This is a genomic window from Acinetobacter sp. YH12072, assembly GCF_013419565.1.
Lineage (GTDB): Bacteria > Pseudomonadota > Gammaproteobacteria > Pseudomonadales > Moraxellaceae > Acinetobacter.
The window spans coordinates 1-55013 of the sequence record NZ_VOZV01000018.1; the positions used below are offsets into that span (position 1 = coordinate 1).

Genomic DNA, 55013 nt, shown 5'->3' on the forward strand with positions numbered 1-55013 from the left:
TTTGAAAAAGCAAGTCAAGCTGCTGCATATGTAGGTTTGGTTCCAGTACATCAGTTGTCTGGCAGTTCAGTCAACAAGCAAAGTCACTTATCAAAAGCAGGTGACAGTAAAATACGCTCAGTATTGTATATGTCGGCATTAACAGCGATTAAATATAATCCACACATTGAAGCTTTATATCAACGATTATTAAACCAGGGTAAAAATAAAATGTGTGCTTTAGGTGCTGCAATGCGCAAGCTTATACATCTGTGTTATGGCGTTTTAAAACATCAGACTGCCTATCAAAGAGATTATTTAGTGGTCGAATAATCTCAAAACCTGATTGACTACCAAGACGGTATCTCATCTCCTAAAAGGAGAGGGAATATTTATCATTTTTATTAATTCTCAAGCAAAAAAAGAGAGGCCAAAACCTCTCTTTTTCTTTAAGTAAACTTTACTTTTTCTTGCGTTTCGCACGTTTCTTGGCTTGTTCAGCCGCAACCGCATCTAGTGCTTCTTTCAACTCTTCATCGGTAAAGGAGGTGATGTGATGCAGCATTTGCAGCTTCACTTCATCCAGTACCAGATCTGCATACTGCGCAACATTGGTCAGCTGCTCATCATAGACAATGGCATTGTCTTCGTTGGTACAAATATAGCCTTTTTGCGTCAGAACTTTGATAAAGCTTTGGAACAAGGCCTTGTCAAAGAATTCTGGCGAGTTGAATTCATACAGTACAGAAAGACGTTGCCCCACCAGATGACTCAGCTCTTCCACCTGACGGGTTGAAATATTGCCTGGGCCACGCTGGGTGATCAAAGCCAGTGTCATGTAATAGCGTTCCAGACTTTGGGTCACTGGAGCAGCCAGAACTTCAAGCTGGTGATGCGCTTCAGTATTCGGTGCTGGCGCTACCAGGTTTTCACCATCTGCACTGATCAGATTGGTTGCAAGTAAAGCATCGATATAAGCATCAACATGTTGCTGAATTTCGTCTTCTTTCCATTTCAGGAATAGCTCAGCTTTCAGGAATGGATAGAGTGTACTGCTAGCGTTGATCGCATCTTCACGGCGAATCATGCCATTGTGTTCTACCAGTGCCGCAATCAGGGACGGCAATACAAAGCTATGCACGATGTTATTACGGAAATAAGTCAGCAATACGGCCTGATTATCTTCAATGGCAATGATATCGCCCAGAACGTGTTTCACCCGTTTAATCAGCTTGAGCTTCATTGCATAGGCAATAATCTCTTTACCTGAAAGTGAGGTAATTTGCATACGCTCATCATAAGGTAAAGCCACCAGCAGATTACGGTAGGTATCCAGCTGCTTGATACAGATTTCTTCGTCCAGCGTATGTTTCGGTGTTGCCAATAAAATAAGTGACAGCAGTGAAACCGGATTCACCACGACTGCACGGTTGATATTTTCCAGAATGGCTTGGGCAGAACTGTTGACTGCGTCGGATACTGGCTGCGGAATCGGATCATCATTCTTTTCAATTTTGATATGTTCTGCACCATGCTGTTTCAGGATGTCATCCAGAAATACCGGTTCACCGAAGTTCAGATGGACCTTGCCAAAAATACGTTCAATTTTGCGCAAGGTTTTCAGGATGCCAAAAATAGATTCTGCTTCTTTCGGCTTGCCATTCATCTCACCGACATAAGTACCACCTTCCATCAGGCGTTCATAGCCGATATAAGTCGGAACAAAGACAATTGGCTTAGCTTTGCCACGTAAATGACCATGTACGGTCATCGCCAGCATGCCGGTTTTTGGTGGCAGCAGACGACCAGTACGTGAACGGCCACCTTCGATAAAGTATTCCAGTGGAGTATTACGTGACAACACGCTATACAGATATTCTTTAAATACGGTGGTATAGAGTGCATTACCGCGGAAGGTACGACGGATAAAGAAAGCACCACCACCCCGTAAGATCTGACCCACAAATGGCATGTTCAGGTTATCGCCTGCCGCAATATAAGGCACCATCAGACCACGACGATAAATCACATAAGACAATAATAAATAGTCGATATGACTGCGGTGACATGGCGTATAGACAATTTCATAATCTTTGGCCAGTTCACGCACGGTACTGAAATTATGTACTTCCACGCCGTCATAGAGCTGGGTCCATAAACGGGTCAGGGCTTTATCGGCGAAACGCACGGTAGAATGAGAATAGTCCGATACAATTTCATTCAGATAGCCAATCGCACGACGTTCTGCTTCCAGCATACTGATTTTGCTGCGGATGCTTTCATTACGAATAGCCGCCTGTACATCCGGAGATTTAATCAGGCCATGCATCACATTACGGCGGTCTGACAGGTCAGGGCCGAGGATCACTTCACGCTGTGCATCCAAATAGTCATTCAGACGGCTGACAATATAGGTCGCTGGCGCTGAATTTGGATAAGTTTCTTTGGCAAATTCCATGAGGGCGCGCAAAGATTGTGGCTCATGAAACTCTAGATAAGACTGGCGACCATGCAGACCGATATTGACCAGCTGTTTGACCCGGCTTGGCGTAGACCAGGTATCGGTAAATAAAAGCTTGAACCAAGAATCTTCTTTTTCAGGATCACGACCCCAAAGTACAGTCACCGGTACCAGTTCCACATCCAGTTCGGGATTTTTTTCTAGGACTTCAATCAGGCGTAACAGGCGTGGAGGAAAAGCATGTGGTGGTGAGCTAAGCAGATTATTCTCATCATGATGCTGCAGGAACAGCACCGAAGCCTTTTCCTTGCTGTCACCAATCTGTAGAGGGTCAAGCGCGGGCGGCATGTTTAAACGGCGAGTTTCCGCATCGACCACCAATGCATTACTGCGTGAATGATTCTGCAAGATATAGCAGACGATTTTCTGCTGTGCTGCCGGAGTCTGGTCAGCAGTAGGAGTTGTCACTTCACTTGGTACTTCCCCAAGAACATGCGGGGTGACCACAAGATCAAGTAGCTTACTTGAAAGCTTGCGATACATTTGACCAAAGCCACTCTTGGACATAGTTACTCCTAATTTTACTGACCAAAACTACAGAATTTCTGAGGGAATTTATTTTGATTGATTATAAAAACAAACAATATGTCATTTTCTGACAAATTCAATCGAAGTGGTTCAATTTTAGCGCGAAAGCAGATGTTTTTCCTAGTAAGTTGCAAGAGCAATTGACAGAACAGTCAATCAATCTTTAGAAGATTGCTTGGATTTTATGGCAGAATATTCAGAATAAATTGTATAGATTTATTTCTACACTTCTGGATCTTGCCAATATCACACAGGTTGCTTATGAATGCCTTAACACAGGAACTGGTCGAGCTGCTCAGTTTAGAAAAGTTAGAAGAAAATATTTTCCGGGGAATTAGCCGTAATCTGGTAGGCAAGCGCGTATTTGGTGGGCAGGTTCTGGGACAGGCTCTGCGTGCTGCGTCTTATACCACAGATCGTCCTGCGCATTCACTGCATGCCTATTTCCTGTTTGGTGGCGATGTCAATGCACCGATCATTTATGAAGTGGATCGTATCCGTGATGGAAAAAGCTTTGTCAGCCGTCAGGTTCGTGCCATTCAGCATGGCCGTACTATCTTCATGTGTATGGTTTCCTTTGCGCATCAGGAAGAAGGTCTGAACTATCAGATTTCAGAACCTGAGTATCCACCAGCAGAAAGCCTGAAAAATGAAGCAGAGCTCACCCGGCAGATTATTGAATTTATTCCGGAAAATGTGCGTGCTTCTTTCATGCGTGACCGTCATGTCGAAATTCGCCCTGTAATGCCAGTGAATCCATTCCAGCCGCAACCGGAAGCGCCAAATTATGCGCACTATATTCGTACTCATGGAAAGATTGCTGCAGAAGTGGATGAGATTTCCCTGCATCAGGCGATTGCTGCTTTCTATTCGGACTTTACCCTAATGACCACAGCGCTGCGTCCGCATGGTTTAAGTTATCTGTCTCCAAGCTTGCAATGTGCCAGTATTGATCATGCCATGTATTTCCATAAACCATTCCGGGTAGATGAATGGATGTTATACGACATGGATGCTACTCAAAGTGCCAGTTCACGTGGTCTGAACTTTGGCCGCATGTGGCAAAATGGTGAGCTGGTCTGCAGTACCACACAAGAAGGCCTGATCCGTTTACGTGAAATTGAAACCCAGTAAAGCATACTTTTAATTTAAATAAAGCCGGATCCCAGATCCGGCTTTATACATTTTTAAGCATGGCTCTTTATAAAAAATTACTCGATTCTCCAGCACTTGCATGGCATAGTGCCCTTAAGATCAATATTAAAAATGCATGTGAAATGAGCTTAAATACGCAGATTTTAATTGCCGCCGTATTGGGGGTACTGTTTGGATTTTTACTGACTTTATTTCCGCAAAGCACATTTTTTGATGTCGGCCTGTACGGGATTGGAATTGCCAGCAGCCTTTTTATTGGCCTGCTGAAAATAATTTTGATTCCCCTGATTTTTACCTCAATTGTGGTTGGGGTCTCTAATCTGCAGGCGGGGGGGCAGCTGAGTCGAACCTGGAAAATTACTTTGCTGTGCTGTGTGACCACCACCTCATTGGCACTGATTTTAGGGCTAACCTGTGCGCATCTGTTTAATGTGGGGAGAGGTGTGGATGTGGTGATGTTTCAGGATGCTATGGCTCAGCATCAGACTCCTGATACTTTAACGCCATCTTCTTTCTTTACTAATTTTATTCAGAATACCCTGATCAATCCCTTTAAGGCCTTCGCTGATGGCAATGTTTTGGCCGTTGTGATTTTTGCTCTGTTTATCGGTGTGGCGCTGGTCGCAGGTGGAGACAGCTTCCGTACTGTGCGTAAGCTGAGTCACCAGTTTTTTGACATCATGATGTTGATGATTGGCTGGATCATGAAACTGGCACCGATTGGGATTTTTGCATTACTCGCCAAGTTAATTGCCACTGAAGATATTTCAGTGCTGAGCCGTCTGGCCGAGTTTGCGGCAGTGGTGACAGGCACTACAATTTTCCACGGAATAGTGGTGTTGCCGTTATTGCTATGGATCTTCGGAAAAATGAATCCGCTGACCTTTTTTAAAGGCACCCGTAGTGCATTAATTACTGCCTTTGCCACCAGCTCCAGTTCGGCAACCATGCCGATTTCTTTAAAATGCGCGCAGGAGAACCTGGGCGTACGTCCGCAAACAGCCGGTTTTGTGATTCCTCTTGGCACGCAGCTGAATATGGATGGAACGGCACTTTATGAAGCTGCAGCAGCTTTGTTTATTGCCAATCTGATGGGGCTGGATTTAACCTTAGGTCAGCAGCTGGTGGTTTGTGCCACGGCAATGATTGCGTCATTAGGTGCACCGGGCATTCCAAGCGCCGGCATGGTCACCATGATCATGGTACTGCAATCAGTGGGTTTACCTGCTGAAGCGATTGCGATTCTACTTCCGATTGACCGTCTGCTGGATACCGTACGTACAGTAGTAAACGTGCAGGGCGATATGATGATTAGTGTGGTGGTAGATCGACATACCCGCGAGCCTGAAGTGCCGGTTTAATCTTTGTCTAATTCAGCTTTATCTAAGTCCGGATTCCAGACAATTTCCCAGAGATGACCATTGGGATCCTGAAAATAACCTGCATATCCGCCATAAAAAGTCGTGTGTGCAGGTTTAATAATTTTAGCGCCGGCACGTTCAGCCTGTGCCATTGCCTGGTCGACTTCTAAGGGACTATAGACATTATGCCCCAGAGTCATTTGCGTCGGACAGATTGGGCTTGGCTCCAGACCGGTATCTTGCTGGATACTACGCTGTGGCCATAAGGCAAGCTTAAGACCAGGTTGTAATTGAATAAAAGCCACCGCGCCATATTCAAACTCTTCACCCATAATTCCTTCACTGGGAAAACCCAGTCCATCACGGTAAAAGCGTAGTGAAGCTTCCAGATCGAGCACACCGAGGGTAATCACAGAAATCCGTGCTTGCATAAGTCCCTCCTGATTATGATTGTTATATTTCTATCTTAGGACAAATAAAAAGCAGGGAAGCGATCCCTGCTGTTAGAAATTGTAATAACAGGCAAGCTTAAGCGACTTTGAGAGTAGCGCGTTTGGCTGCCTGTGAATGGTTGAGATAATGCAGCGCATCATCGGTACTGCCTTCATGCACCGGATCATACCAAGGCATTAAATAACCGAGCTGTTGGGATACTAACCACAGCGGGTTAGGCAGAAGGCGGTTATCTGACTGGGAAATACGCAACCATTCTTTCCAGATCCAGGGTTTATATACGGCTGGCTTATACTGCTTGAAACGTGAATCCTGCGATAACAGATGTGCAGCACCATCCACCCAAAGGCCAATTACACCAATAATGACCACCACACTTAGATAATAACGGGCAATATAGCCGCCACCTAGGTGACGATATAAATCAAAAGCCACACTACGATGTTCAATTTCTTCAGCACCATGCCATTTCACCAGATCCAGCATATTCGGATCAGCACCCAGACGTTCCCATTCAGTATTGTAGAGTGCGTATTTACCCAGGACACAGGTCATGTGTTCTATCGTCGCAATGATACCGAGACGGAACAGATCCCATTGGTGTTCTAAGATTTTAGGAATTTTGAGACCGAATGGATGATCGGCTAGGAGCTTGTTAAATAGGAAATGCATGATGTGCAGATTGCGCTGGATATCAATCTGACGTTCAGATAAATATTCTTTATTGGCCGAATTATGCGCTTGGGCATGCATGGCTTCCTGACGGATAAATGCCTGCACATCATGCTTTAATTTTTCGTCAGTGATCTGGGGGAGGACTTTGTTATATAAACGGCAGAACCAGAGTTCACCCGCGGGCAGAATATTGTTAATTTCATTGACGAAGTAACTGGCAAAGGGCTGATCAGGAATCCAGTCGACTGGAGTGTCTTGCCATTCAAAGCTGACTTTGCGAGGCTGGATAAAATAGGAAATGGAAGAGCCAATTCTTGTTGTTTTGAAGCGCGAAAGTAAAGACATGGTGTGAATCCATCACTGCTTGATCAAGACAGTATGAAAAAAATATCCCGAATTGCGGCAGGCAATACGGGACATTCTTTTATCCGATGAAACACATTCGGCTTATTTTTGTGGATCCTGTTCGACAATCTTTGTTGGATCGGCTTCCACAGGTGCATCCAGATCATTCAGTTCACTGGCAGTGACTTCATGAGCGCTGTTGGTCTCATCTTCATCTTCTAATAATTCAATTGGTTCATCAGCTTCATTTAAATCATGCATTGAAGCTTCAGGAATGCTGTCCAGATCAAATTCAGGTGCTTGATTCAAAGTGAAGTTCAAACGGCCGCCCATCACACTGGCCAGTTCTTCCAGACCTTGCTTGTTTAGAGAAGAAAACAGTTGAATCGAGAAATCCAGCTTCATCTTTTTCAGTTTGGCTTTCACTTCTTGTAGCGCTTTCGAAGCAGGGCCACGGTTCAGCTTGTCGGCTTTAGTCAGCAGCACATGTACGAATAATTTACGTGAATACGCCCATTCCAGCATCATCACATCAAAGTGTTGTAGCGGATGACGGATATCCATCAGCAACACCAGACCTTGCAGGCTCTTGCGGTGAATCAGATAGTTTTCCAGTTCTTTCTGCCAGACAATTTTCATGGCTTCTGGGACCGCTGCATAGCCATAACCCGGTAAATCGACCAGACGCTGATCCGGATTGCCAAGGCTAAAGAAGTTGATCATCTGGGTACGGCCTGGTTTTTTGGACGCACGGGCCAACTGTTTCTGATTGGTCAGGGCATTGATGGCACTCGATTTACCCGCATTGGAACGGCCAGCAAAAGCCACCTCATAACCGGTATCTTCTACACACAAGCTGAGCTTGGGTGCACTCATCAGGAACTCAGCTTTGCGTAACCAGTTGAGGGCTTGTACCGAATATTCAGTAATGGCTGGATCGACCTTTTTTTCATAGCTGATCTTTTGCTTTGGGGCATTTGATGCCTTACTGTTTTTCGACTTTCCTCTGCTGTGATGCATGGCTCAACTTCAATGACTAATTATACAAGAAGCTATTATAAAGGAAGTCGGGCGGGCAAGCGAACTTTAGAATTGCCCAATAGAATAAGGGTATTAGAGATTGATCAGGCTAATTGGTGACTGGATACTAAAATGTTCCTTGGTCGGTTCAACGACATCACCCAGAATATATTGATCCAGACTGGTATAGAACTGCTCCACAGCCTGATCCAGAATGCCTTTTAATCCGCAATTGGTACGTAATACACAGGGTGGATCATTACATTCCACAATCTGGTTGTCACGTTGCAGAATACGCACAATCTGTCCTAGCTGAACTTTCAGGGCAGCCGGATTAAGACGGATTCCACCGCCTTTACCGCGAGAGGTAATGAGCCAGTCCTGTTTCGCCATAAAGTAGACAATTTTCATGGCATGGTTCTGTGAAATCTGTAAGCGCTCCGCCAACTCGGCAATCGTATAAGGCAGATCACGGGGTTGTGCAACATACATCAGTATGCGCAGCGCATAGTCAGTAAATTTATTCAGTTGCATGATAATACTGATGTTTTTGATGAAAAAATTAGGGTTAGTCTAGCATACCAGACTAACCCTCTGTTTTTATTATAAGCTGAAGAAGCAGTTAGTGGCGTACACCACCTGTGCCAAAGGCTTCGCTATGAATGTTCTCAGCAGGGATTCCGCGAGCGACAAGCGCCTTTTGCTGTTCAGCCATAAATGGCATTGGGCCACAGAGATAGTAGTCTGCGTTGGCTGGTAATAATGCGCTATCTACAGTGCTTAAGTCCAGTCGACCGGCAACATCATAATCCTCGCCCAGTTTATCGCTTGGGTGCGGGAATTCATAAGCAGTCATTGTGCTTAAACGTGGATATTTGGCTTTCAAGTCATGAATATGCTGTTTCATCGCATGAACCTGTTTGCTACGGCAGGCATGGATGAAAGTCACAGGCTGCGGCATGTCCAGAGTCACCAGCTGGTTCAGCATGGCCACCATTGGAGTTAGACCTACACCGCCACTGATGAACACATTACGTTTATTCGGATCAATCAGGTAGAAGTTACCTGTCGGTGCAGAGACTTCAATTTCTGAACCTTCTGGCAGGCTATGTAAAGTATTCGATACCCAACCTGGAACCATGTCGCCTTTCTGGTCTTCACGTTTCACCGAGATACGCAGGTAGTCTGCTTGTGGGCAAGTCGACAGGGTATATTGGCGTGGTTGTCTCAGATTTAACTCAGGTACAAACACACGTACAGAGATATATTGGCCAGCTTCATATTTCGGTAATGGACCGCCGTCGACTGGAGCCAGGTAGAAGGAAGTGATTTCATCACTTTCCACGACTTTCTTGGCAATCTTGAAGTTGCGCCAGCCTAACCAGCTGCCTTTAGTCTGTTCATGCTGATCATAGATCGCTTTTTCAGTTGCAATAAACAGATCCGCCAGTTGACCGTACGCTGCAGCCCAAGCATCAATCAATGGATCATCCATCGAAATGTTCAGCACTTCACTGATCGAATGCAACAGGTTTTCCCCAACAATACCGTAATCCGGTGCCTTAATGTTTAAGCTCACGTGTTTATGTGCGATCAGCTCAACCACGGGTAACAGCACAGATGGATCTTCGATATTTTCAGCATAAGCCAGAACCGCACCTGCCAAGGCTTGTGCTTGAGCTCCACTGCGTTGATGTCCCATGTTAAAGGTTTCTTTCAAATCAGGATTATTGCCTAGCATGCGGTTATAGAAATAACCGGTCAGGGCAACCCCATTTTCACGAAGTACAGGAACAGTGGCTTTTACAAGGTCAATTTGCTGTGGAGTCATAGCTGATCTCTCATGGCTGTTATTTATAAGATGTATTTAGAATACATCTTATAAAATGCTTTTACAATATAGTAAAAGCATAAAACCATAAAAAAATTATGGGATATAAAAATATCCCATAAAAATGATGTTTTCGATCGGAGAAAGGAAGGTTATTTGCGCCCGAAGAGGGAACCTAATAGACCACGCACAATTTTCTGTCCGGTACTACCACCAAGACTACGTGCTGCACTTTTGGCAAAGGTACCCACAATATCCTGAGTCAGTTTTTCACGTTGCTTGGCTGCGCGTTCAGCTTCTTTTTGCTGTTCACGTGCCAAACGTTCCTGTTCCTTGGCTTGCTGTTTAGCCAGAGCTTCCTGTTCTTTGGCCTGCTGTTTAGCCAGAGCTTCCTGTTCTTTGGCCTGTTGCTTGGCAAGTTCCGCAGCTTGAGCCTGCTGCTGAAGCTCCAGTACTTTTTGCTGCAGCATCTCATGCGCACTGTCACGGTCAACTTCCTGCTCATAAATACCAGCGACAATGCTTTGCTGCATCAGTGCTTTACGTTCTTCTGGTGTAATCGGGCTAAAAGAAGAATGTGGTGGCATGATCCAGCCACGTTCAACAATCTGTGGAGTCCCTTTTTCATCCAGACAGCTAATCAGCGCTTCACCTACAGCAAGTTCAGTAATCACCTGATCGACTTTAAATTCAGGATTGGCTCGGAAAGTCTCTGCTGCGGTTTTCACTGCTTTTTGATCTTTAGGAGTAAAAGCGCGTAAGGCATGCTGAACCCGGTTGCCGAGTTGACTGAGGACGCTTTCTGGTAAATCCAGTGGATTCTGGGTGACAAAGTAAATCCCGACACCTTTGGAGCGGATCAAGCGTACCACCTGTTCAATCTTTTCCTGTAGGGCAGGGCTGGCCTTGTCAAAGAGTAAATGCGCTTCATCAAAGAAGAACATCAGTTTCGGTTTGTCCAGATCACCCACTTCCGGTAACTGTTCAAATAACTCTGACAGCATCCATAGCAGGAAAGTGGCGTACAACTTCGGTGTATTCATCAGCTTGTCGGCAGCCAGCAAATTGATATTGCCGCGGCCTTGGCTATCCGTTTGCAGGAAATCCATCAGGTCGAGTGCTGGCTCGCCAAAGAATTTATCCCCGCCTTGATCTGCAAGTGCCAATAAATTGCGTTGAATCGCACCGAGGCTGGCGGGGGAGAGATTGCCATATTCCGCTTTAAAGTCTGCAGCATGTTCGCTGACATAGCTGAGCATGGCTTTCAGGTCTTTAAAATCGATCAGTAACAAGCCCTGATCGTCGGCAATTCGGAAGACTGCCGAGAGAACGCCTTCTTGCGTGTCATTCAGGTTCAGGATGCGGGCAAGCAAGAGTGGCCCAATTTCAGAAATCGTAGTACGGACCGGATGGCCTTGTTCACCAAACAGATCCCAGAATACGACCGGCGAAGCTTCAAAAGGAATCGAATCAATATTCAGACTTTTAATACGTTCATCAAACTTAGGATTACTTTCGCCTGGCTTGGCCAGGCCGGAAACATCGCCTTTGGCATCGGCAAGGAACACGGGTACACCAATGCGAGAAAAGTTTTCTGCCAAAACTTTCAAGGTTACCGTTTTGCCGGTTCCGGTCGCGCCGGCAATCAGTCCGTGACGGTTGGCAAGCTGTGAGTGCAGTACAATATCTTGCGTAGTATCACTGGTTTTTTTTGCAATAATGATTGGTATACCCATAAATTTTCCTGTTGTTATTTATTCATTTTTAAGTTTTTTCATTTCTTGTAGTGCATGCTGAATATCTTCAATCAGATCTTTCGGATGTTCTAGACCAATACAGAAACGAACCAGAAAACCCTCTTTCAAATGTGAATGTTCAAGCACACGCATTTCTTTTAAGTTATATAGCATGACCAGACTCACAGGGCCACCCCAGCTAAATCCAAGCTTAAACAGTTTTAAGCTGTCACAGAAATTTCGAATATCTTGCAACTTGTAGTTATTGTCAAAAATCACGCTGACCAGTCCGGCACTATGTCCTTGCTTGCAAATTTCTTTCCAGTTTTCATGGCCAGCATTGTCAGTATCAGCCGGATGTAAGACCTGAACAAATTCTGGTTGTTGTTTGAGCCAGTCTAATAAGGTTAAGCAGCTTTGTGATTGATGTTCATATCGGAGTTGCATTGAAGCCAGACTACGTTGTACCTGAGCGACATCATCACCTGATACTGAAATACCCTGAATGGCATGCGCACGGAACAATTTGTGATGTAATTCTTTATCGCGGGTAACCACTGAACCCATCAGAATATCACCGCCACCACTTGGATATTTAGTCAGGGCATGCACGGTCATATCGACACTTAAATGATCCTCACCAAAATCAAATGCATTAAAGGCGAGACCTGCGCCCCAAGTATTGTCCAGCGCAGTGAGGATATTGTTGGCTTGAGCCTTCTTGACCAAGCGACTCAAATCGGGAAATTCTAAAGTCACGGAACCCGCCGCTTCCAGCCAAAGCAGTTTGGCTTTTTCCGAGGGCTGAAAAGTATCCGCATCTATCGCATTATAGACTTTGACCTGAATACCATAGCGGTTTTCCAGGTTACGTAAATGTTCCATGTTTGGACCATAGATATTATCTGCAACCCACACTTCATCGCCTTGGCTTAAAAAACAAGAATTCACGAGATTAATCGCGGATAAACCACTCGGTGCCAGCAAGCAATATTGACCGCCTTCGATCTGGGCAATGCTATCGCCTAAGGTAAATGTCGTCGGTGTACCATGCGTGCCATAGCTATAGTCATAGTCATCAGTCCAGTGGCGATTAAATAGGGCATCAGTATTGTTAAAGATGATGGTGGATGCACGAAACAGGGGAGGTTGAATACTGGAAATATATTGCGGGGCCTTTCGTGGTGCATGAATCAGCGCTGTTTGAGGATTTTTTTTCACGTGAATGCTCTTCAATGTAATCAAATATTGCTTTAGCTTAAGAGAATCTCATTATTGCTGCCAGTTATGTTGTGAAATGTTGAAAAAATTGACATTGCTAAAAAGTTGGCTTCATTTTTGCAAAACCTAAAATCAGAGAGCTACAACAAAAGGTTTAGGCGCATGAAGTCGCAGTTAAAAGTACATTATTTTCAGCATATTGCTGGCGAGGGTTTTGGTAGTTGTATTGATTTTTTAAAGCAGCATCAGGCGCAAATTACTGCGACTGAATTCTTTGCTTTACCCGTCGATCGTCCACTCGATATAGAAGCTTTACCAGCAGTTGAAGAAGTTGATTTGCTGATCATCATGGGAGGCACCATGAGTGTCAATGATGAGGCAAATTATCCATGGCTCAAGATCGAAAAACGCTGGTTACGCCGTTATCTTTCTCAAGGCAAACCGGCGATTGGCCTATGTTTAGGTGGGCAGCTGATTGCCAATGCCTTGGGTGCGGCCGTCAGCCGTAACCAGGAGCAGGAGTTAGGCTGGACCACGGTACGCAAAGTCGCGCATGTACCCGAGGATTGTTTTATTTTACCTGAACAGTTTGAAATTATGCAGTGGCATAGTGAAACCTTTGAACTACCTAAAGGGGCAATTCATCTGGCAGAAAATGAAGCCTGTCGTAATCAGATGTATCAACTCGGCAAGAATGTCTTGGGGTTCCAGTTTCATCCGGAAATCACCCCGGAAACTTTAAAGCTGTTTTTGGAAAATGAAGAAGAAATTTCACAATTTTCTGGAAAATATGTACAGGACATCCAACAACTGAAAAGAACAACCAAAAATAATTTTATTCAAGGAAATCAAATACTAAATCAAGCTATTCAGTATGTTTTGGAAAAAACGGCCTAGTGAGTAAAAAATAAACAATTGATTTCCCGAATAAATTGAAATACAGCAAGAAAAACCGTAAAAGGGATTTGCTTATGCAATAAACAATGGCTATAATAAGCGACCCTTCGAGAGGAAGGGGGGTTAACTGCGAAGAAAGTAGTTAACTATCGTTACAGTCGTGGCATCGATCACGACCTTAGTGATATTTCACTGCTCTTGACACTTGCCTTAAAATAGTGGGGTGAGATGCGTCAAGAGTGATTCTTTATATATTTGGCTTGGAGTTAACTGGTATGTCTAACCAGAGAATTCGTATCCGTCTTAAGTCTTTTGATCACCGTCTTATTGATCAATCAGCTCAAGAAATCGTAGAAACAGCAAAACGTACTGGCGCACAAGTTTGTGGTCCAATTCCAATGCCTACACGCATTGAACGTTTTAACGTTTTAACATCACCACACGTTAACAAAGATGCGCGTGACCAATACGAGATCCGCACTTACAAACGTTTGATCGACATCGTTCAACCTACAGACAAAACTGTAGATGCATTGATGAAGTTAGATCTTGCAGCTGGTGTTGATGTTCAGATCGCATTGGGTTAAGGCTTTCGGGTTAATTAACGCTCTAAGTTAATTAGGCCGCTTTTTTAGAGGTTTATGCACATGGCTATTGGTTTAGTCGGTCGCAAGTGCGGTATGACACGTATCTTTACAGATGCTGGTGTTTCTGTGCCTGTTACAGTGATTGAGGTTGATCCTAACCGCATCACTCAAATCAAAACGCTTGAAACTGATGGTTATCAAGCGATTCAAATCACTACTGGTGAACGTCGCGAATCTCGCGTAACTAACGCTCAGAAAGGTCACTTCGCGAAAGCTGGTGTTGCTGCTGGTCGTCTGGTTCAAGAATTCCGCGTTTCAGAAGCTGAGCTTGAAGGTCGTGAAGTTGGCGCTACTATCGGTGTAGATCTGTTCACAGTGGGTCAAATTGTTGACGTAACTGGTCAGTCTAAAGGTAAAGGTTTCCAGGGTGGTGTTAAGCGTTGGAACTTCCGTACTCAAGACGCTACTCACGGTAACTCTGTTTCTCACCGTGTTCTAGGTTCTACAGGTCAAAACCAGACTCCTGGTCGCGTGTTCAAAGGCAAAAAAATGGCTGGCCATTTAGGTGCTGAACGCGTAACTGTACAGGGTCTTGAAATTGTATCTATCGACGCAGAACGTTCAGTTCTAGTAGTTAAAGGTGCGATTCCTGGCGCTACTGGTGGCGACGTAACTGTTCGTCCTACGATCAAGGCCTGAGGGGAAATAACGTGAATTTAAATACTGTTTCCGGCTCTGCTGTTGAATTATCAGAAGTTGCGTTCGGTCGTGAATTTAATGAAGCTCTTGTACACCAAGTTGTTACAGCTTACTTAGCTGGTGGTCGTCAAGGTTCTAAAGCTCAGAAATCACGTGCAGACGTTTCTGGCGGTGGTAAAAAACCATTCCGTCAAAAAGGTACTGGCCGCGCTCGTGCTGGTTCTATTCGTAGCCCAATCTGGGTTGGCGGTGGTAAAACTTTTGCTGCTCGTCCACAAGACTGGTCTCAAAAAGTAAACCGTAAAATGTACCGCGGTGCTATGCAATGCATCCTGGCTGAACTTGTTCGTCAAGATCGCTTAGTTCTAGTTGAAGAGTTTGCTGTTGCAGCTCCAAAAACTAAAGAATTGCTTGCAAAACTTAACGACTTGAATGCTACTCGTGCATTGATCGTTACTGATGCTGTTGATGAGAACTTGTATCTAGCTGCTCGTAACCTTCCACACGTTGATGTGGTTGATGCGACTGCAATCGATCCTGTTAGCTTGATCGCGTTCGATAAAGTTGTTATGTCTGTAGCTGCTGCTAAGAAAATTGAGGTAGAACTCGGATGAACAACGAACGTTTATATCAAGTCCTGCAAGGACCTGTTTTCTCAGAAAAAGCACAAGTTTTAGGTGAAACTGCTGGTGTTCAAGTATTCAAAGTTGCACTTGATGCAAACAAGCTTGAAATCAAAAAAGCAGTGGAACAATTGTTTGGTGTAGAAGTTGTTAAAGTTAACACTACGATCACTAAAGGTAAAACTAAACGCTTTGGTAAAACATTAGGACGTCGTTCTGATGTTAAAAAAGCATACGTCACCCTGAAAGCTGGCCAAGATGTTGAAATGGCTGACTTGGGCGATGCCGCTGAAAGCGCAGCGGAATAAGGACGAAAACTATGCCTATTCAAAAATGTAAGCCAACGTCTCCAGGACGTCGCTTTGTAGAGAAAGTGGTTCATGATCACCTTCACAAAGGCGCGCCTTATGCTCCACTAGTTGAAGCTAAAAAACGTACTGGCGGCCGTAATAACAACGGTCACATTACGACTCGTCACGTTGGTGGCGGTCACAAACAACACTACCGTTTAATCGACTTCAAACGTAACAAAGACGGCATCCCAGCTGTAGTTGAGCGTATTGAATACGATCCAAACCGTACTGCGCACATTGCGTTGTTGAAGTATGCTGACGGTGAACGTCGCTACATCATCGCGCCTAAAGGTTTACGCGCTGGTGATTCAGTTCAATCTGGTAACGATGCTCCAATCCGTCCAGGTAACTGCTTGCCACTTCGCAACATGCCTATCGGTTCTACTCTTCACAACATCGAACTTAAAATCGGTAAAGGCGCGCAGTTAGCTCGTTCAGCTGGTACTTCTGTTCAGTTGTTGGGTCGTGACGGTTCCTACGCTATCGTTCGTCTTCGTTCAGGCGAGATGCGTAAAATTCATGTTGAATGCCGCGCTGTGTTAGGTGAAGTATCTAACTCAGAAAGCAACCTTCGCTCACTAGGTAAAGCTGGTGCATCACGCTGGCGTGGTGTTCGTCCTACCGTTCGTGGTATGGCGATGAACCCAGTTGATCACCCACACGGTGGTGGTGAAGGGCGTAACAAAGGTATTCAACCTGTAAGCCCATGGGGTCAAAAAGCTAAAGGGTACAAAACACGTACCAACAAGCGTACGACTAAGATGATTATTCGCGACCGTCGCGTTAAGTAACAAGTAAAGGAATCTGACAATGCCTCGTTCTCTGAAAAAAGGCCCATTCGTCGATGCGCACTTGTTCGCTAAGGTTGAAGCGGCTATCGCGGCTAATAACCGTAAGCCGATCAAAACTTGGTCGCGTCGTTCGATGATCCTCCCGGATTTTGTTGGTTTAACAATTTCTGTACACAATGGCCGTAACCATGTTCCAGTGATCATCTCTGAACATATGGTTGGACACAAGCTTGGTGAATTTGCACCGACTCGTACCTACCGTGGTCACGGTGTTGACAAGAAATCTAAACGTTAATAGGTGCTATGATGGAAGTAACTGCTAAATTACGCGGTGCCGCTATCTCGGCACAAAAAGCTCGTTTGGTTGCAGATCTTATCCGCGGCAAATCTGTTGCGCACGCTCTTAACATCTTAAACTTCAGCAACAAAAAAGCTGCAGTATTGGTTAAGAAAGCGTTGGAATCTGCAATTGCAAACGCTGAACATAATAACAGTTTAGATGTAGACGACCTTAAAGTTTCTACGATCTACGTTGATGAAGGCATGAGCCTGAAACGTATTATGCCACGTGCTAAAGGCCGTGCAGATCGTATTACTAAGCGTACTTGTCACATCACCGTTAAGGTAGGGGTTTGATATGGGTCAGAAGGTTCATCCAATCGGTATCCGCCTAGGTGTTGTGAAACGTCATAACGCTAACTGGTATGCGAGTCCGAAACAATACGCTGAATACTTGCTTAAAGATTTGCAAGTTCGTGAGTTTTTAACTAAAAAACTTAAGAATGCAATGATCAGCAATATTCTTATCGAACGTCCAACAGGCGCTGCTAAAGTAACTATTAGCACTGCTCGTCCTGGTATCGTAATCGGTAAAAAAGGCGAAGACATTGAGAAATTACAACGCGAATTAACATCTATTATGGGTGTTCCTGCGCAAGTAAGTATCAACGAAATTGATCGTCCAGACTTAGACGCGCGTCTAGTTGCTGAAGCTATCGCTTCTCAATTGGAAAAACGTGTAATGTTCCGTCGTGCTATGAAGCGTGCGGTTCAAAACACTATGCGTGCTGGTGCGAAAGGTATCAAAGTAGAAGTTTCAGGCCGTTTAGGTGGTGCTGAGATTGCTCGTACTGAATGGTATCGTGAAGGTCGTGTACCTCTACATACTCTTCGTGCAGATATCGACTACGCGACTATGCGTGCTGAGACTACTTACGGTACGATTGGTGTTAAAGTTTGGATCTTCCGTGGCGAGATCTTGGGTGGCATGAAACAAGTCATGAACCCAGCTCCAGCTGAAGAACGTCCAGCTAAACGCGGTCGCGGTCGTGGTGAAGGTCAAGAGCGTCGTGGTCGTCGCAATGATCGTTCTGCTGAAAAAGGAGAATAATCCATGTTGCAACCTAAACGTACTAAATTCCGTAAGGTGCAAAAAGGCCGTAACACTGGTCTAGCTCACCGCGGTAGCTCAGTATCTTTTGGTACTATCGCACTTAAATCAATCGAACGTGGTCAAATGACTGCACGTCAAATTGAAGCAGCGCGTCGTACAATTAGCCGTCGTATTAAACGTGGTGGTAAAATCTTTATCCGTGTATTCCCGGACAAGCCAATTACTTCTAAACCACTTGAAGTGCGTATGGGTAAAGGTAAAGGTTCTGTGGAATACTGGGTTTGCCAAATCAAACCAGGTAAAGTCTTGTACGAAATTGATGGTGTTAACGAAGACCTAGCTCGCGAAGCGTTCACGCTTGCTGCTGCTAAACTTCCGTTTAAAACCACTATCGTGACTCGGACGGTAATGTAATGAAAACTAAAGATCTACGTGAAAAGTCGGTAGAAGAGTTGACAGCTTTGCTTGATGAGCAACAGCTAAACCAATTCCGTCTTCGTATGGCGAAAGCAACTGGTCAATTGGGTAAATCGCACGAAGTGCAATTGACTCGCAAGACTATTGCTCGTATCAAGACCCTCCTTACCGAAAAACAGGGGAACGGACAATGAGTGAAAATACAGTCCGCACGTTAACAGGCAAAGTAGTAAGCGACAAGATGGAAAAATCTATCGTTGTTCTTATCGAACGCCGTGTTCAACACCCGTTGTATGGCAAATCAATCCGCCGTTCAACAAAATTACATGCTCATGATGAGAACAACACAGCTAAAGTTGGCGACGTTGTAACCATTAAAGAAAGCCGCCCAATGTCTAAAACTAAGTCATGGACTTTAGTTGAAGTTGTTGAAGCAGCTGCTGAGTAATTAACGTTCTTGTTGCATCATCGGTCAATTTCGAGTACTCTTTGAGCCTTTCGAAATTGTGACCGGTGATGCTCGGTTTTGGAGTAGGGCAATGATTCAGACCGAAACTATGCTCGACGTAGCAGACAACAGTGGTGCTCGCCGCGTACAATGTATTAAAGTACTTGGTGGTTCACATCGTCGTTATGCTTCTGTTGGCGACATTATTAAAGTTACTGTAAAAGAAGCAATTCCACGCGCACGTGTTAAAAAAGGTGACGTGATGAATGCAGTAGTTGTACGTACAAAATTCGGTATCCGTCGTCCAGACGGTTCAGTGATTCGTTTCGACGATAACGCTGCTGTTATTTTGAACAACAACAAAGCGCCGATTGCAACTCGTATTTTCGGACCAGTGACTCGTGAACTTCGTACTGAACAGTTCATGAAAATTATTTCATTGGCTCCTGAAGTTCTATAAGAGGCGATCATGGCTAAGATTAAAAAAGGCGATCAAGTAATTGTGATCGCAGGTAAAGAAAAAGGCAAACAGGGTACTGTTCTGTCTGTTTCTAATGACCGCGTTAAGGTTGAAGGCCTTAACTTGGTGAAGAAGCATCAAAAGCCGAACCGTGTTACTGGCGCTGAAGGCGGCATCGTAACTCAAGAAGCTTCGCTTCACATTTCAAACGTGGCAATTTTTAATGCTACAACCCAAAAGGCTGACCGTGTTGGTTACCAAACGATTGACGGCGTGAAAACTCGCGTATTCAAATCTAATGGTGAATCAGTGGCGGTAGCGAAGTAATAGGTTGAAAAAGGCAATGGCCAGACTTAAAGCACGTTACAACGACGAACTTAAAGCTCAATTAAAAGAACAATTGGGAATTAAGAATGTGATGGAGATCCCTCGCATCACTAAAATCACTATCAACATGGGTGTTGGTGCAGCTTCTGCTGACAAGAAACTCCTTGATGGTGCTCTTTCTGATATGCAAGCTATCGCTGGTCAAAAACCAGTTCTTACGTTAGCTCGTAAATCTATCGCTGGTTTCAAAATCCGTGATGGTTGGCCGATTGGTTGTAAAGTTACTTTACGCGGCGAACGTATGTACGAATTCTTAGACCGTCTGATCTCGATTGCGATTCCTCGTATCCGTGACTTCCGTGGTTTCTCTGCGAAATCATTTGATGGTCGTGGTAACTACTCAATGGGTCTTAAAGAACAGATCATGTTCCCTGAGATCGATTTTGACAAGATTGACCGTATTCGTGGTATGGACATTACCATCACTACGACTGCTCGCACCGATGACGAAGGCCGTGCGCTAATGCGTGCATTCGGCTTCCCGTTCAAATAAGAGGTCGAAATGGCTAAGAAAAGTATGATTAATCGCGAATTGAAACGCGAAGCTACTGTTGCTAAATACGCTGCAAAACGTGCTGAATTAAAAGCAATTATTGCAAACGTAAATGCTTCAGATGAAGAACGTTTCGATGCGATGATGAAATTACAGGCATTACCACGTAATGCATCTCCAGTACGTCTACGTAACCGTTGTGGTTTAACTGGTCGTCCTCATGGTTACTTCCGTAAGTTCGGCTTAAGCCGTAACATGGTACGCGATAAAGTAATGCAAGGTGATGTACCTGGCGTTGTTAAGGCAAGCTGGTAAGGAGCACTATAAATGAGTATGCAAGATACCGTTGCCGACATGCTAACACGTGTTCGTAACGCACAAATGGCAAAGAAACAAACTGTTTCTATGCCTAATTCTAAGTTGAAAGTTGCGATTGCTAACGTACTTCAACAAGAAGGTTATATTTCAAACGTAGAAGTTGCTGAAGTTGAAGGCAAAGCAACTCTTACTTTGACTTTAAAATATTTTGAAGGCAAGCCAGTTATCGAAACTGTGAAACGCGTAAGCCGTCCAGGTCTACGTCAGTATCGCGGTAAAGATGCACTTCCAAGCGTTAAGCAAGGTTTAGGTATTGCAATTGTTTCTACAAGCAAAGGCATCATGACTGATCGCGCTGCACGTGCTGCAGGCGTTGGTGGTGAAGTTATTGCTTTTGTTTCTTAATAGGTGATTCCTCATGTCTCGTGTGGCTAAAGCCCCAGTAACTGTACCTAACGGTGTAACAGTTACTCAGAACGGCCGGCAGGTCGAAGTGAAAGGCAGCAAAGGTACATTGTCTTTCAACCTGCATGCGCTGGTCGAGCTAAAACAGGAAGACGGTACTCTAGTTATTGCTCCTAAAGCTGAATCTAAAGACGCTTGGATGCAAGCTGGTACTGCTCGCGCTGTGCTTAACAACCTTGTAAAAGGTGTAAGCGAAGGTTTCGAACGTAAGTTACAACTTATCGGTGTTGGTTATAAAGCTGCGGTTAAAGGTAACGTTGTTAACCTTAACCTTGGTTTCTCTCACCCGATCGACTATACGCTTCCTGAAGGTGTAACTGCTGAAACTCCAACTGCAACTGAAATCGTACTTAAATCTGCTGATAAAGCAGTTCTAGGTCAAGTCGCTGCAGATATCCGTGGTTACCGTCCACCAGAGCCTTATAAAGGTAAAGGTGTTCGTTATTCTGACGAAGTTGTACTTCGTAAAGAAGCTAAGAAGAAATAAGGCGCGAGGTTCTTATGAACGAAAAGAAACAATCCCGTTTGCGTCGTGCGAAAAGCACACGCTTGCACATCCGTGCATTGGGTGCGACTCGTTTGTGTGTAAACCGCACTCCGCGTCACATCTATGCTCAAGTTATCTCAGCAGATGGTGGCAAAGTATTAGCGCAAGCTTCTACTCTAGACGCTACTTTACGTGCGGGTACTACTGGTAACGTTGAAGCAGCTCAAAAAGTAGGTGCTTTAATCGCAGAACGCGCTAAAGCAGCTGGTGTTACTAAAGTTGCATTTGACCGTTCTGGTTTCAAATATCATGGTCGTATCAAAGCCTTGGCTGATGCTGCCCGTGAAAACGGCTTGGAGTTCTAATCATGGCTAAAGTTGAACAAAACGAAGGTCTTGTTGAAAAGCTGGTTGCCGTTGATCGTGTAGCCAAAGTTGTTAAGGGTGGTCGTATCTTCTCTTTCACAGCATTAACTGTTGTGGGTGATGGTAATGGTCGCGTAGGTTTTGGTCGTGGTAAAGCGCGTGAAGTTCCAGCTGCTATTTCTAAAGCACTTGAAGCTGCTCGTCGTAACATGATTACTGTTGACCTTGTTGATGGTACTGTTCAGCACCCTATCAATGCTCGTCACGGTGCAAGCCGCGTTTACATGCAACCTGCTTCTGAAGGTACTGGTGTAATTGCTGGTGGCGCGATGCGTGCAGTTTTAGAAGCTGTTGGCGTACGTAACGTATTAACTAAATGTTATGGCTCTACAAACGCTGCTAACGTAGTAAACGCGACTTTTAACGGTTTGCGTGATATGACTTCTCCTGAGAAAGTTGCTGCGAAACGTGGTTTAACAGTAGAACAAATTCAAGGGTAATCAATCATGAAAACGATTAAAGTTACCCAGACTAAATCTGCATCGCACCGCTTGAAAAATCACAAGCTGAGCCTGAAAGGTTTAGGTCTGCGTCGTATTGGTCATACTGTAGAAGTGCAAGATACGCCTTCTAACCGTGGTATGATCAACCAAGTCTACTATATGGTTAGTGTAGAGGAATAAGCCATGACTCTGCGTTTAAATACAATTGCACCTGCAGAAGGTGCTAAGCGTGACAACCTTCGTCTAGGTCGTGGTATCGGTTCTGGCGTTGGTAAGACTGGTGGTCGTGGTATCAAAGGTCAAAACTCACGTAAGAGCGGTGGTACTCGTCCAGGTTTCGAAGGTGGTCAAACTGCACTTTATCGTCGTTTGCCTAAATTCGGTTTCACTAGCCAATTGGCTTTGAAAACTGCTGAAGTACGTTTATCTGAGCTTGCTAAAGTTGAAGGCGACATCGTGTCTCTTGAAACTTTAAAAGCTGCGAACGTTGTACGTAAAGACATGACTCGTGCTCGTATCGTACTTTCTGGTGAAATTACTCGTGCATTCACTGTACAAGGTGTTGCATTGACTAAAGGCGCTAAAGCTGCTGTTGAAGCTGCTGGCGGTAAAGTCGAGGAGTAATCCCCAGTGTCTATGACTCCTAGTTCTTCAGGTCATGTCAACATGATGAAAGGCCAACCATTTCATGTGAAATACCGTGAAATTATTCGTCGAATGATGTTTCTCATTGGTGCGTTGTTGGTGTTTCGACTAGGAGCGCATATTCCAGTACCAGGGATTAATAATGCCGCGCTAGAAAATCTGTTTAATGCAAACCAAGGTACCATCCTTGGTTTGTTTAACATGTTTTCGGGTGGTGCATTAGAGCGAATGTCGATTCTTGCTTTAGGGATCATGCCATACATCTCTGCATCGATTATTGTGCAGTTAATGTCTACAGTGGTTCCATCGCTCGAAGCTTTGAAAAAAGAAGGCGAGCAGGGCAAACGTAAGATTAACCAATACACACGACAAGGCACGCTGTTCCTTGCACTTGTGCAAGCAATTGGTATGTGTGCTGGCCTGATCAGCCAGGGAATTACCCTGACCTCTGGTCTGGCTTTTTATGTTCCTGCAGTAACCTCTTTGGTTGCGGGGACCATGTTCTTGATGTGGCTGGGTGAACAAATTACCGAGCGTGGGGTAGGTAATGGTATTTCCATGATCATCTTCGCAGGTATCGTTGCAGGATTGCCGACTTTAGTTATGCAGTCTCTAACTTCAGTGGATAATGGCCAGTCTAGTCTAATTGGACTAGCAATTTTTGGTCTGTTATCGATTGCTGTACTAGCAGCGATTGTGTTTATCGAGAAGGCGCAACGTCGTATTCCGGTGAACTATGCTCAAAAGCAGCAGGGACGTCGTGTATTTACTGCACAGCAAACACATTTGCCATTAAAAATTAATATGGCGGGTGTAATTCCGGCAATTTTTGCCAGCTCTTTACTTTTGTTCCCAGCGAGCTTAGGTCAATGGGTTGGTAGTTCGGATCCAAGTGCAGGAATTATCAAGCGTAGTCTACAAGACTTGGCATTGGTGTTATCGCCTGGTCAGCCGTTGTATTTGGTGCTCTTTGGTGCGTTAATTATCTTTTTCTGTTACTTCTATACAGCACTGGTATTTAGTCCTAAAGAAGTGTCAGAGAACTTGAAACGCAGCGGAGCTTACGTGCCTGGTATTCGTCCAGGTGAGCAAACTGCTCGTTACTTAGATCATATTCTCAATCGTTTGACCTTTATTGGCGCGATATACATCACTGTCATCTGTTTAATGCCGATGATTCTGCAAAGCTCTTTTGGTATTCCATTTAGCTTGGGCGGAACATCGTTGCTGATCGTGGTAGTGGTGGTGATGGACTTTATGGCTCAGCTTCAAGCACATCTCACCTCGCACCAGTATGACAATCAAACGTTAATGAGAAAAACGACTGCTCATCCTAAGGGATAAGCGCACTTAGAGGTTTCATCATGAAAGTACAAGCTTCTGTAAAGAAAATTTGTGGTAGCTGTAAAGTTATCCGTCGTAATGGGGTTATCCGCGTAATTTGTAGCGCAGAACCTCGTCATAAGCAGCGTCAAGGTTAATCTGATCAAGACCTGTTGATTTCAGTAGGCGAATTGGGTTATTATCCGCCCCTCAAGATTTTTGTGGGGCGGTTGATTATCTCTACTGCCTTTTTGGAGAAAATTGAATGGCTCGTATTGCCGGTGTAAACATTCCGGATAACAAGCATGCTGTTATCTCTCTAACGTACATCTTTGGTATTGGTCGCCACACTGCTAAGTCAATCTTAGCTGCTGCGGGTATCCCAACTACTACTAAGATCCGTGAATTAGATGACGCTCAGCTTGATGCGATTCGTGCAGAAATTGCCAAGGTTCCGACCGAAGGTGATTTACGTCGCGAAATTTCCATGAACATTAAACGTTTAATGGATTTAGGCTGCTACCGCGGTCTTCGTCATCGTCGCAGCTTGCCTGTCCGTGGTCAACGCACCAAAACTAACGCACGTACCCGTAAAGGTCCGCGCAAACCAATTAAGAAATAAGATTTCTGGAAGCTAAAAGATGGCTAAAGATACTCGCACACGCAAGAAGGTCACTCGTACCGTCTCTGAAGGTGTTGCACACATTCACGCTTCTTTTAATAACACCATTGTGACTATTACCGATCGTCAAGGTAATGCACTGGCTTGGGCCACTTCAGGTGGACAAGGCTTCCGTGGATCACGTAAATCAACTCCGTTTGCTGCTCAGGTAGCTGCTGAAGTTGCTGGTAAAGCTGCTTTAGATTACGGTTTGAAAAACTTGGACGTCCTTGTGAAAGGTCCTGGTCCAGGTCGTGAGTCTGCGGTTCGTGCATTAGGTGCAGTGGGTTATAAAATTAACAGCATTACCGATGTGACTCCAATCCCTCACAACGGTTGCCGTCCACCTAAAAAACGTCGCGTGTAAGGAGAAACATTCATGGCTCGTTATATTGGTCCAAAATGCAAACTCTCTCGCCGCGAAGGGACAGACCTGCAATTAAAATCTGGCGTTAAACCATTTGACGTCAAAACTAAAAAACACGCTAAAGCTCCTGGTCAACATGGTGGAGCTCGTGGCGGTAAACAATCTGAGTACTCACTACAATTACGTGAAAAACAAAAAGTACGTCGTATGTACGGTGTTTTAGAGCGTCAATTTAGTAACTACTACAAAGAAGCTGCTCGTGTTAAAGGCGCAACTGGTGAAAACCTGTTGAAATTGCTCGAAAGCCGTCTTGATAACGTTGTTTATCGCATGGGTTTTGGTTCTACACGTGCAGAAGCTCGTCAGTTAGTATCTCACCGTTCAATCACTTTAAATGGCCGCCGCGTTAACATCGCGTCTATCCAAGTTAAAGCTGGTGACGTGATTGCAGTTCACGAAGGCGCTAAACAACAATTACGTATCAAAAACGCAATTGAATTAGCTGCTCAACGTGGCATTCCTTCTTGGATGGAAGTAGATCATTCTAAACTAGAAGGTACGTTCAAAGCTGCACCGGATCGTTCTGATTTACCTGCTGAAATCAACGAAAGCTTGATTGTAGAATTGTATTCTAAATAATCCTTGAGGTAGCAATATGACGCGTACTGCAAATGAGTTTCTAACTCCGCAAGCGATCAAGGTCGAAGCGGCAAGCGGGACCTCGGCAAAAGTTATTCTAGAACCCTTAGAGCGTGGCTTTGGTCATACTCTGGGCAATGCTTTACGTCGCATCCTTCTTTCTTCTTTACCTGGCGCTGCTGTGGTAGAAGTTGAGATTGAAGGTGTTGAGCACGAGTACAGTACTTTGGAAGGCTTGCAGCAGGACATCGTCGAGCTCTTGCTGAACCTAAAAGGATTGTCTATTAAGCTGTTCGATCAAAATGAAGCTTATTTAACATTAGAGAAACAAGGTCCAGGCGACGTAACTGCGGCTGACCTTCGTTTACCTCATAATGTTGAAGTGGTTAACCCTGAACACTTGATCGGCACATTAAGTGCATCAGGCAATCTTAAGATGCGCCTGAAAGTGGCTCAAGGCCGTGGCTACGAGACTTCTGACTCACGTTTCCCAGAAGGCGAGACTCGCCCAGTGGGTCGCTTACAGTTAGATGCATCTTACAGCCCGATCAAACGTGTGTCTTACACAGTGGAAAACGCTCGTGTAGAACAACGTACTGACCTTGATAAACTGGTCATTGATCTTGAAACCAACGGTACAGTTGATCCAGAAGAAGCAATCCGCAAAGCGGCAACAATCTTGCAACAACAAATTGCAATCTTTGTTGATCTTCAGAAAGATCAAGCTCCTGTGGCTCAAGAACCTCGTGAAGAAGTTGATCCAATTTTGCTTCGTCCAGTAGATGATCTAGAGCTAACTGTTCGTTCTGCTAACTGTTTGAAAGCAGAAAACATTTACTACATTGGTGATCTTGTACAGCGTACTGAGGTTGAGTTACTTAAAACTCCTAACCTTGGTAAAAAATCGCTTACTGAGATCAAAGATGTTCTGGCTTCCAAAGGCTTACAACTCGGCATGCGTTTAGAGAACTGGCCACCAGCTAGTCTCCGTATGGACGATCGTTTCGCCTATCGTAGCCGTTAATTAAGTAGGACTATCACCATGCGTCATCGTAATAGTGGTGTGAAATTAGGCCGTACAAGCAGTCATCGTAAAGCGATGTTCCAAAACATGGCTAACTCTTTGTTCGAGCACGAGTTGATCAAAACAACTGTGCCTAAAGCAAAAGAATTACGTCGTGTTGCTGAGCCTTTAATCACTTTAGCTAAAGTCGATACAGTAGCAAACCGTCGTTTGGCGTTTGCTCGTACTCGTTCAGCTGCAACTGTTGGTAAATTATTTACCGTTCTTGGCCCTCGTTACAAAGAGCGTAACGGCGGTTATCTACGTGTTCTTAAAGCGGGCTTCCGTGCAGGTGATGCTGCACCGATGGCTTACGTTGAGCTAGTAGATCGCGAAGTTAACTAATTTCGTGTAGAGCAGCAAACGTTGTTCGAAAAGGTCGGTTGAATAAACCGGCCTTTTTTATTGTCTTGCATTTACCCATTATCAGGCAGTTTAGAAATTTGTCCTGAAAAGATAAGAAAATAATCACTTTTATTCAAACTTGACATTGTGTATTGTCAATTTTGTGATTTAATAAAATATATGACAATGCTCAGGTAAAAGAAGAATATGGAAAAGCAAGTTGATATTTTAATTGTAGGCGCGGGGATCTCGGGAATTGGTCTGGCGGCCCATCTTTCTAAACATAGTCCTCAACGCTCATTCGAAATTATTGAACGTCGCGAAAGCTTTGGCGGTACGTGGGACCTGTTTAAATATCCTGGTATCCGTTCAGATTCGGACATGTCGACTTTTGGCTTCAACTTTAAGCCTTGGAAAAAAGAAAGTGTATTGGCTTCTGGCTCGGCAATTAAAAATTATCTTGCAGAAGTGGTTCAGGAATTTAACTTGAGCTCAAAAATTCATTTTCAACATCGCGTCGTTAGTGCCAATTATGATTCAGCGACACGTAAATGGTCAGTCGTAGCTGAAAACGCTCAGGGCAAAAAGCAGACCTGGATCGCTAACTTTGTTCTTGGCTGTACGGGTTACTACAATTATGATCAAGGCTTCCAGCCGGAATTCCCGAATCAGGATGCATTCAAAGGTACATTCATTCACCCGCAGCATTGGCCTGAAAATCTGGACTATAGCGGAAAAAAAGTAGTGATTATTGGCAGTGGTGCGACAGCGATTACCCTAGTTCCAGCCATGGTGAAAGGCGGTGCAGGGCATGTGACCATGTTACAACGCTCTCCCACCTATATCGCCTCAGTTCCTTCGATCGACATGATTTACTCAAAAATGCGTAAATTATTGCCAGAAGATGTGGCTTATAAGCTGACCCGTGCGCGTAATATTGGCATGCAGCGTGGTATCTATGCACTCGCACAAAAACAGCCAAAACTACTGAAAACCTTATTATTGAAATCTGTACAGTTTCAGTTGAAAGGGAAAGTGGATATGAAACACTTTACCCCGAATTATGAACCTTGGGATCAGCGCCTATGTGTAGTGCCAGATGGGGATTTATTCAAAATCCTGCGTGAAGGTCATGCATCTGTAGAAACAGATCATATCGAGAAATTTACTGAAACTGGGATTCAGCTGAAATCAGGTAAATATCTGGATGCGGATATTATTGTGTCTGCTACTGGTTTAAATATTCAGATTCTGGGTGGTATTCAGGCCACGATGGACGGCAAGCCTTTGGATACGTCGAAGCATATGCTGTATCAAGGGGTCATGCTCAGTGATGTGCCAAATATGGCGCTGATTATTGGTTATATCAATGCTTCCTGGACCTTGAAAGTGGATATTGCCGCAGAATATATCTGCCGTCTGCTCAATTATATGGATCAGCATGGTTATGATGAAGTGATTCCAGAAGGGGATGCTACGGAATTACTTGAAGATACGGTGATGGGTAGTTTAACTTCAGGCTATATTGCCCGTGCCGCAGATGTGATGCCGAAACAGGGTAAGCATGCACCTTGGAAAGTATCTAATAACTACTTGGCAGACCGTAAAGAGCTTAAAACGGCATCTTTTGAAGATGGAGTATTGAAATTCAAATCGAAATCCAGTGCTGTGCCAGCCAAGCCAAGATTGGTGTCTTAAGTATAGACATAGATAAAAGGAGTACCTGATGTACTCCTTTTTCATATTTCAAATTAGAGTGATCTGGAAATCAGTTCCTTCATGATTTCATTGGTTCCTGCATAAATGCGGTTCGCGCGATTATCCAGGTACGCTCGTGCAATCGGATATTCCAGCATATAGCCATAACCGCCATGTAGTTGTAGGCATTCGTCAACCACTTTGCTATACAGTTCAGAAATTTTGTATTTAGCAGCTGCGGCGGCATCAACTCCCAATTTTTGAATAAGCTGTAGTTGCATACAACGGTCCAGATAAGCTCGGCAGATTTCAATTTCGGTACGCAGTTCTGCCAGTTTAAAACGGGTATTTTGAAAAGCGCTGATCGGTTTGCCAAAGGCTTGACGTTCTTTGGTGTATTTTACCGTATGTGCGAATGCCGCTTCTGCCCCTGCCTGACATATGATGGCCACAATTAACCGCTCCCAAGCCAGTTCTTTCATCAGCATCATAAAACCCATGCCTTCCTGACCTAGCAGGTTTTCTTTAGGCACACGGACATTGTCAAAGAACAGTTCACAGGTATCCTGACCTTTCATGCCGATTTTATTTAAGGGTTTACCTTTACTAAATCCTGCACGATCTGCTTCGACCATAATCAAAGAAAGATTGGCAGAGCCTTTCTCACTATGACCCGTCTTACATACCGCAATTGCCGTATCACAAAGATAGCCATTGGTAATGAATATCTTGGAACCATTAATCACATACTCATCACCCTCTAATACAGCACTAGTGCGTACTGCCTGCAGGTCGGAGCCAGTTCCAGGTTCGGTCATCGCAATTGCCGTGACCACTTCACCTGTAGCCATTTTCGGGAGCCATTGCTGCTTTTGTGTTTCATTGCCAAAGTTCAGAATATAATTGGCCACGATATCGGAGTGCAGTGAAAATCCTGTCGCAGAGTCGCCTGCATAGGCCTGTTCCTCGATCAGGATCATACTGTATAAACGATCCACCCCTGAACCGCCATAAGCTTCAGGCATCGTGGCACAGAGAAGGCCAAGTTCACCGGCTTTATTCCAGAGCTCACGATCGACATGCTGTTGCTGTTCATATTTTTCTGTATGAGGAATCACTTCCTTTTCATAGAATTTACGGACCGTCTCCCGAAAGGCTTCATGTTGATCATTGAAAAGCTGACGTGGCAGCATGCTGGCCAATGGACGGATCGCGCTCGAATGCATCTTATAATTTCCTTATTGTGATGTTTTATTTAACTTAAGATAGAGCAGACGAGGGAACAATGAGCTGAATGTTCAAATCTGGGGAATCTACTGATGCTTTTGGTCATTTGTATGAAATACCTCGAAATTCAGCAATGGCTTAAGGTAAACTACTCAGGTTTGTAACGAGTTGGGAAAATTCGATGACTGATGACATCACCTTAGAAGAGCGCAAAGTGATTTATCGCGCGCGTCGTGGCTTGAAAGAGATCGATGTATATTTTGATCCCTACGTGAAAAACTATTATCTCACTGCTGATCCCTTCGAAAAACAGATGTTTGCTGAGCTGGTTGCACAGGAAGATCCAGACCTGCTGGACTGGTTTATGGAAGTGTCTGAACCCCCACGCCCTGAATTAAAAGATTTTATCAAGAAGCTTAAATTTTACGTTCATGGATAATCGTTGTTTCAAGCTGAAACGCAGCAAGTGTGCGCTGGTGTTTCAGCTTTTTATTTTCGCTGTATTAATGTTCCTGCTGTATCAGTTATTGCCTGTGATAATTTGGCTGGTTTGTGGCGTCATCGGAGTGGTCATCTACCAGTTGTTTTATCGTAAGACACCGCACATTGAGCAGTTTGAATATCTGGATGGACGTGAATGGTCACTGACAGCAGCTGCGCAAGGCACACGGCGAGTGTTGATCAGTCACGTGATTGATCACCAAGCTTATATCGTGGTGTATTTCCAGCATGCAAAAGCACGTCCGTTGCTCATCTGGTGTGACCAGTTGCCTTTTAAACAATGGAAGTCTTTGAAAGTTTTGACAAAAATACTTTAATTGTCCGACAAATGATATTCCGAAATTTTAAATAAATTGATTAAAAATAAAGATTTATCCGCTAACCCCGCTTGAATTGTCAGACAAAAAATCACATTTCTCTGTAAAAACAATGAATTGTCTGACAATTTTTCAGCTGCTTTTTTTATAAGCAGGTACATTTAAGTCACCAACAGCGAACACAGGAGATCATGATGGAATTTCCAATGTGGATGTTTTTGATCGTTGCGATTGTGATGGCCCTAGTCATAGGACGGCTGGGAACGGTGCTGAAGGACAGATTTTCACCTAAATAACAGAATTAAGCTCGAGAACCTATTTTCTTCTCAGCTTGCCAAGTTGATAAGTAGCATGTGCTGAACCGTCGCAATGCTACTTTTTTTTGCCCAAAATTTGGGATTTTATCTACTGCAGTCAATTGCAGCTGGGCAATTTAATGGCAAAGTGTCTGGTCTAAATTAGAGTAAATACTCTTTTATTCGTTATATGCTTCTGATATGTTTAGCAGAATAATGGACATAATCACAATTATAGAGGACAGGAAAATGTCGAGCGTCCGAAAAATATGCCAAGGTATGGCGACCATTGCAATAACAACAACAGTTCTAACAGGATGTTCTCAGGTCATTAAAACCGGTGCCAATGTGGCGCTGGGCTTCACTGAAAAGCATATTGTTCCACCAATCCTGGCGATGGATGATGCCGAGATGGTGTGTAATTCCGGGAATTCTTTAACACCAGCCATCATGTCGACCAAGGAAATGGGGGCTGATCCGACTCGTGTTGCGGTACTGATGTACTCCGCAGCGGGGATTTGTGCCGAGCAGAAAGCGCTGGATGCAGAGCTACGGTATCTGCGTGCTTCTAAAGTCAATCAGGTGACTGAAGCTCAGGATGCGCGGATTGAGCAGAAACGGTGGGCTGCACTGGCTGCACAACGTCAGTACACGGGTTATCAGTTATTCCAGACCCGTTATGAGAAAAAATATAAAAAAGCGCTGGGTGAAGGCTGTCCACGCATGAACAGTGATATTGAACAGACAGTTTATCTGCTGGGCATGCTGAGTGGCTTGCAAGCCATGACCAATGACATTAACTCGGGTGGGGCTGTACAAGTACCTAAAGATATTGCGGCTGTGGTTGAGCGTGGCATGACCTGTCTGGATAATACCAAATTCTGGGGCGCGCCAAATGCAACCCGTGCTGTGATCTGGACTTTATTGCCAGGGGCAGGTGATGGAAAACCTGATCCTTACCAAACTCTGAAACAGTCAGTACAAATCGGTGAGCAAAAAGGTGTACGTTTATCACATGCCTTATATGCTGTAGCGGCACAGGCCAGTGGGGATGATGCCAAAATTCGTGATGCGTTAAGAACCTTTGATCAGGCACGTAGTGATGAAAAGCCAGTCAATCCTCAGTTCAAGCTGATCGACAGTATGGCTGCCATTATGGTGAATGGTATTTCTGACCGTTACTGGACTGAAAATACCGGTATTCGTAGTGCAGATGATGGCATGCAGACCTTCTGGGATGAAACAGATAATTCTTCAGAACTGGATGATCTGTTTAGCGCTGACCTATAATTTAATGAAAAATTAAGTGAATGATGCTCATAGAGGTCATTTTCAATATGCTGAAAGGAGTTCAAGGAGCCGATGCAAGATCAACATCTTCGACGAAAAATTATTTTTCTGGCGGCTTTTGTCTCTCTTTCAGCGAGTTTGCAAATCTTTAACGATGCTTTCATCTACTGGCAGGAAAGCCTGCTCGGAGAATTCTGGCGGCTCTGGACTGCGCACTGGGTGCATGTCGGCTGGGCCCATTATTTTCTGAATATCCTTGCCTTTATCTGTTTACCTTTCATTTTTCCCCGTGCATCTGTGTGGCATTTCGTCTCGATTCTTTTGATTCTGCCGCCGTTGATCAGCCTGAGTTTTTATTTTTTCCTGCCAAATATTGAAGCATATGCAGGACTATCCGGGGTATTACATGGGGCCTATGTCGCAGTCGCCTGCGTGCATCTACTTTATCAGCGTGAACGTGGGTTTGCCGTAATGGTATTATTTTTAATCTTTGCCAAACTGATTTGGGAAAATACCATTGGAAATCAGGAAACTGCACAACTTATCGGCAGTCCGGTACTGGTCGAAGCGCATTTATTAGGGGTGATCTGGGGAGTGGTAGTCGCATTGCTCTATATCTTGGGCAATTATGTCCAGGATAGCTGAAACTGTTGGCAGAAAAGACAAAAAGAAAAGATAAATTGTCATTTTTATTCTGCTGATTTTCATGCAGAGTCAAAACAGAAAATAATGATACTGACCCTTGTAAAGGAATTTTCGGGGCAGACAGGAAGACCAGCGCTTAAAAGAATGTAAGGCGCGAAAACAAGAATAGGAAAATACATGCACAACGATAATCAAAACAGATCAGGATTAGGTCTGTTACGTTATATCTGGACAGAGTGGATCTCGACCTTTGTCGTGCTCATCTTGCTCTTACTGACCTTAGTGATTGGAACCGGGGAAATGATTCATGGTCAGTTACTGCGTATGGGCGAGCGTCTGTATGGTGATCCGGCGACAGGCATGCAATATTCGTTTTTGCGTGCTGAACCGAAAGCACCACAATGTGATCGTAATATTAATGTCGATCAAAAAGTTCAGGAGCAGATGAAAGCAGATGCCGCCGATGAATATGCCGATTTCTTCGGTGTACGTTCTGAAGCGGATGTGCGTGCTGCAGTGATGCAGGCACAACAGGTTTGTGAAGAGTCTTACCAGTTCTATGACAAGGCGATAACGCATATTGAAGCGCATCCAAGTATTCGTGCCTATCGCAGTTTTGAAACTTCATTCTTTGGCATTTTCAAGTTCGGGACTGAAAACCGTGCCTTGCTGCTCATCATTATGGTGGTATTTGCTGCAATCAGCGCGACATTGAAAACCCATCATATTGGTCTACGTAGTCCAGCCACTCGTATCGACTTTAAAGTCTATTCTGTGGCGATGCTGATCGCGAACAGTTTCCTGGTCTATTCTTCCTATAGCCAATATATGTCGGTGCTGAATTCCGGGGTGCCAATGGGAGACATGAAGTATGTCTACTGGCTATGGATGATTCTCTTTGGGACATTGACCCTGATCAGTTTGTATCAAGTCATTAAGCCACCTCAGGCGACCCGAGAAGGGGGCAGTTTCGGGCTGGCTTTCTTAAGCGTGCCACTGTATGCCTATATGGCCATCAGTACCGGGTTTAACTTTGTCTTCTTGATGGATTACCCGATGGGTCAGGGCATCTATCTGGGGCAACTGGTTGAGTTTTCGAGCATCTTCCTAAATCTGGCCTTATTTATCTGGGCCGGTATGTTGCTGAAACAAACCCGTGTCGTAGACATGTTCCTCAATATCCTGCGTCCATGGAATCTGGCGCCAGAAACCTTGACCTGGTTAATCCTGCTGGCAGCTGCATTACCAACCGCTTATACCGGTGCATCCGGGATTTTCGTGATTGCTGCAGGTGCGATCATTTATAAGGAAGTGTGGAATGCCGGTGGTCGCCGTCAGTTTGCCTTGGCAGCAACCGCCATGTCGGGTTCACTCGGTGTGGTATTACGTCCATGTCTATTAATTGTTGTGGTGGCTTCACTGAACAAGGAAGTGACGACAGATATGCTGTATCACTACGGTGTCTACGTCTTCTTGCTCAGTTCAACATTGTTCCTGATCATTTCGCTATTCTTTGCTGAAAGCAAGTTCCGTATTGCTGCACCTGGTCTGGCTGCACCACAGTCTGCACGTGCCTTTGTAAATGTGATTCCTTATATCGTGATTTTCATCCTGATCTGGCTGTTCTACAAATATGCCTTGTCTACAGATCTGAATGAATTTACTGCGCCTGTCATGATGCCAGTCATTCTATTGATGATCGTGCTATTTGATAAGTTGCGTCACGAGCCTGCACCATTACCGCCAGTGGGACATTGGGATGAAACCTTAACCACCACCTTAGGTTCAGCAAATACGCCTGCAATGGCGACCGCGGGTACAGCCATTAATGCTGAATATCGTGAAGCAGACCATATTGAGCAGCAGGGCAGTGAGCTGGCTGTAGACCATGGTGTAAAACGTTCGGCTGTTGGTGAAAGCCTGCGTCAAGTTGGCTTCTGGAAATCATTACACATTTCGACCAGTGAAACGGTTGGACACATTGGTGCGCTGGTGATCCTGATGGCACTGTCTGTCAGTGTGGGCGGCCTGCTGGAACGTATGGAAATTATGGAAGCGTTCCCGACAGATATTAGCAGTACCATTCTGGTGATTTCCATGATTGTTGGCCTGATGGTGTTCGTTGGCATGATCATGGACCCATTCGGTGCGGTGATCCTGATTTCAGCAACCGTTGCACCAGTCGCCTATCAGTATGGAATTCATCCTGTGCATTTCTGGATGATTACCTTGATTGGTTTTGAGCTGGGTTATGTGACACCGCCAGTTGCCCTGAACCATCTGTTAGCAAGGCAATCCATTGGTGATGCTGAGGTGGCCGAGGCGGATGCAGAAGTTCGACATAAGTCCTTTTATTACCGTTATGAGCGCTGGATTTTACCGATGATCGTGTTACTGCCAGCGATGCTGATCATTGCCTATGTACCTTATGTATTTAAACTCTTCGGCTGGTATCAGTAATTTAAGCAAATAAAAAAAGCACCTTCGGGTGCTTTTTTTATTGTGGCCTTAACGCAGCCTAAGCTTATTTTGTAAAACAGGACTGCAAAGTAAAATCCCACAAAAAATCAGCCCTAATCCGAGCAGGCTATAGAGATCCGGAACTTCCTGCCAGAATAAATAGCCCCATAAGCCAGCGAAGAAAATCGCAATATAGTTCACTGGTCCAATCTGACCAGCAGGTGCCAGTTTATAAGCATTGGATAGAAATAACTGGCTGGTATTTGCCAATAAACCGGCTGCAATTAAATAACCGAGTTCAGTCAGGGTATAAGGACGCCAATGCCAGAACATTGGAATCATGGAAATCAGGGTGCCGATCAGACAGAAATAAAACACAATTCGTTCTGGTGGTTCAGTTTGGGTCAATGCGCGAACCGTGACAAAAGCCATAGCAGCCAAGAAGCTGGCACTCAAGCCAATCACAGACATTAGGTTAAATAAACCGGAATCAGGCTTAGCTACGCACAACACGCCAATAAAACCGATCGCAGCAGCCAGTAACATGCTTTGAGTGACTTTTTCTTTTAGAAACAGCCAAGCAATCAGCGGAATAAAAATTGGTGAGGAATAGGTAAAGACCATGGCATTGGAGAGCTTTAAATGTGCAATGGCATAGAAAAATCCATACATCGCCGTCAGACCTGCGACAGAACGCCAGGTGTGCATCCAGAGTTTTTCAGTTTTAAAAAAGTTAATGCCTTTATTGAAGATTAAAGGAAGAAAAATAAACAGGCCGACAAAATTCCGGAAAAATACCACAGTGGCATTGTCAACGGTGTGTGAGGCGAAGCGGATACAGACGCCCATGACTGAAAACAAAAAAGCGGAACAGGTCAGAAAGACAATTGCCTTAACCAGATGCGAGGGGGAGGCTACACTCATGAGGGAACTTAGCTAGAAAATCTGTGGATATTCTAGCTGAAAATCCCTAACTCATTCTGACTATTGTGCCAGTTGTGCTTCGAGTAACTTGATTTGTTCCTCTTTGAGTTTAATCAGCTCATCCGCATCACTATGCTGTTGCTTCAGGCTTTTTTCCTGCTCATTGAGCTGTTGCTGAATATCTTCCAGTTTGGCAATTTCTTCTTTCGCCAAAGTGGCATTTTCAGTGACTTCTTCTCTTATAATAGAGGCATCGACCAAGACATTTTCAGAAGTAGGCACAATTTCTTCCGGTTCAGGTTCTGCTTTAGGTGCAGCTTGTGTCACCGGTGCGTGCATCAAGTCACCCTGATGTGCCGGTAATGTTTCATTTTGCGTGAGAAAAAACTGTGTAATTATTAAAACAGCAATAATCACAACAATTAATCCACTCACTATTCCCCATAAAAGTTTAGGATTTTGTCGATGATCTAGAGTCATTTAGGTTCCCGAAATTATTCTTTTGGCTGACGGGGTTTAAACTGAATCACACCAATTTCATCCGGAACGGCTGGTGACTCAGGTTCCTCGATATGGGTAGGACGGTTTTCTTCATACCCACATTCGATACATTCAATCCATTCAGCTTCACCAGAGGTCAGCATAACGATCCGATCCAACGCCTGACATTTAGGACATTTTGCGCCTGCAATGAAACGACGTTTGATAGCCATCATACTCACCCTGTGATTTACTTAAAAACGTAGTTTAAGCGTTTTTAGAGCGGTTCGTCCAACCTTGATGACGTAACAAAGCATCTATTTTTGGCTCGCGTCCGCGGAAATTGATAAATGCGTCAAGTGCTGTATCTTTTCCGCCAACTGCTAGAATTTTTTGTCTAAACTGCTTTCCGGTTTCAGTGTTAAAAATTCCTTCTTCTTCGAAGCGATCGAAGGCATCACTGGCCAAAACTTCTGCCCATTTATAAGAATAATAGCCCGCTGCATATCCACCCGCGAAGATATGACTGAAGCTGTGCTGGAATCGGTTATATGCTGTAGTAGGTAAAACGGCATATTTTTCACGAATCTCGTTTAAGGTTGCCTGAATCTGTTCAGCACTCAATGCCGGATTGGCACGGTGAATGGTCAGGTCGAATAAAGCAAATTCCAGCTGACGCAAAGTTTGCATACCGGACTGGAAGAAACGGGCATCTAATAAAGCTTTTAACAAGTCAGCAGGTAAGACTTCCTTGGTTTCGATATGTTCGCTGAGCAGGTTTAAACTGTCCTGATCCCAGGCCCAGAATTCCATAAACTGGCTTGGTAGTTCGACAGCATCCCAATCCACGCCATGCGTACCAGCCACGGCAATATTGTCCACCTCTGTCAGCATATGATGCAGACCGTGACCAAACTCATGAAACAGGGTAATCACTTCATCATGAGTCAGTAGTGCAGGGCGGTTACCCACAGGTGGAGTAAAGTTTGCTACCATATAACAGATTGGTTTTTGCAGGCCTTCAGCAATTTGCATGCGTGAACGGAAGCCGCTCATCCAGGCACCGCCACGTTTGCCCTGACGTGCATAGAGATCGAAATAGAAACCGCCAATCACTTCGCCCTGATCTTCCAGTTCAAAATAACGCGTATCTGGATGCCAGACTGGCGCTTCACGTTCAACCACCTGAATGTCATATAAACGTTTCAGGATACTGAACAGGCCTTGCAGAATTTTTGGAGCCGGGAAGTAGGGTTTTAGCGATTCCTGAGACAGATTAAACTGCTGCATTTTCAGCTTTTCAGAATAGTAACTGCTGTCCCAGGGCTTTAATTCAGTAATACCATCTTTAGCAGCAATGGCTTTCAGTTCAGCCACTTCCTGTTTAGCAGGCGCACGGGCATGTTCCGCCAGATCACGCAGGAATTCATCAACAGCTTCGACATTTGGCGCCATTTTGCTGGCCAGTGAATATTCGGCATAGTTATTAAAGCCTAATAGTGCTGCCATTTCCTGACGTAATTTCAGGATTTCTTCCATGATGGCTGTATTGTCAAATTCAGTCTGTTCGGACTGATCTGACGCGCGTGTGGTATAGGCTTTATAGAGTTCTTCACGCAGGCCACGATCTTCGGCATGAGTCATAATTGCCAGATAAGACGGGAAATCTAAAGTGGCAACCGGCTGATCCAGTTCACGTTGCTGGCCATACTGTTTTAAGAGTTCAATATTGCTTTCAGACAGGCCCGCTAATTCTTCTTCCTTAAGCGGTCTGAAATAAGCTTGAGTTGCATCCAGTACATGATTGGAGAAATCTGAGGAAAGTTGTGACAAACGTGCAGAAATTTCTGCATAGCGTTTTTTGGCTTCACCCTCTAGAGCCACACCTGACAATTTAAAGTCACGTAGCGCCAGTTTAATTGCACTTTGCTGAGCTTCCGGCAGTTCATTGAAGACCGGTGCATCCTGTACATGCTGATAGGTTTGATATAGCGCCGTATGCTGGCCCAACTGGGTATAGTAATCACTTAGACCCGGTAATAATGCCTGATAGACATCACGGGTTTCACTATTATTCATGACTGCGTTGAGATGCGACAAAACACCCCAGGACTCGCTCATATTATTTTCTAGCGTGTCGACCTGTTTCAGAACAGCAAGTTGTTCCTGGACAGTATCAGGTGTCTGGTTCAGTTCATTTAGAAATTGCAAACCTTGCTGAATGCAGTTTTCAATTTTTTGTTTAAGATCTGCCAGCGTAATCTGATCGAATTGTGGAACGGGTAAAGTTGCTTTTTCTAATGTCATGTCGTTTCTGCCGAAGTCATTTCCTGTGTTAAATCTAGATGTAGGGCTTATTGGCAGGGAAATCAAGCATACGACGGTATTATTTATTCGACTTCAGACTGGATCCTGATCTCTTGAATTTCATGCACAATGCTGCCTAAATTACTTGTTGTAAGCTTAAGCTGTAGTTCAACGGGTTTATTTTGATAAAGCAGAAACTCAGAAGCAGATAACTCCATAACCGGTAAATGTCTATATTCTGTGTCAAAGGCATAAGAGATATGATTTCGAACACCTTTGAATTTCCCAGCCTGAGTAGTAATCGAAATACTGTTAGTTTCGCCTGTTAGCTTCGTATAAAGATAGGGTGGATAGGTGGTCAGATTAATCCAAAGTGCTGAGATCATGACCGAAGGAAAGATAAAAAGACTATAAAATTTGGGGCACTTTCTGAAATTACGCCAATGATAAGGTGGAAACCATAAACCATGCTGTTTGAGTCTTATAAAATACAGCAATATTCCAATACATATGACACAGCTTATAATCAATGCAAAATAATTCGTAAGTGGCGTTGCTACAAAATTAAAATACTTGAGTGCAATAAAGTCACTGAGGATCAAAATCGTAAAAATTAGAATCGCATAGATATGTAAATGCTGTTTATTATTTGATGCAATAAGCATGATATTTTTTTAGTCGTTATTTAACTGAATTATAAAATAAAAAAGAGCGCCGTAGCGCTCTTTTTTATGATCATCAGAAATTATTCAGTCTTGGCTTTTGCATTCGACTTTTTCTTTTTGATCTTGGCTTTTTTCTTTACTTTATCTTTAGCCTTTGCTTCAGACTTTCCTGCAGATTTTTTAACAGGCTTTTTGCTGTAGGAACTGGGCTTGGATTTGTCTTTTTTGCGTCGTATGGGCTGTTCTCCATCATCACTGGGCTGGGCTTTTTGCGCACGCTCATGATTATTGAAGACTTCCTCTTTTGCTTCCGGACGTGGTGCAGGTTTTTTTTCTGCGACACGTGGAGCACGGGCGCGAATTGGACGACCCGCATGAGTCAGTTGCTGGATCAATTCAAAGTCAATTTTGCGTTCTTCCAGATTGACTCCAGCGACCTTGATCTTGACTTCATCACCCAGACCAAAGATCTGGCCACGGTTCTGGCCGACCAGACTCTGGCTGCTTTGATCAAAGACAAAGAAGTCATCGCCCAACTGGCTAACATGCACCATACCATCGACATAGAGGTCTTTCAGCGTGACAAACAAACCAAATTCAGCCGTTGCACTGATAATTCCGACGAACTCTTCACCAAGATGTTGCTGCATATAGTGACATTTCAGCCAGGTCGTTACAGAGCGGGAGGCTTCATCAGCACGGCGTTCTGTCGCTGAGAAATGCTCACCGGCATCATCTAAAGATGCACCTGAAATTGGATATGGCTTTTTACTCAAATGAGCTTTGATAGCACGATGTAATAACAGATCCGGATAACGGCGAATTGGAGAGGTGAAGTGTGTATACGCTTCATAGGCCAGACCAAAGTGGCCAGCATTGTCGGCACCGTAATAGGCTTGCATCATGGAACGTAATAACACGGCATGAATACTTGGCGCATCAATCCGGTCTTTGGTCGCTTCAATCACCGCTTGATAATCGGCTTGTGTTGGCTGTTCCGGGAATGGCAGACCCAGCAGTTTCACGAAATCACGAACTTTCTGGATACGTGAGAACTCAGGGGGTTGATGCACCCGGTACAGCATCGGTATTTCATTTTTCAATGCATATTCAGCTGCTGCAACGTTGGCTAGCAACATACATTCTTCAATCAGCTTATGCGCGTCATTGCGGGTACGTGGCAGAATCTCATTAATACCACCCAGCTCATCGAAAGTCATATAGGTTTCAATGGTTTCGAATTCCATCGCATTACGTTCAGCACGTAAGCCTTTTAGAATCTGATACAACTGGAACAGGGTATTTAGTGATTTACGTACACTACGATCTTCAGTGATTGCTGTACTGTCACCTTCAAAATACTTCGCGACCTGATCATAGGTCAGACGTGCCTTGGAATGCATGACTGAAGGATAGAATTCATACCCGGTCACTCGGCCAGCACGTGACAGTTTCAGGTCACAGACCATGCACAGGCGATCGACATTCGGATTTAATGAACACAGGCCATTAGAGAGTGCTTCAGGCAACATTGGTAAAACGAAGTGTGGGAAATACACGGATGTCCCGCGTTCTTGCGCTTCATCATCCAGTGGTTTGCCCGGACGTACATAATGACTCACATCAGCAATTGCCACGACGACACGATAGCCACCACCCGGACGTTTTTCTGCATAAACCGCATCATCAAAGTCACGTGCATCTTCGCCGTCAATGGTGACAAGCGCTAAATCACGTAGATCGACACGGCCGTCACGGTCTTTGGCAGAAGGCTCTTTAAAGCTTTCCGCTTCTTTCAAGACTTCTTCAGGGAATTCATATGGCAGGCCATATTCCAGAATAGTCTGTGGAATGATGATTTCGGTATCGGCTTTGTCTGCCATCGACTGCACAATATGGCCAGTCGCAAATTCTTCTTTAGTCGGGTAGGTGTCAATTGCCACGCGGATTGAATCGCCGACTTTGACCTGGGCATGCTCGATCAGCTCTTTTTCTAGAGTAATAGGCTGATGTGCATTTGGATTAGCTGGCTGAACAAAATATTCGCCTTCATATTCAGACACTTTACCAATGATCTGTTTGACACGATGCTGCAAGACTTCGGTAATAAAGCCCCAGGCTTTGCCTTTGCGGTCTACTGAGGTCTGACGGACTTTGACACGGTCACCGTTAAAGACCTGACGCAATTCACGCTCAGGTAAGAGCAGGTCATCTTCACCTGAAATATTGGCTGTGCCGCTTCCCTTGGAGTTGATATACACCGTTGCTTCATGCTCAGGCTGTTCCGCCGCGATCTGGAACTTGTAACCGTCTTTCATCAATTGCCCGTCACGTACCATCGCAATCAGACGATGGCTCAGGGCATCAATACTTTTTTGATCGGCAATTTCAAAATATTCCACCAGGTCGGCATGGGACAGGGCAGTTTTTTCTTCTATAGTTTCGAGAATCAGGGTACGGCTTGGAATAGGGTTGTCATAACGTTCGGCTTCAGCTTTTGCTTCAGGATCGACCCAATTTTTCATCATATCTTTAAAGTGTCCTTGGAGATAGGTTTAGCATAAGTCATGTCAGTGCAGACTGCACGTAAATGATTGCAATAATCTGTTTAAGTTTTCGATTTTTGGCTAATTTTAGATAACTGGAAATTTATCGGGTTTTTCAGGACTTAAATGACTAAAAACAGGGAAATTGTTTAAAAAGTATTTAAACGAGCAAAAATATGCAGTTTTTTTTCAAGCTGTGCTTGCAGTGCTATGCCGAAATTTGTATTATGGCGGCACGTTACGGTGAGATGGGTGAGTGGCTGAAACCACGTCCCTGCTAAGGACGCATACGGGTAACTGTATCGAGGGTTCGAATCCCTCTCTCACCGCCACTTTACTTATGTCGCGCTCATAGCTCAGCTGGATAGAGCACTTGGCTACGAACTAAGGGGTCGGGAGTTCGAATCTCTCTGAGCGCACCAATAAGTAAATCGGAAAATAACGTAGTCTAATAAAGACGACACAAGTTACGCGCTCATAGCTCAGCTGGATAGAGCACTTGGCTACGAACTAAGGGGTCGGGAGTTCGAATCTCTCTGAGCGCACCAACTTGAACAATGAACCGCACATGTTGCGGTTTTTTTGTGCCTAAAATTTACAGAATCCGCCTGAATCACAGGCTAAAAATAAATCCTAGATAACTCAATAAAAATAAGGGCATGGTGATGAGAAAAATTATTGTCCAGGAATTTCTAACTCTAGACGGTGTAATGCAGGCACCCGGCGGCCCGGAAGAAGATACATCTGGTGGCTTTCAATATGGTGGCTGGGTGGCGCCGTATTTTAGTACTGAACCCGATCCAGTATTTGATCGCATCATGCAAAAATGGATGCAGTCCACCGATATCCTGATTGGTAAGAATACCTTTCAGATTTTTGAACCCTACTGACCGAAGCATGCTGAAGACTGGCCAGGAATTAATGAAGTGAATAAATATGTGCTATCCACCAGTTTGGATCACTCGGACTGGCAAAATACGATCTTTCTAAAAAGTATTGATGAGATCATTAACCTGAAGGCTTCAGGGGAGGAGGATCTTCGGGTGTATGGCAGTGCCGCAGTGGCACAGGCCCTTTTTAAACATGATCTTGTGGATGAACTCTATTTAATGACCTTTCCTGTGATATTGGGCAGAGGAAAACGTCTATTTGCTGGAGACTCTATGCCAGCAGCATTTGCACTGACAGATCATCAAGTGACTTCAAATGGCGTGGTATTGAGCTGTTATCAGCGGGCAGGCAAGGTTAAAACTGGCCTGGTTGGAGAATAGCTCTATTAGGCTGTGAGCAAATGAATATGAGGTCACTGAAAGATTAATTTAGCTAATCCTGAAATTTTGCCAAGTCTGGGTTATTGCTTTTAACTCTAAATTCGCAGGAATTTTCATCAAAAAAACTGAAATATTGTAGTATCGTTTAATTACTGTACGTTCGGTTATAATTTTATTAAAAAACACTTAACAAGTGCTGAAAACTCTATATAATGCACCCCATCAAGACGTCGCGCTCATAGCTCAGCTGGATAGAGCACTTGGCTACGAACTAAGGGGTCGGGAGTTCGAATCTCTCTGAGCGCACCAATCTTGATAAAGAATTCTGAAAAAACCGCACATTGATGCGGTTTTTTTACGTCTTTAGTTTTTAATTTTTCATATAAAAAACCAATAATTAGACATGAACTTAAGATTTTAATTTCTGCTGTACTTTTAAGGCATAGACGGTATTACCACCAACTGCCGGCAACATGTCATGATAGGGAAGGCTGCGCATGGCTTTCAGTAAAAAAGGCGCCTGATCATGAATTTTCATGGAACTGGTGATTTGGAATAGCGTTCCCTGAGATTGCGGCAAAAGCTCCATTCCACCCCGTACAAATTTTAAATCTCCGCCATTAGCATAGAACTGGTTTTGTAAGGTATTTGGCTGTTCAAAACGCATTTTAAAATTAAAGGGAATCTGAATGACGCCCAAGCCGACTGATACCTTGTAGTTGGCATCAATACTTTGCGGGTTGACTGGGTTCAGTTCCACTTTTTTGATCTGTCGCGGAAAGAGTTTCTGGCTGGCTTGAGCCGATAACCAAGGCTGCAGCTTCTCAGTCGGATGCGAGAAATATTGATAGGTGGTACTGAATCTTAGATTTTCTGAACTTTTGCCGGTCTTAACCTGATAATTGGGCAAAATAAAGCTGACAGGCTGTCCTGATTTTTGACTAAGCTGGGCAATTTTCTGAGTTTGCTGATTACTGAGCTGAACTTGAGGCACTGCCGTATTTAAAGCTATAGCGGAAGAATATTTAAAACGCTGCTTTAAAGCTTCAAGCAGAAAGGCATTGGTGCCGGCGGGAATGCCGAGTTTGGCTTCAGGCAGGGCATTTAGAATCTTGCTAAATAGAAAACCTTGTGGCTGGTTCAGATCGCCCCATTGCGTCACTGTCACTAAGGTTTTATTGGGAGCTAGTGCAAACCATTCCAGCTTTCCGGCCCCATAGGGAATTGGTGCATCCAGAATTAGTGTGCTGATACTGTTATTTTCCAGATGATGCTGCATCACTACAGTTTCTTTAAAGTTTAAGACCGGGATTGGAGTGGGAATATGCACCTGATATTTGACTTGTTGAATGCTCCCTTGCTGCTCAATTACTTTGGCGGATTTTAGGGTCGGAAACAGGCCGACATAATTCGGATAATGTTGCAGTAATTTTTCGACTTGTGCTTCGGATGCAGGCAAGACTACAGCCGCACTATAAAACTGGGATTTGCTACTAGAAGCCGTTTTAAAAGTCGGTAGATGGGTTTTGCTGGCAGGATGCGCATAAATCAGGATACGTTCGCCAGTGAGTTCAGCCAGTTGCTGAGAATTGCCTTGAAATACATCAAGACTGCTTGGCAGATTAGGGGTCCATGGCGTTATTTTTGCAAAAGCCGGTGAGATTGCACATAAGGTACTACTCATCAGCAGATAGGGGATTAATCCTTTCATCCAATATCCTGTTGTGTATTTTTTGTTTTAATCATGATTTATTTAAAACTAAATTCAGTTATTTCCAAAGCAAAGTTATGTAATTGATAGCATAAGCCATGAGTTTTAAGCATATTTTGATATAGTATGGATCAGGATTTTATATTTTTGATGTGATGCTATGACTGAGTCAGCACCAACTTTATCCACCCGTTATTATCTTACTTTAGAAGAATCTCAGGATGGATTTGCTCTGGCCACTTTTGGCAAAAAACAGATTTCACGCTTTCTGACGCCTTTGGTTAGCATCGGGATTATTATCTGGGGCTTCTCAATGGACCTGAATGGGGTTGGCCGTTATTATGTGGCATTGGGTGCCTTCTTCCTGATTTTACAGGGCATCATGCGCTACTGGTTCCTGCCGATGATGTTTAAGCGCCAGTTTGTAAAATATCAGTTTGGAAAAAGTGAACAAGGCATTGACCTGTTTCAGGACTATGCAGAAATTTTCAATAACGGACGTAGCAAGGTCGTGCATTATAATGAAGTACAAAGTTTTGCTATCGGCAAGCTGACCTATATGCTGGAACTGAAAAACCGTACAGTGGTGATTGTGCCAAAACGTGCCTTTAAAGATGGTACTGAGCAAAGCATTTTCGAAAATACCTTCAAGAAATAAGACAGATCAAGAACAGGAAAGAGATCATGAGTACACGCCCATCAAAAATTGTTTGTGTCGGTCGCAGTTATGCTGACCATGCCAAAGAGCTTGGAAATGCGGTACCTGATCGTCCTGTGTTGTTTATCAAGCCACCGAGTGCTTTGACTGCACTGGATGCTGGTATTGAATGGAATCCGGACTGGGGTAACTGTCATTATGAGTGTGAACTAAGTTTGCGTATTGACCGTACCTTAAGCAAGGAAAATGATCCTGCCAAAGTTTTGCAGGCAATTGGTGCTGTGACTTTAGGTCTGGATTTGACCTTACGTGATCTGCAGGATGACCTTAAGAAAAAAGGTCAACCTTGGGAACGGGCCAAAGCTTTTGATGGTTCTTGTGTACTTGCAGACTGGATACCGGTAGCCGATGTCATTACTGACTGGAAAGATGTGCACTATACGCTGGAGATCAATGATGAGCTGCGTCAAAAAGGCGATACAGCTTTATTGATTTTTGATATCGCAACTTTATTGGCAGACATTAGTCAGTTATTTACACTGGAAGAAGGTGATGTAGTGATGACCGGTACACCAGCAGGGGTGGCAGCCTTGCAATCTGGTGATCAATTGAAAATGACCCTAAAAGGCCAAAATCAGGATTATGTTTGGACGACATTTGTAAAGTAAGACCGGATTTTTGAGATCAAGGAGCCGAAGGGCTCCTTTATTTTGTTTAGAAAAGTGTAATGAGCAAGGGATAATTTATCAGACTGATCAGGCACGGTTGCCATTCAGTTTCTAGATATAAATTGGATAGCGTCTAAATCGTTTTTTATGCATCACTCTTTTTGCCTGAATCACCTCATCGTGTGTCTATTTTAAAGTATATCTTCTACTTCTAACATTTTTAGTATGTAGCGGCTCGAATCGAGAACAGGACTATATTTTTTGAATCATCGTCAGGCACTAGATGTCAAAGCATCTGCCATTATGTTTGTACTATGTATGTTGTGGGGTTTGCAGCAGGTCGTACTGAAATGGGCGGCCAGTGATATTTCTGCCCTGATGCAAATTGCATTACGTTCAGCCTTATCTGCACTTATGGTTTATCCTTTAATTCAGCAGAGTGTACGCCGTCAGCTTTGGAGTGCGCGATACTTATCTGCAGGTTTACTGGTGGGTGTGCTGTTTGCCGCTGAATTTTATCTGGTGGGTGAGGCGCTGCGTTATACCTCAGCTTCGCATACCATTGTCTTGCTCTATACTGCACCAATTTTTGTGGCTTTGGGCTTGCACTGGAAACTGCCGGCGGAACATTTGTCTCATGTGCAATGGGGAGGAATTTTTCTTGCCTTTAGTGGTATTGTGGTGAGTTTCCTGCTGCGCCCGCAGACAGGATCTACTTTACAATCTCATGCCTTATGGGGAGATTTTCTGGCGCTACTGGCGGGCGTGTTCTGGGCAGCCACGACCGTGAGTGTACGTTTGAGCTCGCTGGCTGAAGCGCCTGCAACCCAAACCTTATTCTATCAATTGCTGATCGCTGGCATAGTGTTATTGCCTTTGTCCTTTTTGACTGGACAAGCCAGTATTCAATGGACAACTTTGTCGATTTCCAGCCTGATTTTTCATACGGTGGTAATTTCCTTTGCCAGTTATCTAATCTGGTTCTGGATGTTGAAACATTACCTGGCTTCACGCTTAGGAGTATTTTCTTTTTTAACCCCAGTATTTGGCATGCTGTTTGGCGTGTTAATTCTAAATGAGCATGTCGAGATCAATTTTATTGTCGGGACCTGTATGGTGATGCTGGGCGTGATTCTGGTGAGTTTACAGGGATGGTTAAAGAAGCCTGAGCCTCAGATCAAGACTCAAACCTCTATATAAAAATCCGGTCAATGAAAATAACGACACTTAGTTTTTGGATTATAGCTTTAATGACAGCAAGGATGATTATCTGCTGACAATTGATCCAATTCATTTAAAAAAATCCTCTCAAAAGAGAGGATTGAATTTATTTACTGCGGAACAGTTCTGATAATGGAAAACTGAGCTTTTCTTCCAGAAACTGATCAGTTTCATTCAGTTTAGGTGAGAACTTTTGCATCCAGAGATCATCAGTATGCACATCAGTCAGATGCTGTTTGCGCGGCAATGGATAAGGAAGCTGTAGATAAAAATTCCAGAAGCTGACCTGATCCAGATCGCGTACCAGCACATATTCATTGTCATCTGTACGTTTAATCAGATTCTGTTTTTCAAACATGCTGACATAGCTAGGCCAGCGTCCAATTTCATCCCGTCCCAAAACTTCTAGTGCCTGGGCTTCACTGACACTTTCACCAGTTTTCTGCTTTTTATAAAACAGTTCTAATAGATCCAGCAACATGACGATTGGATGGCGCTTATTGTCCTGTCCAGATTCGAATGCAGTCAGGGCATAGCTGATTTCCACGCCCAGCAATACAATAATCCAGGACAGATAAATCCAGAGCAGGAAAATAGGGACAGCTGCGAAAGCTCCGTAAACAATTTCATAACTGGTAAAGTTTGACATCAAAAAGCCGAACAGGTTTTTCAGAAGTTCGAAGACGATGGCACTAAACAGACCGGCAATAAAAGCTGATTTGAGCGGTACACTCCGATTGGGAATAGTCCAGTTCAGAATAAAAAAGCCAAGCACGGTCAGAGAAAAAGATATTACCCAGAGAATAAAGGCACCATCCAGTTCATAACCGGCAAAGTTATTACTGAGAATATTCATGGAGGCCAAAGTAGAAGAAATCACAAAGGCGCTGCCCAGCAAAATTGGACCAAGTGAAATTATGGTCCAGTAACGCATAAAACCGATAATGCCACCGCGGGTTTCAGTCACACGCCAGATCCGGTTAAAGACCGTTTCGATACTACTGAGCATCAGTACTGTTGTGATAAATAAGAAAAGAATACCGATAATAGTTAAATTGCTGGACTTCTCCGTGAAGGCATTGAGGGCTTTATCGAAAGCGATCGTTGTTTTAGGTAAAAAGTTACTATAGATCAGCTGTTGGAGCTGTTGTCGTGCCGGTTCCAATGCTCTGATTGAAGAGATAATGACCAGAAACACGGTCAGCATCGGAACTACAGCAAACAGGGTAGTATAGGTCAGTGAACCAGCCTGCTCACGACATCGGTCAGCCTCGAAACGCCGTAGTACAAATAAAATAAATTGAAACCAGTGTTTTTCATAAAAAGGTAACTTCTTTAAATATTCAACGATCATGCGCTTTCAATCTCAATTTTTTTATTCATCATGAATTTTCATTCTTCAGCTTACCCAAAAAAGTTGCGAAATACCGTATAGTTTTATTTTTTTAAGTAATGAATAAGAACTTTATGCAACCTTATGTCCTTGTTTTATATTACAGCAAATATGGCTCAACCAAAGAAATGGCGCATCTGATTGCGAATGGTGTTGAAGCAGCAGGAATGGCTGTAAAAATTCGTACTGTTCCAAATATTGCGACCGTAGTGAAAGAAGCAGAGCCGAGTATTCCGGCAGAAGGTGATATCTACTGTACTTTAGATGATCTTGCCCAGTGTGCTGCTTTGGCATTAGGTTCACCCACCCGCTTTGGGAATATGGCTTCAGAAATGAAATACTTCTGGGATCAGACCACCAGTTTATGGCTGAATGGTGCTTTGCATGGTAAGCCAGCCTGTGTTTTTACCGCGTCAGGCTCAATGCATGGCGGACAGGAAAGTACTTTACTGACGATGCTACCGCCATTGTTTCATCACGGTATGATGATCATGGGATTAAGCAATGCGACACCAGCGCTGTCCAATACTAAAAGTGGTGGTACGCCTTATGGCGCAAGTCATGTGAGTGGCCCACGACATGATCAAGGTTTAAGCCAAGATGAGAAAATTTTGTGTGAAGTACAGGGTAAACGTCTGGCCGAGGTTGCTTTAAAACTCAATCAAGCTTAATAAGTTAATTAAAAAGGAAATGAAGAATCAGCTTCATTTCCTTGATTTTACTAATCTTCTTTTTGATCTTTTTGATCTTTTTGATCTTTTTGATCTTTTTGATCTTTTTGACTGAATCTATGTTTGCAATTCAGACACTGGTAATCCAGAAATAAGTTGCGATCTACGGAAACACCTGCTTTTTTACCTAAGAAGTTTCCGACCACCCCCCCAGTAATGCCGACACTGATTGCGCCTACGAAGGTTCCCACCGTGCCGCCTACAATTACCCCTAAAGGACCTGCGACTGTTCCAATGGCAGCACCAATTGAAGCGCCAGAGGCTGCGCCACCTACTGTGCCCGCAGTGGCACCAGCTGAGGTCATTAAAATACCACCAATTTTTTTCAGATTCTTTTCGTGATCGCGTAGCTCAATTTCCGTTGAACCACATTTAGGACATTGCATAGGATTTTCCATCAGCGATTAGTATTTATTCGTTTTAAGCAAATGTGTGATATGGAACCTTACTTAGACAAGTAATTATTCAGCACATCCGGCTCAACAGTATGTAGGTTCTGAATATTGAAGTCAGGAACATTTCATACCAATTTGATTCTAGTGGAATTTTATTCAGAGAAGTTTAGCTGAGTTGTAAATACATGCATTTTCCACTAAGAAACCGGTGAAACTGGTACAAGGACCTCCTATTACCGATATTTTTACCCCTTTTGATATGGCTTTATCCTGTTTAAAAGGGCAATTACGTAATGATGTCAGCTTCTCTGTGGGTGCGATTCTGGATCAAACCGGTAAAGATGTGGTGACCAATGGAGGTAGTGGGAAAATGGTCACTCAAGGCGCTGGAGATATGGTGCAGTCTGCTTTATTTCAGGTGGGAGTCAACTTAATGAACCGACGTGATCCCCGAATTATTGAAAGTGAAGCCAAGTGGGGGATTCGGGATCCAAGACAGATTCAGGCCTCTGATTATTATGTGACTGGCAGTATTAACAGTCTGGATTTTATTCCGGGGGGGTGGATTTGATATGCAGATTGCGGGTGTTGGCCCGAACTACAGTCAAACCCGTATTATGGTTGGTCTGGATTTATCTCTTACCGATACACGTACGAGTAAAGTCGTTACGAATGTATCGCTGCAAAAGCAGATTGCTGCACAGGATTATGGTGTCAGTGCCGGGCGGTTTACTGGACGTACCTTGTTAAATGTTCAAATCGGTAAAGGAGAACGTGAGGCGACTAATTTTGCTTTACGGCAAATGTTGAATCTGGCCACTTTTGAATTACTCAGTCAGGTCGTTCCACCTCCAGTCTTTGCAGGTTGCCGTGCGCAAATACCACCTGAATATGGTCAGCTTAATCTGACGCGAAGTTCTGTGGCTTTGCATAAGTACAAAAAAAGTCAGGAGCAAAATAGTATAGCGTCCAGTACTGCTGTTCAGGAGTCAGCTGCAACAGAATCTTCTTCATCCAATGAAAAAAATAAATCGACCAATTCACCGAGTAAGGATACGAAGCCACCTAAAAACAAAGAATCCGAAGTGATTCAGAATCCTGAAGCAGATCCTGAAATGAGTAAACAAGATTTAATTAAATATATCAGTAAGAAAAAAGCTTCATCTTCTTCAGGTGTAGTAAAGAACGAAAAAAATTCGCAAGAAACGAATTCTAAAGAAAAAGAAGAGGACAAGGTATCCATGTTGTGGGATGCCAATCCTGAAGTTATAGAAAATTACTGGTCAAGTTCTCAGCGTGATTAATTGACCAGTAAAAATGGGCTCGCTCCCATTATGAGAAAGAAATACTGAGCGAGAAGTATTTCAAAGCTAAAAAAGGAAAAACAACGATGAAAAACACGATCAAAACAATCGCTTTATCCGTCGCTTTCCTGTCTGGTGCAGGTATGGCATATGCTCAAGATGATGAAACACCAACTGAAGTAACCGTAGATACTGGTTTACAAGCGACCCTGGAGTCGATCTCTCAGCAGGTGGAAAATGGTTCTGCCTTGAATCTTGCAGTAAATACAGGTGATGTTGATGCCAGCGTCGATTTACAAGCATTAGGAGAGGTATCAAGAGAAGCACAGGATGCAATTAGTTCAATTGAAGGTACGATTGAAACTACAGCAATTGGCGCCGCGAATACAGGTAGTATTACACTAGAGCAAGGCAGCTTTAATAGCGTGATATCAGACGTATCAGATGAGACATATAACTATGACTTCAGTGAAGTTACCAGTGCAACTAATAACTCAGAAACTGTAGAAGAGCTCTCAGAGGTTGCTGATAGTTCAGACATCTCAGAAGTAGTGAGTACTACACTGGCGACCAACTACAGTGAGCAAATCAATGAAACTTTAAGTAATTATAGTGCCGCAAATATTGCTTACAATGCAGGTACCATTGATGCATCTGTAAGTGCAATTGCAGAAGGAACTCAAACTGCTGTTAACAACAGCATCACAACTACCGCCATTGGTGCTGTCAACAGCGGTAGTATTACTGTGACTGTCAAATAGTTTATTATTGAAAATAAACCAAGGGTCTAACTATTGGCAGATAGTTAGACCTCTTATTTTATAATAATATCAGTTTAAATTGTTGTTATTTGTCGGATAATAAATTCTTGAGGCTTTAGCTGTCTTGAAATTTCATAAGAAAAAGTCGGAGTACAATTATTTACGTGCAGTCGAAAATAGATAGTTTTATAGCTATGTTTTAGTTATTCCTAGCTAACAGAAATTAAAAAAATCCAATAAAAAAGAGTGCCGAAGCACCCTTTAAAATATTCATTTGTAAATTTAATCTCGAACAAATTCGACAGTACCATTTGCCAAAGATTTCACACGCGCTAATGATTCAACGCGGTAACCTTTTTCAAGTAACAAGTCACGGCCTGGCTGGAATGATTTTTCAATCACAATCCCGATCCCGACCACTTCAGCATTCGCCTGATGAATCAAGTCAGCAAGACCCAGTGCTGCCTGACCATTTGCCAGGAAGTCATCAATCACTAAAACCTTGTCAGATGAACTAATGTGTTTATTTGAAATGGCAATCGTGCTTTCAGTCTGTTTGGTAAATGAAAATACTTTAGAACGGTATAAATCATCTTTTAAAGTGAGAGACTGGTATTTGCGTGCAAAAATCACTGGAACACCAAGCTCTAAGCCTGCCATGACTGCAGGCGCAATACCGGACGCTTCAATGGTAATAATTTTGGTAATACCAGCATCTTTAAACAGACGCGCAAATTCCTGACCAATTTGCTGCATCATGATTGGATCAATTTGGTGATTTAAGAAAGAATCAACTTTCAAAACTTCTTCAGATAGAACGATACCTTCGGCTAAGATTTTCTGTTCTAGTGCGTGCACGGGAGAATCCTCAAGAGCAGGTGCTTTTTAAAGCAAAAGCGTATTGTAAAAAGCACCCAAAAAAAATCAAGCGAAATTCACCAAAAAACCTTAGTTCGTTTTACCGTTATAGCTGGTCAGCAATAAACCGTAAGAGGTTTTCTTGTCGACATGCGATACTTTGACTGGTAAGTAGTCCAGTTTCGGTGCTAACCAGAAAGTAGTTTCACGGCCTGGTTTGTTGTGTTTAATCACTACTTTAATGGTACTAAATGAACCATATTTGGTGCTCACCGTTTCTGTACCTTGTTTGACGAATTTACGGCCTTCCACTTCTTTGGCATCAGCAATGTAGTAATTCGATTTTAAACCACCATTTTTCAGGTCTTCACGAATCTGCAATTCAGCATTTAGCTCATCCAGTACATCTGCTCTCCAGGCAAAAGAACGTTTTTCATCATCTTTCTTGGTACTGATCGTTTTGCTAGAAGGATTAAAGTTAATACTCATGGTGTTGCTATGCACCAAAATCTTACTGGTACGGCTGAAACTGCTTGAACCAATTTTGCCATTATTGAAAGTAAAACGGCTGGTTTCAGTCGCTGAAGCAACGCCACCCGCTTTGGCTGCAAAAACATAGGTCCAGTTATTACCAGATTTGCTCAAGGTACGGGTAGCAGAACCCATATTTTTTCCATTGTAGCTAAACTGATAATTGGCTTGGAAAGGCGCCATGGCGAAGGTCTGGGTGGATAAACCAGTAAGTACCATTGCGGTAGTCAAGCCTGCAGTCACCCCTAAAGTTTTGAATACAGTTTTCGCCATAAAGAATTGTCCTGTGTAATTTCAGATAAAATTGATCACTTTCCACTTTTTATTATTTGGTCAAAATGTGGAAAATGAAGGGAGATTTTCAATAAAAATGTATATTTCATGTAGTTACTGGTGTGTTTGTTTAGGTATTGAATTACACACAGTTTAAGTCGGTTCTTTCTGTTTGATCGGTGTGACTTTATTGTCATCCATGTCGTCTTCGTCCCATTTCTCTTCTTTTTCCTGAGAAAGCTTTCTGAACAGGGCTGCAAGATTCACATTACCAATTACGACGAGCTCAGCTTCACGAAGTACTGCATGGTTCACATGAACCTTACCA

General features: G+C 43.8%; 64 protein-coding genes, 4 tRNA genes and 2 pseudogenes (1 of these 70 running past the window's edge). 49 read left to right on the forward strand and 21 right to left on the reverse strand.

What is annotated here, in order from left to right; genetic code table 11:
• A partial coding sequence (locus FTU19_RS09075; protein WP_180130865.1) for a transposase occupies window positions 1-312 on the forward strand: 312 nt, incomplete at its 5' end.
• A 127-nt stretch (window positions 313-439) separates the two neighbouring features.
• Here FTU19_RS09075 and plsB read toward each other — a convergent pair.
• Window positions 440-3007, reverse strand: coding sequence for a glycerol-3-phosphate 1-O-acyltransferase PlsB (plsB, locus tag FTU19_RS09080; RefSeq protein ID WP_166135528.1), 2568 nt, complete (start codon window positions 3005-3007; stop codon window positions 440-442).
• 282 nt (window positions 3008-3289) lie between these two features.
• Between plsB and FTU19_RS09085 the strand changes: the two genes are divergently transcribed.
• Window positions 3290-4162, forward strand: coding sequence for an acyl-CoA thioesterase II (locus tag FTU19_RS09085; protein ID WP_004786947.1), 873 nt, complete (start codon window positions 3290-3292; stop codon window positions 4160-4162).
• A 143-nt stretch (window positions 4163-4305) separates the two neighbouring features.
• Window positions 4306-5544, forward strand: a complete 1239-nt coding sequence (locus tag FTU19_RS09090) for a dicarboxylate/amino acid:cation symporter (RefSeq protein WP_180130894.1) — start codon at window positions 4306-4308, stop codon at window positions 5542-5544.
• Here the strand turns inward: FTU19_RS09090 and FTU19_RS09095 are convergent.
• The 7 genes from FTU19_RS09095 to FTU19_RS09125 form a co-directional block, all read right to left on the reverse strand.
• Entirely contained in the window at window positions 5541-5975 is a 435-nt protein-coding gene (locus FTU19_RS09095) for a VOC family protein (RefSeq protein WP_179992769.1), read from the reverse strand. The two genes, FTU19_RS09090 and FTU19_RS09095, sit on opposite strands and share 4 nt — an antisense overlap.
• 97 nt (window positions 5976-6072) lie before the next feature.
• Window positions 6073-7017 (reverse strand): metal-dependent hydrolase, encoded by a 945-nt coding sequence (locus FTU19_RS09100; RefSeq protein ID WP_166135540.1) that lies wholly within the window; start codon window positions 7015-7017, stop codon window positions 6073-6075.
• A 102-nt stretch (window positions 7018-7119) separates the two neighbouring features.
• Window positions 7120-8037 carry a ribosome biogenesis GTP-binding protein YihA/YsxC gene (gene yihA / locus FTU19_RS09105; protein WP_166135543.1) on the reverse strand — a complete coding sequence of 306 codons (918 nt, stop codon included), beginning with the start codon at window positions 8035-8037 and terminating at the stop codon, window positions 7120-7122.
• Between the two features lie 93 nt (window positions 8038-8130).
• Entirely contained in the window at window positions 8131-8571 is a 441-nt protein-coding gene (locus tag FTU19_RS09110) for an Rrf2 family transcriptional regulator (protein ID WP_180016542.1), read from the reverse strand.
• 88 nt (window positions 8572-8659) lie between these two features.
• Entirely contained in the window at window positions 8660-9868 is a 1209-nt protein-coding gene (gene hmpA / locus FTU19_RS09115; RefSeq protein WP_004786935.1) for an NO-inducible flavohemoprotein, read from the reverse strand.
• 152 nt (window positions 9869-10020) lie between these two features.
• Window positions 10021-11604, reverse strand: coding sequence for a helicase HerA-like domain-containing protein (locus FTU19_RS09120; RefSeq protein WP_180130868.1), 1584 nt, complete (start codon window positions 11602-11604; stop codon window positions 10021-10023).
• An 18-nt stretch (window positions 11605-11622) separates the two neighbouring features.
• Window positions 11623-12825 (reverse strand): PLP-dependent transferase, encoded by a 1203-nt coding sequence (locus tag FTU19_RS09125; RefSeq protein ID WP_180130871.1) that lies wholly within the window; start codon window positions 12823-12825, stop codon window positions 11623-11625.
• Window positions 12826-12987: 162 nt separating this feature from the next.
• Between FTU19_RS09125 and FTU19_RS09130 the strand changes: the two genes are divergently transcribed.
• The 30 genes from FTU19_RS09130 (at window position 12988) to FTU19_RS09275 (ending at window position 29252) form a co-directional block, all read left to right on the forward strand.
• Window positions 12988-13722 (forward strand): type 1 glutamine amidotransferase, encoded by a 735-nt coding sequence (locus FTU19_RS09130; protein WP_179992772.1) that lies wholly within the window; start codon window positions 12988-12990, stop codon window positions 13720-13722.
• Window positions 13723-13997: 275 nt separating this feature from the next.
• Entirely contained in the window at window positions 13998-14309 is a 312-nt protein-coding gene (rpsJ, locus tag FTU19_RS09135; protein WP_000070912.1) for a 30S ribosomal protein S10, read from the forward strand.
• Window positions 14310-14369: 60 nt separating this feature from the next.
• On the forward strand, window positions 14370-15008 hold the full coding sequence (gene rplC / locus FTU19_RS09140; protein ID WP_005233737.1) for a 50S ribosomal protein L3: 639 nt from the start codon (window positions 14370-14372) through the stop codon (window positions 15006-15008).
• Between the two features lie 11 nt (window positions 15009-15019).
• Window positions 15020-15622: a 50S ribosomal protein L4 gene (rplD, locus tag FTU19_RS09145; protein WP_004786925.1), complete on the forward strand. Its 603-nt coding sequence runs from the start codon at window positions 15020-15022 to the stop codon at window positions 15620-15622.
• Window positions 15619-15939: a 50S ribosomal protein L23 gene (gene rplW, locus FTU19_RS09150; RefSeq protein WP_004786923.1), complete on the forward strand. Its 321-nt coding sequence runs from the start codon at window positions 15619-15621 to the stop codon at window positions 15937-15939. The genes rplD and rplW overlap by 4 nt, the downstream gene beginning before the upstream one ends.
• Window positions 15940-15950: 11 nt before the next feature.
• Window positions 15951-16775, forward strand: coding sequence for a 50S ribosomal protein L2 (rplB, locus tag FTU19_RS09155; RefSeq protein WP_005233738.1), 825 nt, complete (start codon window positions 15951-15953; stop codon window positions 16773-16775).
• A 19-nt stretch (window positions 16776-16794) separates the two neighbouring features.
• The gene (rpsS, locus tag FTU19_RS09160) at window positions 16795-17070 is read left to right on the forward strand and encodes a 30S ribosomal protein S19 (protein ID WP_004673001.1); all 276 of its coding nucleotides are present in this window, start codon (window positions 16795-16797) and stop codon (window positions 17068-17070) included.
• Between the two features lie 11 nt (window positions 17071-17081).
• Window positions 17082-17411: a 50S ribosomal protein L22 gene (gene rplV, locus FTU19_RS09165; protein ID WP_001982638.1), complete on the forward strand. Its 330-nt coding sequence runs from the start codon at window positions 17082-17084 to the stop codon at window positions 17409-17411.
• Window position 17412: 1 nt separating this feature from the next.
• Window positions 17413-18165 (forward strand): 30S ribosomal protein S3, encoded by a 753-nt coding sequence (rpsC, locus tag FTU19_RS09170; RefSeq protein ID WP_004786918.1) that lies wholly within the window; start codon window positions 17413-17415, stop codon window positions 18163-18165.
• 3 nt (window positions 18166-18168) lie between these two features.
• A complete protein-coding gene (gene rplP / locus FTU19_RS09175; RefSeq protein WP_004786917.1) occupies window positions 18169-18582 on the forward strand; it encodes a 50S ribosomal protein L16 in 414 nt (137 codons plus the stop codon).
• Complete coding sequence (rpmC, locus tag FTU19_RS09180) at window positions 18582-18779, forward strand: 50S ribosomal protein L29 (protein ID WP_004786915.1); 198 nt, start codon at window positions 18582-18584, stop codon at window positions 18777-18779. The genes rplP and rpmC overlap by 1 nt, the downstream gene beginning before the upstream one ends.
• Window positions 18776-19033, forward strand: a complete 258-nt coding sequence (gene rpsQ / locus FTU19_RS09185) for a 30S ribosomal protein S17 (protein ID WP_004786913.1) — start codon at window positions 18776-18778, stop codon at window positions 19031-19033. The genes rpmC and rpsQ overlap by 4 nt, the downstream gene beginning before the upstream one ends.
• Window positions 19034-19124: 91 nt before the next feature.
• Window positions 19125-19493, forward strand: coding sequence for a 50S ribosomal protein L14 (rplN, locus tag FTU19_RS09190; protein WP_001982634.1), 369 nt, complete (start codon window positions 19125-19127; stop codon window positions 19491-19493).
• A gap of 9 nt (window positions 19494-19502) precedes the next feature.
• Complete coding sequence (gene rplX / locus FTU19_RS09195; RefSeq protein ID WP_004786911.1) at window positions 19503-19820, forward strand: 50S ribosomal protein L24; 318 nt, start codon at window positions 19503-19505, stop codon at window positions 19818-19820.
• A 16-nt stretch (window positions 19821-19836) separates the two neighbouring features.
• Window positions 19837-20373 (forward strand): 50S ribosomal protein L5, encoded by a 537-nt coding sequence (rplE, locus tag FTU19_RS09200; protein ID WP_004786908.1) that lies wholly within the window; start codon window positions 19837-19839, stop codon window positions 20371-20373.
• Window positions 20374-20382: 9 nt separating this feature from the next.
• A complete protein-coding gene (gene rpsN, locus FTU19_RS09205; RefSeq protein WP_004786907.1) occupies window positions 20383-20688 on the forward strand; it encodes a 30S ribosomal protein S14 in 306 nt (101 codons plus the stop codon).
• 12 nt (window positions 20689-20700) lie between these two features.
• Window positions 20701-21096, forward strand: coding sequence for a 30S ribosomal protein S8 (gene rpsH, locus FTU19_RS09210; RefSeq protein WP_004786905.1), 396 nt, complete (start codon window positions 20701-20703; stop codon window positions 21094-21096).
• Between the two features lie 13 nt (window positions 21097-21109).
• The gene (gene rplF / locus FTU19_RS09215; RefSeq protein WP_004786903.1) at window positions 21110-21643 is read left to right on the forward strand and encodes a 50S ribosomal protein L6; all 534 of its coding nucleotides are present in this window, start codon (window positions 21110-21112) and stop codon (window positions 21641-21643) included.
• Window positions 21644-21657: 14 nt separating this feature from the next.
• Complete coding sequence (gene rplR, locus FTU19_RS09220; protein WP_004281497.1) at window positions 21658-22008, forward strand: 50S ribosomal protein L18; 351 nt, start codon at window positions 21658-21660, stop codon at window positions 22006-22008.
• A gap of 2 nt (window positions 22009-22010) precedes the next feature.
• Complete coding sequence (gene rpsE, locus FTU19_RS09225; protein ID WP_004786901.1) at window positions 22011-22508, forward strand: 30S ribosomal protein S5; 498 nt, start codon at window positions 22011-22013, stop codon at window positions 22506-22508.
• 6 nt (window positions 22509-22514) lie between these two features.
• Window positions 22515-22691 carry a 50S ribosomal protein L30 gene (rpmD, locus tag FTU19_RS09230; RefSeq protein WP_004786899.1) on the forward strand — a complete coding sequence of 59 codons (177 nt, stop codon included), beginning with the start codon at window positions 22515-22517 and terminating at the stop codon, window positions 22689-22691.
• 3 nt (window positions 22692-22694) lie between these two features.
• Entirely contained in the window at window positions 22695-23135 is a 441-nt protein-coding gene (rplO, locus tag FTU19_RS09235) for a 50S ribosomal protein L15 (RefSeq protein ID WP_004786897.1), read from the forward strand.
• A 45-nt stretch (window positions 23136-23180) separates the two neighbouring features.
• Window positions 23181-24500 (forward strand): preprotein translocase subunit SecY, encoded by a 1320-nt coding sequence (secY, locus tag FTU19_RS09240; RefSeq protein ID WP_171505548.1) that lies wholly within the window; start codon window positions 23181-23183, stop codon window positions 24498-24500.
• 20 nt (window positions 24501-24520) lie between these two features.
• Window positions 24521-24637 (forward strand): 50S ribosomal protein L36, encoded by a 117-nt coding sequence (rpmJ, locus tag FTU19_RS09245; RefSeq protein WP_000867907.1) that lies wholly within the window; start codon window positions 24521-24523, stop codon window positions 24635-24637.
• 107 nt (window positions 24638-24744) lie between these two features.
• Window positions 24745-25101 carry a 30S ribosomal protein S13 gene (gene rpsM, locus FTU19_RS09250; protein ID WP_004786893.1) on the forward strand — a complete coding sequence of 119 codons (357 nt, stop codon included), beginning with the start codon at window positions 24745-24747 and terminating at the stop codon, window positions 25099-25101.
• 19 nt (window positions 25102-25120) lie between these two features.
• Window positions 25121-25507 (forward strand): 30S ribosomal protein S11, encoded by a 387-nt coding sequence (gene rpsK, locus FTU19_RS09255; protein WP_001040166.1) that lies wholly within the window; start codon window positions 25121-25123, stop codon window positions 25505-25507.
• Between the two features lie 12 nt (window positions 25508-25519).
• Window positions 25520-26146 (forward strand): 30S ribosomal protein S4, encoded by a 627-nt coding sequence (gene rpsD / locus FTU19_RS09260; RefSeq protein ID WP_004786890.1) that lies wholly within the window; start codon window positions 25520-25522, stop codon window positions 26144-26146.
• Window positions 26147-26162: 16 nt separating this feature from the next.
• A complete protein-coding gene (locus FTU19_RS09265; RefSeq protein WP_004786889.1) occupies window positions 26163-27170 on the forward strand; it encodes a DNA-directed RNA polymerase subunit alpha in 1008 nt (335 codons plus the stop codon).
• Between the two features lie 18 nt (window positions 27171-27188).
• Window positions 27189-27554, forward strand: a complete 366-nt coding sequence (gene rplQ / locus FTU19_RS09270; protein WP_004786886.1) for a 50S ribosomal protein L17 — start codon at window positions 27189-27191, stop codon at window positions 27552-27554.
• Window positions 27555-27761: 207 nt separating this feature from the next.
• The gene (locus FTU19_RS09275) at window positions 27762-29252 is read left to right on the forward strand and encodes an NAD(P)/FAD-dependent oxidoreductase (RefSeq protein ID WP_180130874.1); all 1491 of its coding nucleotides are present in this window, start codon (window positions 27762-27764) and stop codon (window positions 29250-29252) included.
• Between the two features lie 53 nt (window positions 29253-29305).
• On the opposite strand, the gene FTU19_RS09280 is transcribed toward FTU19_RS09275, so the two are convergent.
• A complete protein-coding gene (locus FTU19_RS09280; RefSeq protein WP_180130877.1) occupies window positions 29306-30478 on the reverse strand; it encodes an acyl-CoA dehydrogenase family protein in 1173 nt (390 codons plus the stop codon).
• Between the two features lie 182 nt (window positions 30479-30660).
• Here FTU19_RS09280 and FTU19_RS09285 point away from each other — a divergent pair, with 182 nt between their 5' ends.
• The 5 genes from FTU19_RS09285 to FTU19_RS09305 all read left to right on the forward strand — a co-directional run bounded on the left by FTU19_RS09285 (window position 30661) and on the right by FTU19_RS09305 (window position 35988).
• Window positions 30661-30918 (forward strand): succinate dehydrogenase assembly factor 2, encoded by a 258-nt coding sequence (locus FTU19_RS09285; RefSeq protein WP_034590267.1) that lies wholly within the window; start codon window positions 30661-30663, stop codon window positions 30916-30918.
• Entirely contained in the window at window positions 30911-31297 is a 387-nt protein-coding gene (locus FTU19_RS09290) for a hypothetical protein (protein ID WP_159122623.1), read from the forward strand. The genes FTU19_RS09285 and FTU19_RS09290 overlap by 8 nt, the downstream gene beginning before the upstream one ends.
• 545 nt (window positions 31298-31842) lie before the next feature.
• Window positions 31843-32883, forward strand: a complete 1041-nt coding sequence (locus FTU19_RS09295; RefSeq protein ID WP_004786877.1) for a hypothetical protein — start codon at window positions 31843-31845, stop codon at window positions 32881-32883.
• Between the two features lie 72 nt (window positions 32884-32955).
• On the forward strand, window positions 32956-33528 hold the full coding sequence (gene rrtA / locus FTU19_RS09300; protein ID WP_180011205.1) for a rhombosortase: 573 nt from the start codon (window positions 32956-32958) through the stop codon (window positions 33526-33528).
• A 177-nt stretch (window positions 33529-33705) separates the two neighbouring features.
• Window positions 33706-35988: a TRAP transporter large permease subunit gene (locus FTU19_RS09305; protein WP_179992773.1), complete on the forward strand. Its 2283-nt coding sequence runs from the start codon at window positions 33706-33708 to the stop codon at window positions 35986-35988.
• A 48-nt stretch (window positions 35989-36036) separates the two neighbouring features.
• Here the strand turns inward: FTU19_RS09305 and FTU19_RS09310 are convergent, their stop codons facing one another.
• The 6 genes from FTU19_RS09310 to rnr form a co-directional block, all read right to left on the reverse strand.
• A complete protein-coding gene (locus tag FTU19_RS09310; RefSeq protein WP_104425693.1) occupies window positions 36037-36912 on the reverse strand; it encodes a DMT family transporter in 876 nt (291 codons plus the stop codon).
• Window positions 36913-36972: 60 nt separating this feature from the next.
• On the reverse strand, window positions 36973-37392 hold the full coding sequence (locus FTU19_RS09315; RefSeq protein ID WP_034169654.1) for a hypothetical protein: 420 nt from the start codon (window positions 37390-37392) through the stop codon (window positions 36973-36975).
• Between the two features lie 14 nt (window positions 37393-37406).
• Entirely contained in the window at window positions 37407-37619 is a 213-nt protein-coding gene (locus FTU19_RS09320; protein ID WP_171064841.1) for a YheV family putative zinc ribbon protein, read from the reverse strand.
• A gap of 40 nt (window positions 37620-37659) precedes the next feature.
• Window positions 37660-39699 (reverse strand): M3 family metallopeptidase, encoded by a 2040-nt coding sequence (locus FTU19_RS09325; RefSeq protein ID WP_180012366.1) that lies wholly within the window; start codon window positions 39697-39699, stop codon window positions 37660-37662.
• An 83-nt stretch (window positions 39700-39782) separates the two neighbouring features.
• On the reverse strand, window positions 39783-40364 hold the full coding sequence (locus tag FTU19_RS09330; RefSeq protein ID WP_180130880.1) for a hypothetical protein: 582 nt from the start codon (window positions 40362-40364) through the stop codon (window positions 39783-39785).
• An 80-nt stretch (window positions 40365-40444) separates the two neighbouring features.
• Window positions 40445-42892 carry a ribonuclease R gene (gene rnr, locus FTU19_RS09335; protein WP_180130883.1) on the reverse strand — a complete coding sequence of 816 codons (2448 nt, stop codon included), beginning with the start codon at window positions 42890-42892 and terminating at the stop codon, window positions 40445-40447.
• Window positions 42893-43152: 260 nt separating this feature from the next.
• On the opposite strand from rnr, the gene FTU19_RS09340 reads away from it, so the two are divergent.
• The 5 genes and pseudogenes from FTU19_RS09340 (at window position 43153) to FTU19_RS09360 (ending at window position 44490) form a co-directional block, all read left to right on the forward strand.
• A tRNA-Ser gene (locus tag FTU19_RS09340) sits at window positions 43153-43242 on the forward strand.
• A 13-nt stretch (window positions 43243-43255) separates the two neighbouring features.
• Window positions 43256-43332: transfer RNA gene (locus FTU19_RS09345), tRNA-Arg, on the forward strand.
• Between the two features lie 49 nt (window positions 43333-43381).
• A tRNA-Arg gene (locus FTU19_RS09350) sits at window positions 43382-43458 on the forward strand.
• Between the two features lie 117 nt (window positions 43459-43575).
• Window positions 43576-44181, forward strand: a pseudogene (locus tag FTU19_RS09355) (dihydrofolate reductase family protein).
• Window positions 44182-44413: 232 nt separating this feature from the next.
• Window positions 44414-44490 (forward strand) — tRNA-Arg (locus FTU19_RS09360).
• Window positions 44491-44590: 100 nt separating this feature from the next.
• Here the strand turns inward: FTU19_RS09360 and FTU19_RS09365 are convergent.
• Window positions 44591-45892, reverse strand: coding sequence for an SRPBCC family protein (locus tag FTU19_RS09365; protein WP_180130885.1), 1302 nt, complete (start codon window positions 45890-45892; stop codon window positions 44591-44593).
• Between the two features lie 160 nt (window positions 45893-46052).
• On the opposite strand from FTU19_RS09365, the gene FTU19_RS09370 reads away from it, so the two are divergent.
• The 3 genes from FTU19_RS09370 (at window position 46053) to FTU19_RS09380 (ending at window position 48418) form a co-directional block, all read left to right on the forward strand.
• Window positions 46053-46550, forward strand: a complete 498-nt coding sequence (locus tag FTU19_RS09370) for a YcxB family protein (protein WP_180004383.1) — start codon at window positions 46053-46055, stop codon at window positions 46548-46550.
• Window positions 46551-46576: 26 nt separating this feature from the next.
• Window positions 46577-47218: a fumarylacetoacetate hydrolase family protein gene (locus tag FTU19_RS09375; protein ID WP_180031755.1), complete on the forward strand. Its 642-nt coding sequence runs from the start codon at window positions 46577-46579 to the stop codon at window positions 47216-47218.
• Between the two features lie 261 nt (window positions 47219-47479).
• On the forward strand, window positions 47480-48418 hold the full coding sequence (locus FTU19_RS09380) for a DMT family transporter (RefSeq protein ID WP_180130888.1): 939 nt from the start codon (window positions 47480-47482) through the stop codon (window positions 48416-48418).
• A gap of 127 nt (window positions 48419-48545) precedes the next feature.
• Here FTU19_RS09380 and FTU19_RS09385 read toward each other — a convergent pair whose 3' ends face one another.
• Window positions 48546-49793: a YihY family inner membrane protein gene (locus FTU19_RS09385; RefSeq protein WP_159122614.1), complete on the reverse strand. Its 1248-nt coding sequence runs from the start codon at window positions 49791-49793 to the stop codon at window positions 48546-48548.
• A 113-nt stretch (window positions 49794-49906) separates the two neighbouring features.
• On the opposite strand from FTU19_RS09385, the gene wrbA reads away from it, so the two are divergent.
• Window positions 49907-50503, forward strand: a complete 597-nt coding sequence (gene wrbA, locus FTU19_RS09390; protein ID WP_159122613.1) for an NAD(P)H:quinone oxidoreductase — start codon at window positions 49907-49909, stop codon at window positions 50501-50503.
• 50 nt (window positions 50504-50553) lie between these two features.
• Here the strand turns inward: wrbA and FTU19_RS09395 are convergent, their stop codons facing one another.
• Window positions 50554-50961 carry a hypothetical protein gene (locus tag FTU19_RS09395; RefSeq protein WP_171069954.1) on the reverse strand — a complete coding sequence of 136 codons (408 nt, stop codon included), beginning with the start codon at window positions 50959-50961 and terminating at the stop codon, window positions 50554-50556.
• A 190-nt stretch (window positions 50962-51151) separates the two neighbouring features.
• Here FTU19_RS09395 and FTU19_RS09400 point away from each other — a divergent pair.
• Both FTU19_RS09400 and FTU19_RS09405 read left to right on the forward strand, forming a co-directional pair.
• Window positions 51152-52262 (forward strand): annotated as a pseudogene (locus FTU19_RS09400) (CsgG/HfaB family protein); the annotation flags it as partial.
• Window positions 52263-52348: 86 nt separating this feature from the next.
• Entirely contained in the window at window positions 52349-53023 is a 675-nt protein-coding gene (locus FTU19_RS09405; protein WP_004786838.1) for a hypothetical protein, read from the forward strand.
• 282 nt (window positions 53024-53305) lie between these two features.
• On the opposite strand, the gene FTU19_RS09410 is transcribed toward FTU19_RS09405, so the two are convergent.
• From FTU19_RS09410 to FTU19_RS09420, 3 genes are all read right to left on the reverse strand, one after another.
• Window positions 53306-53881 carry a xanthine phosphoribosyltransferase gene (locus tag FTU19_RS09410; RefSeq protein ID WP_004786836.1) on the reverse strand — a complete coding sequence of 192 codons (576 nt, stop codon included), beginning with the start codon at window positions 53879-53881 and terminating at the stop codon, window positions 53306-53308.
• A gap of 90 nt (window positions 53882-53971) precedes the next feature.
• The gene (locus FTU19_RS09415) at window positions 53972-54631 is read right to left on the reverse strand and encodes a DUF3108 domain-containing protein (RefSeq protein WP_373683638.1); all 660 of its coding nucleotides are present in this window, start codon (window positions 54629-54631) and stop codon (window positions 53972-53974) included.
• Window positions 54632-54838: 207 nt separating this feature from the next.
• Window positions 54839-55013, reverse strand: the 3' end of a protein-coding gene (locus FTU19_RS09420) for a hypothetical protein (protein ID WP_004786832.1). Its footprint extends 512 nt past the window's final position; only the last 175 of its 687 coding nucleotides appear in the window; its start codon lies beyond the right edge, outside the window; it ends in the stop codon at window positions 54839-54841.

Bases quoted from the DNA above. Each gene is read 5' to 3' on its own strand.
- plsB (WP_166135528.1), bottom strand. From the start codon at position 3,007: ATGTCCAAGAGTGGCTTTGGTCAAATGTATCGCAAGCTTTCAAGTAAG.
- FTU19_RS09085 (WP_004786947.1), top strand. From the start codon at position 3,290: ATGAATGCCTTAACACAGGAACTGGTCGAGCTGCTCAGTTTAGAAAAG.
- FTU19_RS09090 (WP_180130894.1), top strand. From the start codon at position 4,306: ATGAGCTTAAATACGCAGATTTTAATTGCCGCCGTATTGGGGGTACTG.
- FTU19_RS09095 (WP_179992769.1), bottom strand. From the start codon at position 5,975: ATGCAAGCACGGATTTCTGTGATTACCCTCGGTGTGCTCGATCTGGAA.
- FTU19_RS09100 (WP_166135540.1), bottom strand. From the start codon at position 7,017: ATGTCTTTACTTTCGCGCTTCAAAACAACAAGAATTGGCTCTTCCATT.
- yihA (WP_166135543.1), bottom strand. From the start codon at position 8,037: ATGCATCACAGCAGAGGAAAGTCGAAAAACAGTAAGGCATCAAATGCC.
- FTU19_RS09110 (WP_180016542.1), bottom strand. From the start codon at position 8,571: ATGCAACTGAATAAATTTACTGACTATGCGCTGCGCATACTGATGTAT.
- hmpA (WP_004786935.1), bottom strand. From the start codon at position 9,868: ATGACTCCACAGCAAATTGACCTTGTAAAAGCCACTGTTCCTGTACTT.
- FTU19_RS09120 (WP_180130868.1), bottom strand. From the start codon at position 11,604: ATGGGTATACCAATCATTATTGCAAAAAAAACCAGTGATACTACGCAA.
- FTU19_RS09130 (WP_179992772.1), top strand. From the start codon at position 12,988: ATGAAGTCGCAGTTAAAAGTACATTATTTTCAGCATATTGCTGGCGAG.
- rpsJ (WP_000070912.1), top strand. From the start codon at position 13,998: ATGTCTAACCAGAGAATTCGTATCCGTCTTAAGTCTTTTGATCACCGT.
- rplC (WP_005233737.1), top strand. From the start codon at position 14,370: ATGGCTATTGGTTTAGTCGGTCGCAAGTGCGGTATGACACGTATCTTT.
- rplW (WP_004786923.1), top strand. From the start codon at position 15,619: ATGAACAACGAACGTTTATATCAAGTCCTGCAAGGACCTGTTTTCTCA.
- rplB (WP_005233738.1), top strand. From the start codon at position 15,951: ATGCCTATTCAAAAATGTAAGCCAACGTCTCCAGGACGTCGCTTTGTA.
- rpsS (WP_004673001.1), top strand. From the start codon at position 16,795: ATGCCTCGTTCTCTGAAAAAAGGCCCATTCGTCGATGCGCACTTGTTC.
- rplV (WP_001982638.1), top strand. From the start codon at position 17,082: ATGGAAGTAACTGCTAAATTACGCGGTGCCGCTATCTCGGCACAAAAA.
- rpsC (WP_004786918.1), top strand. From the start codon at position 17,413: ATGGGTCAGAAGGTTCATCCAATCGGTATCCGCCTAGGTGTTGTGAAA.
- rplP (WP_004786917.1), top strand. From the start codon at position 18,169: ATGTTGCAACCTAAACGTACTAAATTCCGTAAGGTGCAAAAAGGCCGT.
- rpmC (WP_004786915.1), top strand. From the start codon at position 18,582: ATGAAAACTAAAGATCTACGTGAAAAGTCGGTAGAAGAGTTGACAGCT.
- rpsQ (WP_004786913.1), top strand. From the start codon at position 18,776: ATGAGTGAAAATACAGTCCGCACGTTAACAGGCAAAGTAGTAAGCGAC.
- rplN (WP_001982634.1), top strand. From the start codon at position 19,125: ATGATTCAGACCGAAACTATGCTCGACGTAGCAGACAACAGTGGTGCT.
- rplX (WP_004786911.1), top strand. From the start codon at position 19,503: ATGGCTAAGATTAAAAAAGGCGATCAAGTAATTGTGATCGCAGGTAAA.
- rplE (WP_004786908.1), top strand. From the start codon at position 19,837: ATGGCCAGACTTAAAGCACGTTACAACGACGAACTTAAAGCTCAATTA.
- rpsN (WP_004786907.1), top strand. From the start codon at position 20,383: ATGGCTAAGAAAAGTATGATTAATCGCGAATTGAAACGCGAAGCTACT.
- rpsH (WP_004786905.1), top strand. From the start codon at position 20,701: ATGAGTATGCAAGATACCGTTGCCGACATGCTAACACGTGTTCGTAAC.
- rplF (WP_004786903.1), top strand. From the start codon at position 21,110: ATGTCTCGTGTGGCTAAAGCCCCAGTAACTGTACCTAACGGTGTAACA.
- rplR (WP_004281497.1), top strand. From the start codon at position 21,658: ATGAACGAAAAGAAACAATCCCGTTTGCGTCGTGCGAAAAGCACACGC.
- rpsE (WP_004786901.1), top strand. From the start codon at position 22,011: ATGGCTAAAGTTGAACAAAACGAAGGTCTTGTTGAAAAGCTGGTTGCC.
- rpmD (WP_004786899.1), top strand. From the start codon at position 22,515: ATGAAAACGATTAAAGTTACCCAGACTAAATCTGCATCGCACCGCTTG.
- rplO (WP_004786897.1), top strand. From the start codon at position 22,695: ATGACTCTGCGTTTAAATACAATTGCACCTGCAGAAGGTGCTAAGCGT.
- secY (WP_171505548.1), top strand. From the start codon at position 23,181: ATGAAAGGCCAACCATTTCATGTGAAATACCGTGAAATTATTCGTCGA.
- rpmJ (WP_000867907.1), top strand. From the start codon at position 24,521: ATGAAAGTACAAGCTTCTGTAAAGAAAATTTGTGGTAGCTGTAAAGTT.
- rpsM (WP_004786893.1), top strand. From the start codon at position 24,745: ATGGCTCGTATTGCCGGTGTAAACATTCCGGATAACAAGCATGCTGTT.
- rpsK (WP_001040166.1), top strand. From the start codon at position 25,121: ATGGCTAAAGATACTCGCACACGCAAGAAGGTCACTCGTACCGTCTCT.
- rpsD (WP_004786890.1), top strand. From the start codon at position 25,520: ATGGCTCGTTATATTGGTCCAAAATGCAAACTCTCTCGCCGCGAAGGG.
- FTU19_RS09265 (WP_004786889.1), top strand. From the start codon at position 26,163: ATGACGCGTACTGCAAATGAGTTTCTAACTCCGCAAGCGATCAAGGTC.
- rplQ (WP_004786886.1), top strand. From the start codon at position 27,189: ATGCGTCATCGTAATAGTGGTGTGAAATTAGGCCGTACAAGCAGTCAT.
- FTU19_RS09275 (WP_180130874.1), top strand. From the start codon at position 27,762: ATGGAAAAGCAAGTTGATATTTTAATTGTAGGCGCGGGGATCTCGGGA.
- FTU19_RS09280 (WP_180130877.1), bottom strand. From the start codon at position 30,478: ATGCATTCGAGCGCGATCCGTCCATTGGCCAGCATGCTGCCACGTCAG.
- FTU19_RS09285 (WP_034590267.1), top strand. From the start codon at position 30,661: ATGACTGATGACATCACCTTAGAAGAGCGCAAAGTGATTTATCGCGCG.
- FTU19_RS09290 (WP_159122623.1), top strand. From the start codon at position 30,911: ATGGATAATCGTTGTTTCAAGCTGAAACGCAGCAAGTGTGCGCTGGTG.
- FTU19_RS09295 (WP_004786877.1), top strand. From the start codon at position 31,843: ATGTCGAGCGTCCGAAAAATATGCCAAGGTATGGCGACCATTGCAATA.
- rrtA (WP_180011205.1), top strand. From the start codon at position 32,956: ATGCAAGATCAACATCTTCGACGAAAAATTATTTTTCTGGCGGCTTTT.
- FTU19_RS09305 (WP_179992773.1), top strand. From the start codon at position 33,706: ATGCACAACGATAATCAAAACAGATCAGGATTAGGTCTGTTACGTTAT.
- FTU19_RS09310 (WP_104425693.1), bottom strand. From the start codon at position 36,912: ATGAGTGTAGCCTCCCCCTCGCATCTGGTTAAGGCAATTGTCTTTCTG.
- FTU19_RS09315 (WP_034169654.1), bottom strand. From the start codon at position 37,392: ATGACTCTAGATCATCGACAAAATCCTAAACTTTTATGGGGAATAGTG.
- FTU19_RS09325 (WP_180012366.1), bottom strand. From the start codon at position 39,699: ATGACATTAGAAAAAGCAACTTTACCCGTTCCACAATTCGATCAGATT.
- FTU19_RS09330 (WP_180130880.1), bottom strand. From the start codon at position 40,364: ATGCTTATTGCATCAAATAATAAACAGCATTTACATATCTATGCGATT.
- rnr (WP_180130883.1), bottom strand. From the start codon at position 42,892: ATGATGAAAAATTGGGTCGATCCTGAAGCAAAAGCTGAAGCCGAACGT.
- FTU19_RS09365 (WP_180130885.1), bottom strand. From the start codon at position 45,892: ATGAAAGGATTAATCCCCTATCTGCTGATGAGTAGTACCTTATGTGCA.
- FTU19_RS09370 (WP_180004383.1), top strand. From the start codon at position 46,053: ATGACTGAGTCAGCACCAACTTTATCCACCCGTTATTATCTTACTTTA.
- FTU19_RS09375 (WP_180031755.1), top strand. From the start codon at position 46,577: ATGAGTACACGCCCATCAAAAATTGTTTGTGTCGGTCGCAGTTATGCT.
- FTU19_RS09385 (WP_159122614.1), bottom strand. From the start codon at position 49,793: ATGATCGTTGAATATTTAAAGAAGTTACCTTTTTATGAAAAACACTGG.
- wrbA (WP_159122613.1), top strand. From the start codon at position 49,907: ATGCAACCTTATGTCCTTGTTTTATATTACAGCAAATATGGCTCAACC.
- FTU19_RS09395 (WP_171069954.1), bottom strand. From the start codon at position 50,961: ATGGAAAATCCTATGCAATGTCCTAAATGTGGTTCAACGGAAATTGAG.
- FTU19_RS09405 (WP_004786838.1), top strand. From the start codon at position 52,349: ATGAAAAACACGATCAAAACAATCGCTTTATCCGTCGCTTTCCTGTCT.
- FTU19_RS09415 (WP_373683638.1), bottom strand. From the start codon at position 54,631: ATGGTACTTACTGGTTTATCCACCCAGACCTTCGCCATGGCGCCTTTC.